The 43183-nt window shown below is 48.6% G+C and carries 39 protein-coding genes, 1 rRNA gene, 1 pseudogene and 1 other annotated feature (2 of these 42 cut by a window edge); of the genes and pseudogenes, 36 read left to right on the forward strand and 5 right to left on the reverse strand.

The window, feature by feature from the left end; all coding sequences use genetic code 11:
• Both BQ7117_RS03795 and BQ7117_RS03800 read left to right on the forward strand, forming a co-directional pair.
• Positions 1–894, forward strand: the 3' portion of a protein-coding gene (locus BQ7117_RS03795; protein ID WP_073996269.1) for an aldose 1-epimerase. 96 nt of this gene lie to the left of the window's left edge; the window shows 894 of its 990 coding nt (coding positions 97–990); its start codon lies beyond the left edge, outside the window; the stop codon is at positions 892–894.
• 178 nt (positions 895–1072) lie between these two features.
• Positions 1073–1900, forward strand: a complete 828-nt coding sequence (locus BQ7117_RS03800; RefSeq protein ID WP_073996270.1) for a helix-hairpin-helix domain-containing protein — start codon at positions 1073–1075, stop codon at positions 1898–1900.
• A gap of 169 nt (positions 1901–2069) precedes the next feature.
• Here the strand turns inward: BQ7117_RS03800 and BQ7117_RS07715 are convergent, their stop codons facing one another.
• On the reverse strand, positions 2070–2306 hold the full coding sequence (locus BQ7117_RS07715; RefSeq protein ID WP_161939417.1) for a hypothetical protein: 237 nt from the start codon (positions 2304–2306) through the stop codon (positions 2070–2072).
• 34 nt (positions 2307–2340) lie between these two features.
• Between BQ7117_RS07715 and BQ7117_RS03805 the strand changes: the two genes are divergently transcribed.
• The 3 genes from BQ7117_RS03805 (at position 2341) to galE (ending at position 5632) form a co-directional block, all read left to right on the forward strand.
• Complete coding sequence (locus BQ7117_RS03805) at positions 2341–3531, forward strand: ComEC/Rec2 family competence protein (protein WP_237563047.1); 1191 nt, start codon at positions 2341–2343, stop codon at positions 3529–3531.
• A 2-nt stretch (positions 3532–3533) separates the two neighbouring features.
• Positions 3534–4517 carry a DNA polymerase III subunit delta gene (gene holA / locus BQ7117_RS03810; RefSeq protein ID WP_073996272.1) on the forward strand — a complete coding sequence of 328 codons (984 nt, stop codon included), beginning with the start codon at positions 3534–3536 and terminating at the stop codon, positions 4515–4517.
• Positions 4518–4609: 92 nt separating this feature from the next.
• On the forward strand, positions 4610–5632 hold the full coding sequence (gene galE, locus BQ7117_RS03815) for a UDP-glucose 4-epimerase GalE (RefSeq protein ID WP_073996273.1): 1023 nt from the start codon (positions 4610–4612) through the stop codon (positions 5630–5632).
• 144 nt (positions 5633–5776) lie between these two features.
• Here galE and rpsT read toward each other — a convergent pair whose 3' ends face one another.
• Together rpsT and BQ7117_RS03825 are read right to left on the reverse strand one after the other, a co-directional pair.
• Positions 5777–6049 carry a 30S ribosomal protein S20 gene (gene rpsT, locus BQ7117_RS03820; protein WP_073996274.1) on the reverse strand — a complete coding sequence of 91 codons (273 nt, stop codon included), beginning with the start codon at positions 6047–6049 and terminating at the stop codon, positions 5777–5779.
• Positions 6050–6299: 250 nt separating this feature from the next.
• Positions 6300–7625: a UTP--glucose-1-phosphate uridylyltransferase gene (locus tag BQ7117_RS03825; protein ID WP_073996275.1), complete on the reverse strand. Its 1326-nt coding sequence runs from the start codon at positions 7623–7625 to the stop codon at positions 6300–6302.
• A 145-nt stretch (positions 7626–7770) separates the two neighbouring features.
• Here BQ7117_RS03825 and lepA point away from each other — a divergent pair, with 145 nt between their 5' ends.
• From lepA to hisD, 14 genes and pseudogenes are all read left to right on the forward strand, one after another.
• Complete coding sequence (lepA, locus tag BQ7117_RS03830; protein ID WP_073996276.1) at positions 7771–9630, forward strand: translation elongation factor 4; 1860 nt, start codon at positions 7771–7773, stop codon at positions 9628–9630.
• A gap of 1 nt (position 9631) precedes the next feature.
• On the forward strand, positions 9632–10576 hold the full coding sequence (gene trmB / locus BQ7117_RS03835) for a tRNA (guanosine(46)-N7)-methyltransferase TrmB (protein ID WP_073996277.1): 945 nt from the start codon (positions 9632–9634) through the stop codon (positions 10574–10576).
• A 5-nt stretch (positions 10577–10581) separates the two neighbouring features.
• Complete coding sequence (hemW, locus tag BQ7117_RS03840) at positions 10582–11781, forward strand: radical SAM family heme chaperone HemW (protein ID WP_084789872.1); 1200 nt, start codon at positions 10582–10584, stop codon at positions 11779–11781.
• 33 nt (positions 11782–11814) lie between these two features.
• On the forward strand, positions 11815–12477 hold the full coding sequence (locus tag BQ7117_RS03845; protein WP_073996278.1) for a hypothetical protein: 663 nt from the start codon (positions 11815–11817) through the stop codon (positions 12475–12477).
• 214 nt (positions 12478–12691) lie between these two features.
• Positions 12692–13714 carry a heat-inducible transcriptional repressor HrcA gene (gene hrcA / locus BQ7117_RS03850; protein ID WP_143273969.1) on the forward strand — a complete coding sequence of 341 codons (1023 nt, stop codon included), beginning with the start codon at positions 12692–12694 and terminating at the stop codon, positions 13712–13714.
• 98 nt (positions 13715–13812) lie between these two features.
• Positions 13813–14933 (forward strand): annotated as a pseudogene (dnaJ, locus tag BQ7117_RS07905) (molecular chaperone DnaJ).
• An 8-nt stretch (positions 14934–14941) separates the two neighbouring features.
• The gene (locus tag BQ7117_RS03860) at positions 14942–15745 is read left to right on the forward strand and encodes a 16S rRNA (uracil(1498)-N(3))-methyltransferase (protein WP_073996280.1); all 804 of its coding nucleotides are present in this window, start codon (positions 14942–14944) and stop codon (positions 15743–15745) included.
• Positions 15746–15755: 10 nt separating this feature from the next.
• Positions 15756–16727 carry a PhoH family protein gene (locus BQ7117_RS03865; RefSeq protein WP_073996281.1) on the forward strand — a complete coding sequence of 324 codons (972 nt, stop codon included), beginning with the start codon at positions 15756–15758 and terminating at the stop codon, positions 16725–16727.
• Entirely contained in the window at positions 16720–17241 is a 522-nt protein-coding gene (ybeY, locus tag BQ7117_RS03870; RefSeq protein ID WP_073996282.1) for an rRNA maturation RNase YbeY, read from the forward strand. Before BQ7117_RS03865 ends, ybeY begins: the two co-directional genes overlap by 8 nt.
• A gap of 35 nt (positions 17242–17276) precedes the next feature.
• On the forward strand, positions 17277–18542 hold the full coding sequence (locus BQ7117_RS03875; RefSeq protein ID WP_073996283.1) for a hemolysin family protein: 1266 nt from the start codon (positions 17277–17279) through the stop codon (positions 18540–18542).
• Positions 18532–19458: a GTPase Era gene (era, locus tag BQ7117_RS03880; RefSeq protein ID WP_073996284.1), complete on the forward strand. Its 927-nt coding sequence runs from the start codon at positions 18532–18534 to the stop codon at positions 19456–19458. Before BQ7117_RS03875 ends, era begins: the two co-directional genes overlap by 11 nt.
• Positions 19459–19562: 104 nt before the next feature.
• Positions 19563–20306: a DNA repair protein RecO gene (gene recO / locus BQ7117_RS03885; RefSeq protein ID WP_073996285.1), complete on the forward strand. Its 744-nt coding sequence runs from the start codon at positions 19563–19565 to the stop codon at positions 20304–20306.
• The gene (gene uppS, locus BQ7117_RS03890; protein ID WP_202613019.1) at positions 20303–21085 is read left to right on the forward strand and encodes a polyprenyl diphosphate synthase; all 783 of its coding nucleotides are present in this window, start codon (positions 20303–20305) and stop codon (positions 21083–21085) included. The genes recO and uppS overlap by 4 nt, the downstream gene beginning before the upstream one ends.
• Before the next feature lie 26 nt (positions 21086–21111).
• Entirely contained in the window at positions 21112–22440 is a 1329-nt protein-coding gene (hisD, locus tag BQ7117_RS03895) for a histidinol dehydrogenase (protein WP_073996973.1), read from the forward strand.
• 31 nt (positions 22441–22471) lie between these two features.
• On the opposite strand, the gene BQ7117_RS03900 is transcribed toward hisD, so the two are convergent.
• Complete coding sequence (locus BQ7117_RS03900) at positions 22472–23272, reverse strand: VIT1/CCC1 transporter family protein (protein WP_084789877.1); 801 nt, start codon at positions 23270–23272, stop codon at positions 22472–22474.
• 54 nt (positions 23273–23326) lie between these two features.
• On the opposite strand from BQ7117_RS03900, the gene BQ7117_RS03905 reads away from it, so the two are divergent.
• From BQ7117_RS03905 to BQ7117_RS03950, 10 genes are all read left to right on the forward strand, one after another.
• Complete coding sequence (locus BQ7117_RS03905) at positions 23327–24466, forward strand: histidinol-phosphate transaminase (RefSeq protein ID WP_073996287.1); 1140 nt, start codon at positions 23327–23329, stop codon at positions 24464–24466.
• Complete coding sequence (gene hisB, locus BQ7117_RS03910) at positions 24463–25065, forward strand: imidazoleglycerol-phosphate dehydratase HisB (protein WP_073996289.1); 603 nt, start codon at positions 24463–24465, stop codon at positions 25063–25065. The genes BQ7117_RS03905 and hisB overlap by 4 nt, the downstream gene beginning before the upstream one ends.
• On the forward strand, positions 25062–25742 hold the full coding sequence (locus tag BQ7117_RS03915) for a hypothetical protein (RefSeq protein ID WP_073996290.1): 681 nt from the start codon (positions 25062–25064) through the stop codon (positions 25740–25742). The genes hisB and BQ7117_RS03915 overlap by 4 nt, the downstream gene beginning before the upstream one ends.
• Positions 25742–26377: an imidazole glycerol phosphate synthase subunit HisH gene (gene hisH / locus BQ7117_RS03920; protein WP_073996292.1), complete on the forward strand. Its 636-nt coding sequence runs from the start codon at positions 25742–25744 to the stop codon at positions 26375–26377. The genes BQ7117_RS03915 and hisH overlap by 1 nt, the downstream gene beginning before the upstream one ends.
• Positions 26378–26416: 39 nt before the next feature.
• A complete protein-coding gene (locus tag BQ7117_RS03925; RefSeq protein ID WP_073996293.1) occupies positions 26417–27145 on the forward strand; it encodes a HisA/HisF-related TIM barrel protein in 729 nt (242 codons plus the stop codon).
• Positions 27146–27149: 4 nt separating this feature from the next.
• Entirely contained in the window at positions 27150–27881 is a 732-nt protein-coding gene (locus BQ7117_RS03930) for an SseB family protein (RefSeq protein WP_073996294.1), read from the forward strand.
• A 314-nt stretch (positions 27882–28195) separates the two neighbouring features.
• The gene (gene infC, locus BQ7117_RS03935; RefSeq protein ID WP_084789879.1) at positions 28196–28879 is read left to right on the forward strand and encodes a translation initiation factor IF-3; all 684 of its coding nucleotides are present in this window, start codon (positions 28196–28198) and stop codon (positions 28877–28879) included.
• Positions 28880–28920: 41 nt separating this feature from the next.
• Complete coding sequence (gene rpmI, locus BQ7117_RS03940; RefSeq protein WP_073996976.1) at positions 28921–29115, forward strand: 50S ribosomal protein L35; 195 nt, start codon at positions 28921–28923, stop codon at positions 29113–29115.
• Positions 29116–29158: 43 nt separating this feature from the next.
• Positions 29159–29539: a 50S ribosomal protein L20 gene (gene rplT / locus BQ7117_RS03945; RefSeq protein ID WP_073996295.1), complete on the forward strand. Its 381-nt coding sequence runs from the start codon at positions 29159–29161 to the stop codon at positions 29537–29539.
• Positions 29540–29596: 57 nt separating this feature from the next.
• A complete protein-coding gene (locus BQ7117_RS03950; protein ID WP_073996296.1) occupies positions 29597–30445 on the forward strand; it encodes a TrmH family RNA methyltransferase in 849 nt (282 codons plus the stop codon).
• Positions 30446–30506: 61 nt separating this feature from the next.
• Here BQ7117_RS03950 and BQ7117_RS03955 read toward each other — a convergent pair whose 3' ends face one another.
• The gene (locus BQ7117_RS03955) at positions 30507–31355 is read right to left on the reverse strand and encodes a PfkB family carbohydrate kinase (RefSeq protein ID WP_073996977.1); all 849 of its coding nucleotides are present in this window, start codon (positions 31353–31355) and stop codon (positions 30507–30509) included.
• Between the two features lie 158 nt (positions 31356–31513).
• On the opposite strand from BQ7117_RS03955, the gene pheS reads away from it, so the two are divergent.
• The 7 genes from pheS to BQ7117_RS03990 all read left to right on the forward strand — a co-directional run bounded on the left by pheS (position 31514) and on the right by BQ7117_RS03990 (position 42110).
• Complete coding sequence (gene pheS / locus BQ7117_RS03960; RefSeq protein ID WP_073996297.1) at positions 31514–32620, forward strand: phenylalanine--tRNA ligase subunit alpha; 1107 nt, start codon at positions 31514–31516, stop codon at positions 32618–32620.
• Positions 32620–35223: a phenylalanine--tRNA ligase subunit beta gene (gene pheT, locus BQ7117_RS03965; RefSeq protein WP_073996298.1), complete on the forward strand. Its 2604-nt coding sequence runs from the start codon at positions 32620–32622 to the stop codon at positions 35221–35223. The genes pheS and pheT overlap by 1 nt, the downstream gene beginning before the upstream one ends.
• Positions 35224–35416: 193 nt before the next feature.
• On the forward strand, positions 35417–35917 hold the full coding sequence (gene argR / locus BQ7117_RS03970; RefSeq protein ID WP_073996299.1) for an arginine repressor: 501 nt from the start codon (positions 35417–35419) through the stop codon (positions 35915–35917).
• A 42-nt stretch (positions 35918–35959) separates the two neighbouring features.
• A complete protein-coding gene (locus BQ7117_RS03975; protein WP_073996300.1) occupies positions 35960–37198 on the forward strand; it encodes an argininosuccinate synthase in 1239 nt (412 codons plus the stop codon).
• A gap of 60 nt (positions 37199–37258) precedes the next feature.
• Entirely contained in the window at positions 37259–38689 is a 1431-nt protein-coding gene (gene argH, locus BQ7117_RS03980) for an argininosuccinate lyase (protein ID WP_073996302.1), read from the forward strand.
• Positions 38690–38804: 115 nt separating this feature from the next.
• On the forward strand, positions 38805–40064 hold the full coding sequence (tyrS, locus tag BQ7117_RS03985; RefSeq protein WP_073996978.1) for a tyrosine--tRNA ligase: 1260 nt from the start codon (positions 38805–38807) through the stop codon (positions 40062–40064).
• Between the two features lie 510 nt (positions 40065–40574).
• A 16S ribosomal RNA gene (locus BQ7117_RS03990) occupies positions 40575–42110 on the forward strand.
• 189 nt (positions 42111–42299) lie between these two features.
• Positions 42300–43183 (forward strand) — a sequence feature (23S ribosomal RNA rRNA prediction is too short); it runs 641 nt beyond the window's last position.

The raw sequence follows: 43183 nt of genomic DNA on the forward strand, positions 1-43183 counted from the left end.
GCAGAACGCGGAGCTACTCTTATATCTTGGCAGCCGGAGCTCGGGCAAGAAGTGATAGACGGCTATCAAGATGCAGCTGAACTAGAAAACCATATTGCCTATCGCAGCGCTATTTTGGCGCCTTGGGCGGGAAGAATCAAAGCTGGAAAGTATGTATTCGCAGATTCTACTCAGCAACTTTCCCTCAATGAGCAGGGAGAAGCCTTACATGGATTTCTTGCCGGGCGTGATTTTCAGGTAAAGGAAAAAGGAGCTGCCCTCACTTTGGAAACTACGGTGCCGGCTCAGGAAGGGTATCCGGGAGAATTTTCTGTGCAAGTCACGTACTCGCTAGAAGAAGGCTCCGATAAAGCGCAGCATTTATCGCTAGAGATATGCGCAAAAAATACCGGGAAAGATCCGCTGCCTTTGGCTTTGGGATGGCACCCCTATGTGCGTTTTCCGGGAAGTAGCGGTATCTCGAACTACAGTTTAGAAATTCCGGCGCGTACAAAAATTTTAGCTGATTCGCAATTAATTCCTTTAGCCGGGGAAGCTGCCTATGCGGGAATTAAAGCCCCCTTACATATCGATTATTTGGGCAATCAAAAGCTGGATGTATCTTTCCGTGGTTTGATTCCAGACGAAGACGGCGTAGTAACTACGCGGGTGCGTGATTTAGCTTCCGGAGCTATGTTGGAACTCACCCAAGAACCAGCCGATGCACCAGTAATCCATATTTTTACCGCAGATAATCTAAATCGCGATAGCCGTAATTCGCTGGCTCTCGAGCCGCTCTCGCACCTTCCCGATGCTTTTAATCGAGCAGATGCTCGCGCTAGCTTGCGCCTTGAGAGTGGAGATATTCGCCGGCTATATGCGACGCTTACCTACCGGAAGAATAACAATCAGTAGCCGCCTAATTACTAATTAGTAGTTAGCTAGCAGCTGATTGGTAGTTAACTGATAGCTGGAAGGCTGGATAGGTCTAAGACAGATAGCTGATAGTTGTCCACAAAGCTAGAAATAGCTTTAATATCCTCAAGGAAAAATAGCACTCAACAGCGCGGAAAATTTTTTTGAAAATAGAGGTATGTATCAACCTCCACCGCGTTTAGAAAAACTGACTGACCGAGCTAATTTACGCCGCCGTATGCCACGGCATGCGGAAATTTCTGATTCCAAAATCTCTGATTCGGGAGGAAAGCTAGGCATCGCTAGTACCGGAGAAGAGCTACGCAATCTGGCTTTTGAAAATGCGCTGGGCAACGATATGGGAGTGCTCACGGAGCAGCTGCAGCGCCCGCGTTTTCGCCTTTCCCAGCGCGCCATGCGCAGTCTAATAATTCTTTTAGGGCTCATGATGGGCGGATTAGGAATATCAGTTTTTACCCAACTGAGTCATTCAGATTCAGCTGCCCATTCCGCTCCGCCGGCCTCGCCGCCCGCTGCAGCTGAGGAAGTGGCGAAAAACGATTCTGCCGCGGTAGGGAAAGAAGCGCTTATCTATGTAACCGGAGCAGTGAAAACTCCCGGCGTAGTGAGCCTACGGGGAGAAGTTCGAGTGCAAGATGCACTAGAAGCTGCAGGTGGATTCAGCGAAACAGCTGATAAAATAGCTGTTAATTTGGCAGCTCCCGTGCACGACGGGGAGCATTTACATTTTCCTGCGCAAGGAGAAGCACCTAGCGGAGGGGGAGCAGAGCAAAACAATGTAGATGGAGCTGCTGCTCCGATTAATCTCAATCAAGCCGATAAAGAAGCTCTGCAAAAAATACCGGGAATCGGGCCGACCACTGCGCAAAATATCGTAAATTGGCGCACAGAAAAAGGGCCATTTCGGAAAGTAGAAGATTTGCTAAATATCCCGGGAATCGGGCAGAAAAATCTCGAAAAAATGAAGCCGTACCTTACGCTCTAGGAACCGCGATGCACGATTACCGGCTCCTCCCGGCAGCCTGCACTATCTGGTTTATCACCGCCAGCAAGCCTTATTTCTCGGCCACTATATTTTTGCAAGGTACCTGCTATTTTTTCGTTATTGGAGTGTTGTTCAGCATCTTAATGAGAAAAATTTTTCCGCTCCCCAATCAGCCTTCTTCATTAGCGGCCTTACCTCCTGTTGCGTCATCTTCTTTACCTGCTGCTGCGCTATTTTCGCCAATTATTTTTACTCCGTATATTTCTGAAAAAAGCTGGGGAATAGCAAGGCAAATAGTTATTTGCCTTCTTGCTGCTAGCTGCGCTTGTGGAGCTAATAGTTTACGCAGCTGGCAAGAAGCTAATTCGCTCTTAGAAGCGAGCGCGCAAACACAATTTTCTATCACTGGAAAAGTGTTAATTACTCGGGTGGGGCGAAATATGGGGGAGAATTCAGAAGATAAAATGCCGAAAATTCCTTTCGGTACTCGCGCGCGCCTAGAAAATATTGCCGGAGGCGGCCTAAAGCAAAGATATCGCAGGGAAGTATGCCTAAAAAATATGCCGAATAGCGCAGCTACCGAATCAAAAATTTCTGCCCCGGGAGCAGAATCAGCTTTTTCGCTCCGGACTGGAGAGGAACTCCTTATCAAAGGGAAAATTCAAAAAACTGCTGATAGGTATTGCAGCTACACTCTAGAAGCAGAGCAGATGCGCCGGGCCCCGCATCCGCAATTTTTTCGAAAGATCAGCGCTACGCTGCGGAGTGATTTCCAAAAAGAATTGCAAAAAAATTCTCTTTCTTATCCGGCGCTCATATCTGGGGTAGTGCTAGGAGATGATTCGCAGCTCGAGATACAACTGCAAAGAGCTTTGAAAAAAGCCGGTTTAGCGCACCTCACCGCGGTATCGGGTGCCCACATTTCTCTGCTACTCGGAGGAGTGATTCTTTTATTAGGGAAAAGCAAACCACTTCTCACCGCCGGAGCTGGCACCTTGATACTGCTGCAGCTACTGGCACTAGTTGGTTTATCGCCTTCGGTGGTGCGCGCAGCTTTGATGGGGGTCTGGGTATTAGTTGCGCTCGCGCTAGAAAGGCGCGGAAATTCTTTACCTTTTTTAGCTCTTTCGATTATGCTCACTTCCTTATTTTTCCCAGAGATAGCGAGAGAATTGGGGTTTCAGATGTCTGTGCTAGCTACTCTGAGTATCCTCACGCTAGGAAATTATCTACAAAAAAATTTAGCTAAATTTTACCCGGCCGCCATCGCTCGGCTACTTGCTTATCCACTGGCCGCGGGAGTGGCTACTATGCCGCTAGTGGCAGAAATTCAAGATAGCCTCTCACTCTGGACAGTGGCAGCGAATCTAGCCGCTGCCCCGGTGGTAGCGCCTTTTACAATATGTGGATTAGCGGCGGTGCTAGGCAGTTCTTTGCCTGGATTCCCAGTATTGCCCCTATTAAAAATTTGTAGTTTCTGTGCTAGCTGGATTGTAAAAGTGGCAGAATTTGCTTGCCAACTACCGGCGGGGGCGTTGCCGGTGGGAAAAAATCTTTTTCTACATATACTGTTGATATTTCTCATTCTGGCTTCTACTCGGCGGAAAGCTGCTGCGCGTGGAATAATATAACTATGGCTGTTTGGGAAGATATAGAAATAGCGCCGGTCATGCTCATAAATTCCGAAGAACCCGTATATGCAGACCGAGCAATAGATACGTGGAAAGAAAAACTCCGCCAAAGTTTTCCCGAGCTAGATATTAACGTAGTAACTTCCCAGAACTATACACCGCAACTACTTGGGCAAGTTTTTAGCCCCAGTTTATTTAGTGAACCGCGGCTAGCTATAATTCCAGATCTAGAAAAAGCCAGTAAATTGGCGGGAGAAGAAATAGCTGCATATTTAGAAGCGATACCGCCGGATTGTTTCCTTATTTTGCGCCACAATTCGACGGGAAAAAAATTGAACGTCAGCGGGAAAAAGATATTCACCCAAGCCGCTGCCCAAGGTTTCCCGATCGTGGAAATAAAAAAAGTAAAATATCCGAAAGATAAAGTAAAAGCGGTCATAGCTGAAGGTACAGCTAGAAAGCGCATAATCACAAATGACGCAGCAGCAGCTCTGGTCGATGCGCTCGGTTCTGATCTGCGCGAACTTTTAGCTGCCACGGATCAACTTCTAGCCGACGTATCCGGAAAAATAACAGCGGCTAATGTTCACACCTATTTTTCGGGGCGCATCGAAGCGAGCGGTTTCAACGTAGCTGATCAAGTCGTAAATGGAAATATAGAAGAAGCAATTCGCCTTAGTCGGCACGCGCTCGCCACCGGAACTGCTCCTGGGCAAATAGTGGCCGCCCTCGCCGTAAAATTTCGGCAAATGGCGCAAGTAATTGGAATGCAAAACTCTCATATCGGAGTAAAAATCAATCTCGCTAGCTGGCAAATTCGCCAAGCGCAAAATAGTCAACGCTACTGGAAAGAAGCCGCTCTAGCTAAGGCGATTCAAGAAATAGCACAGGCAGATGCAGATGTGAAAGGTCAATCTCGAGATCCGGGCTATGCGCTGGAAAGAGCTATTTTAGCTATTGGGAGAGCTCGCGCCAGTGCGAAGTGAAATCTATATTTGGAGCTGTATAGCCAGCTTCTAATTGCTCGCCTAGGGATAGCGTAAACTAAAAATATCTACAATAACTGCAGCGGAGAAAAATGGAACAGAAAACTATTCTAGTAGCCGGCGGATCTGGATACATCGGCACCCATACGCTGATTAGCCTCTATGCGGCGGGATATTGGGCTGTATGTGCCGATAATTTCACTAATTCTCATCCGGAAGCTCTCCGGCGCACCGAAGCTATTATCGGTACTAAAATCCCGCTTTACGAAGTAGACGTCTGCGATAGGCAAGCAGTAGAGCAGATATTTGCCGAGAATTCTATAGCGGGAGTAATTAATTTTGCCGGTTTGAAAGCAGTGGGAGAATCGGTAGAAAAACCGCTGGAGTACTACGATATAAATTTGAATTCTACGCTTTCGCTTTTGCAGGCTATGCGCCGGCATAATTGCCGAGTAATGATTTTTAGCTCTTCCGCTACGGTATATGGAATGGATAATGAATCGCCGCTGCGAGAAGGAATGCCTACTTCTGCCACTAATCCCTATGGCTGGTCAAAAGTAATGAATGAGCAAATCCTCACTGATTATTGTGGTAGCGATAAGAATTTTTCGGCTGTACTACTGCGCTATTTTAACCCAATCGGTGCACATCCCAGCGGGTTAATCGGAGAAAATCCCTGCGGAATTCCCAATAATATAATGCCCTATATTACGCAAGTGGCCGTTGGGAAATTGCCAGAACTGCACATATTTGGTCAAGATTATCCCACTCCAGACGGTACCGGCGTGCGCGATTATATTCACGTCCTCGACCTGGGGGAAGGGCATGTGCAAGCGCTTGACTACGCATTCACCCACCCGGGAGCGATAGAAATCAATTTAGGCACTTCCCGCGGATACTCCGTACTAGAACTAGTGAAAGAATTTGAAAAGGCGAGCGGAGTAAAAATACCTTATGTTATAGATCCGCGCCGTCCGGGCGACGTCGCTTCAGTATTTGCCGATGCGAGCCGCGCCGAGAACTTACTAGCTTGGAGAGCGCGCCGTAACCTAGCGCAAATGTGCCGAGATTCCTGGAACTGGCAACAAAAAAATCCCGATGGCTACGCTCAGTAGTTGCGAGGCTACGCTCAGTAGTTGCGAGGCTACGCTCAGTAGTTGCGAACAGGTACATGTATAGAAATAGGCAGATATAGAAAAATGCCCGGAAATTTTATTTTCCGAGCATTTTTGAGATTAGATAACTACTTAAGCTAGGGCTTAAGCGTCTTTCGTAAGCGCATCAACCTGCTTAGCCAGTTTAGACTTCCGGTTCGCAGCCTGATTCTTATGGATTACTCCCTTGGAAACAGCCTTATCTAGTTTCCGGCCAGCAAGACGCAGAGCTGCCTCTGCCGCTTCCGGATCTTTAGCTGCAATCGCTTCCCGAGTCTTCCGCACTAAGGTTTTCAACTCAGATTTATAGCTCTTATTGCGCAGCCGGCGCTTCTCATTAGTCTTAATCCGCTTTTTTTGCGACTTAATATTTGCCACTATTTAACTCTTTCAATTCTTTCGCTATTGCGAATGGATATGGTCGGTGAGGGCTTGCTCTCTCTGGACTGCCAGGCGTGGGGACACCCGTGGTTAAAAGAAAAGAGCCGGACCTTTCACCCGACCAGGTGCCAAGTCCACTAGGTACTTTAGCAGTATTTGCCGCCAGAGCCAAAGAAAAGCTCCAAGGGTGGTAAAAATCATCGCTTTCGGGTAAAGAAATTATCGCTTTCAGTAAAGAAAGCCGTAACTATGCGTTCCCAATTTCTACCCGCCCCCGCAATTTTTCCATTCCGGTGAAGGTATAATCGCCTTTTACAGTTATTTTCTCTACCTCTCGCAGAGAAGGTAAATGGCGAGTACGCTCAGTAAAATCGTGTATAAAACGAAAATACTGGGGATCCAAATCGGCAATAGGGGCAGTTGAAACCTGTAAAAGTACCCGCCCTTCCTCCGTAAACTTATAGACATCAGAACGCAATACAAATAAATCATTCGTAGTCTTTACTGGTAAAAATCGCTCTCGTTCCACAATAAGAGCCTGCGCATCGGAAAATTTTTCGACTATAGCTCCCATCGCACATTCCAGCTGATACACCGGCACTGAATCTTTATTGCACGGATCTACCGTTTTTTGGTTACGAATTAGGGGGAGATGCAACACCCCGGCTGTTTTCTTTAATAAATCTCGTAAAGCCTCGATATTAAACCACAGATTATTCGTATGAAAATAAGGGTGGCGCTTTTCGTCCGTAAAATACTGCATATCAGCTGGAGGAGTTTGCCCGGTATCGCGCAATATAAGCTGCTTATCGCTACGCCGCACCGCTAAATGCCCGCCTTTGCGGTCAGCTGGAGTACGCCGGCAGACCTCGGCTGCATAAGAAACTCCACTTTCAGCGAACCAAGCGGCAATTTCTCCAGAGGGATAAGCCCCCAAGTTATCAGCATTAGAAGTCATAAGATAGCGGAAACCGCGGCGCAGTAAATCCTCTAATAAAGAATTATTACTAAGAGCAGTGTAGATATCGCCGTGCCCAGGCGGGCACCATTCTAGTTCTGGATTTTCCTCCCAGACCACTGGATATAGATTATCGCGCCGTAGCTTCGGCTCCCGCCCTTGCAGAAAACTTAGGGGAATTCCCGGTATTTCCATATCCTTATCTAAGGCTGCGAGCGTATCACGCTGCGTGCGGAAAGAATCCATAAAAATTATAGGAAGCAATTTTCCGCTCTGCTCGCGCGCGCTGCGTATTTGCCGGCAGATCAAACGCAAAAAACTTTCTCCCGCGCGCACTGGAATAAGAGATTTAGCTTTATCCATCCCCATAGAGGTGCCTAAACCGCCGTTTAGCTTTAAAAAGGCCGTCTTTCCCAGTGCCTCTGCTTGTGCGGCAGGGCTAAAATTCTTCTCTGCTAGCCGGGGCGCCGGAGGCATCGGGTCGATAGTAGACTCGGGAATTAACCCAGTAGCTCCGTGCTGTAAATCTGCAAAATAAGAGCTAAAGACGTTTATCCCGCATTCGCTAACTCCGGCAGTGCGCATTTTCTGCTGTGCCGCGCTCAAAGCTTCCATATAAATCCCTCCGCCCTTTTTTATAATTCTATAGAGAAAAGCTGCCCGCGCAGAATTTCACAAAGCTATTCCTCCCGAAAAATCGGCTTTAGTTTCCGGCGCTGGTAGCCTTAGAGCTATTAGTAGTGAATAAGGAGATACGTTAGTGCCCATTTCCACTCCGGCAGAGCTGAAAGAAATTCAACCGGCCTCCACGCCGGCTGCACAAATTCGCAATTTTTGCATAATTGCGCATATTGACCACGGTAAATCCACTTTAGCGGATCGTATGTTGCAATTGACGGGAGTAATAGCAGAACGTGATATGCGTGCCCAATACCTCGACAGAATGGATATTGAGCGCGAACGCGGAATCACTATTAAATCGCAAGCGGTACGGATTCCTTGGACAGTAGATGGCACGCCTTATGTGCTGAATATGATAGACACCCCCGGGCACGTCGATTTTGCTTACGAAGTATCTCGCTCTTTAGCCGCCTGCGAAGGGGCAATTCTACTGGTGGATTCGGCACAAGGCATTGAAGCGCAAACCCTGGCCAATCTCTATCAAGCTCTCGAAAATGATTTAACTATCATACCCGTCTTAAATAAAATAGATTTACCAGCTGCAGAGCCCGATAAATACGCTGAAGAATTGAGCGCTCTGATTGGCTGCGAACCAGAAGATTGTATAAAAGTATCTGGTAAGACCGGAGTGGGCGTAGAAGAACTTCTCAACCGGATAGTGAAAGAAGTACCTGCTCCGCAAGGGAAAAAAGATGCCCCCACGCGCGCACTTATTTTTGATTCGGTTTACGATACTTACCGGGGAGTAGTTACTTATGTACGTGTGGTAGACGGGCAGCTGCGCCCACGTGAACAAGTGCAGATGCTTTCCACCGGAGAAACGCATGAGCTCCAAGAAATTGGAATTATTTCTCCGGAACCGCTCAGCTCTACCGGTCTGAGTGCCGGAGAAGTAGGGTATTTGATTACGGGGGCGAAAGATGTAGCGCAGTCTCGAGTAGGCGATACGGTGACTACTTTACGCAACCCGGCGCGTACTCCGCTTTCCGGATATGCCAATCCGCAGCCAATGGTGTTTTCTGGTTTATATCCGATAGATGGCTCGGATTATCCAGCTCTACGCGATGCTCTAGATAAACTGCGGCTCAACGATGCTTCTCTCACTTACGAACCGGAAAATTCCGTAGCTTTAGGATTCGGCTACCGTTGTGGATTTTTAGGTCTACTTCACCTCGAGATCATCACGGAAAGACTCGAAAGAGAATTCAATCTCGATTTGATAGCTACGGCTCCTTCTGTCACTTACCAAGTAATTACCGAAAATAGAGAAAAAATAGCGGTATCAAACCCCTCGGAATTTCCAGAAGGGAAAGTACACGAAATAGTAGAACCGCTAGTAGAAGCTACCATTCTCACTCCGAGTGAATACGTGGGCGCAATCATGGAACTTTGCCAGCAGCGCCGGGGAGAAATGCAAAATATGAGTTACCTTTCTCCCGAACGAGTGGAACTGCATTATTCTTTACCGCTGGCGGAAATAGTCACCGATTTTTTCGATCAACTAAAATCGCGCACCAAAGGCTATGCCTCGCTGGATTACCACCAAAAAGGAGAACAAAGCGCCGATTTGGTGAAAGTAAATATCTTACTTAATCACGAAGTAGTAGATGCTTTTTCGGCAATCGTGCACCGCGATAAGGCCTATAGCTACGGGGTGGAAATGACGGAAAAATTGCGCCAATTAATTCCGCGGCAGAATTTTGAAATTCCAGTACAGGCAGCAGTAGGAGCTCGCATAATTGCGCGTTCTACCATTAAAGCTCTCCGCAAAGACGTATTGGCAAAATGCTACGGGGGCGACGTATCTCGAAAGCGTAAATTGCTCGAAAAGCAAAAAGAAGGTAAAAAACGGATGAAAGCAGTCGGCAGGGTAGAAGTGCCCCAAGAAGCATTTATCGCCGCGCTCAGTTCCGAAATGCCGACGGGTAAGAAAAAATAACATGAAACAGAATTCCCACTCGGAGCTCCCTAATCCGCAATATGGGCGAATTCGCTCCTTTTCTGCGCGGGGAAAACGCTTGGGTGAAAAATATAAAACCCTGCAAGCAGAATTTGGACCGCAATATTTCCTCGATTTTCCTCCCGGAATGGGAATCTCCACTATTAGGGAAGATGCGCGCATCGATTTAGCGGCCGCTTTTCCGCACCGGCAACCCCTCATAATCGAAATAGGGCCTGGATCTGGAGAACAACTTATTCATGCTGCACAGGCACATCCGCAAATAAATTTTCTCGCCCTAGAGGCCTGGCAGCCCGGAGCGGCGCGTTGTCTGGCTGCCACCGTCGCAGCGGGGGTAGAAAATGTGCGCATAGCGCAATTAGATGCTGCTCAAAGTCTTCCTATCCTTTTCCCTCCTGATTCAGCTTATCGCGCACGCGAAATCTGGACTTTTTTCCCCGACCCTTGGCGGAAGAAAAAACATCGGAAACGCCGCTTAGTATCACCGCAGTTTGCACACATCGTAGCTGGAGCATTAGAGCCCGGCGGGTGCTGGCGTCTTGCTACTGATTGGGATAACTACGCTTGGCAGATGCGCGATGTATTGCAAGAATCTCCTTGGTTCGACAACCCGTACTTGGCGCAAAATCCAGATGCGCAAGATGAAGGGATTTACGCAGGGGGATTTGCTCCCCGTTACAGCGGTCGGGTGCTTACGCGTTTTGAATCACGCGGGCAAGCGGCCCAGCGCCGTGTACACGATTTATATGTGATTCGCAATCAGGTGGCACTGGCGGCAGCGGTGGTGCCAGAAGATCCGTGGGTTGCCGCTGCGAAAAATGGACAGGAAGTGAAAGCCGATAGGGGTGGAGAGCGCCCGCCATCTCGTACTCCGGCTAGCACCCGCGCGGGAAAACCGGCTGCGGAAAATCAGAAACGAAAATAGCTCTTATGCAGCCACTTTCTTCTTCGCCGGTTTCAACTGCGCTAGAATTGCCCGACCCCGATGTGCAAAATGGATTTTCGGCTTATATCCATATTCCTTTCTGCGCTCGCCGCTGTGGATACTGTGATTTTAATACCTATACAAATCTGCATTTTCCGGCGGGTGCGGGAGCTGCGGAGTTTCCCGCTACTCTCTGCCGTGAAATAGAGCTCTCTGCAAAAATGCTGAATGCCGGCGCTCCCGCCGGCGAGTTACGCAGTGTATTTTTCGGGGGAGGAACTCCCACTTTGCTTCCGACAACTGCGCTAAAGAAAATTTTAGAGAAACTGCGTAGCATATACGGAATTTCGGCCACCGCGGAAATTACTACGGAAGCAAATCCGGAGACGCTCACTTATGAAAAACTTTGCCAGCTCCAAGAGAGCGGTATCAACCGCATATCTTTTGGAATGCAATCTGCGGTGGAATCTGTACTGCAGACTTTAGATAGGATGCACACTCCCGGGCAGACTGCTCGAGTCTGCCACTGGGCAGAAAAATTAGGGATGCGCTATTCCTTAGACCTCATTTATGGCACTCCGGGGGAGAGCATGGCAGATTGGGATTTTTCCCTCCGAGAAGCTATTGCGCTCCGGCCAGAGCATATTTCCGCCTATGCTCTCACCGTGGAAAAAAATACCAAAATGGGGCGCGCGCTGCAGCGCGAAGAAATCTCTGCTCCCGATCCGGATATTTTGGCTGATAAATATCAGCACGCCGAAGAGACCCTCACTTCCCACGGTTATCAATGGTATGAAATCTCTAATTGGGCGCGCCCGGGCGCAGCTTGCCAACACAATTTGCACTACTGGCAGCGCGATAACTACTGGGGATACGGCCCAGGTGCCCATTCCTGTATCAACGACACTCGCTTTTGGAATACTGCTCATCCGCTTGCCTATGCGCAGCAGCTCATTTCCTCTGATCCGCAACTACCTATAGCTGGGCAAGAGCATCTAGGCGCAGCAGAGATAAGAGAAGAGGAAATAATGCTAGGAATTCGCTGCCGAGAAGGTATACCATGTTCTTTTTCGCCTTCTCCAGCCATCACCCGTCAATTATTAGCAGATGGCTTAATAGACGCAGTAGCTTGGGCGGAGGGTCGTTTACAATTGACGCTCCGCGGGAGATTATTAGCCGATACGGTCATTCGCGCGCTATGGTAATACGGTAGTAACACCGCCAGAAAGCGAAGCGATATGGGAGATACTTACGTTAAATTAGTGCTAATCGTGCTTATCGGAGGAATTGCCCTCTGGGCTCTTTCCGGATTTTTTGCAAAAAACCCGCGCGGTGCTTGGGATGAGCGTACCAAAATAGCGGGCTTAGCTCGTTCCCGCCGCTGGAATTACCGTGAATATATTGAAAATGCGCAGAAGTTTTTACTTCCGGAAGCCACCAAACTAAGGCACTGGCCGGTGCTAGAAAATGCGGCTGGCTACGACGGAATCAAAAATTTTCGTTCTAGCTCCTGGCGGTCGATTTTTGTGCGCACTCCCGCTAATCCACATAATCTAGTTTTTTCGTATGAAATTCCCATTACTCCCGCGGGCGCGCAGTTCCAATTCCCAGAAGCGCTTTTTCATTTTCCCACTTCTGCCCCCACTTCTGCTGCTTCCTTTCCGGCTGCGCAGTGGGACATAACTGGAGATAGAGAGCTCACGGCTGCAATATGTGCCAGTGCAGCTGGAGAATTTTTTACCGAATTAGCGAAGATAGAATACGTACATATCTATCGAAACTACATCAGTTTTCTTTTACCTGAGCAAAAATTTAATCGTTCTAGCCTCGAGCTTCTGGATTGGTGTGCCCAGCGAGCCGGAAAATTAGCTCAGCTATTACCGAAGTCTTATCTCGATTAAAAATTAGCTCCTTCGAGCAGGAAATTAGTTCGGAGAAAAACTAGAGTAGAATTAGCACTCGAGAGCAAAGAGTGCGCAGATTTGTGCCTGTTTTGCAAATACGTTTTGCAAATACGTTTTGCTAATACGTTTTGCTAATAGGGTCTATGACGAAGCTTTAAGGAATAAGCTTTAGGGAATGGACTTTGGGGAGAGACGAAGGGAAGGAGTGAGAATGCGTAATTCGGATGCCCGCCGGCGTTTAGTACTTAATGCCATTATTGAAGATTACATTGCGACTCGCGAACCAGTCGGTTCGAAAGCAGTGGCGCGGCGGCACAATCTCGGCGTTTCTCCTGCTACTATTCGCAACGATATGGCGCAACTAGAAGAAGCGGGATTAATCGTCCAGCCGCATACTTCTGCTGGGCGTATACCTACCGATAGCGGTTATCGCGCTTTTGTAGATGCAATTGCTGATATTAAGCCGCTCTCAGTGCCGCAACGCAAAGCTATTGAGCAAATTCTCACCCAGTCGGTGGATTTAGATGATGTAGTGAATCGTGCTGTCCGTCTTCTAGCGCAGATAACTCAACAAGTGGCAGTGGTGCAGTATCCTTCTTTGCAACGCACCCTTTTACGGCATATAGAGCTAGTAGCTCTAAGTAAACAGCTCATCTTAATAGTGTTGATTGCCAATACGGGCCGCGTAGAACAGCGCACCGTAGAAGTAGAAGATATTCTCTCTGAAGAATCTGTAGATTTAATCAGAAAAGCAGCTAATGAGCACTTGGTAGGAATGGAAATGCGCCATTTAGGTAAAAAAATTCCGACCACTTTAGAGGCTCTGCCGCCGTTGATTCGCCCTGCTGGAAAAATAGTATTTACGGCGGTGGCAAAAATGCTGCAGAGTGAGGGAGAAGAAAAAGTAGTAGTAGCCGGTACGGGTAATCTCAGCCGTTATGATTACGATTTTGCTCATTCTATTTCTCCCGTTTTAGATCTGCTCGAAGAGCAAGTAATACTGTTACGCCTTATTACCCAGCAAGAGCAAGGAATAAACGTAAAAATCGGGAGCGAAAATACTGAAGAAGCCCTCGCGGAAACTTCTATAGTTTCTACAAATTACGGCGTAGACAACGAAGCAGATATTGCGCGGTTGGGAATAATTGGCCCGACCCGGATGGATTACCGAGGTGCAATGGCGGGAGTGTATGCCGTAGCGCAATATTTGACTTCAATTTTGAGCAGTGAGTGAAATTCGCCCGCTTCTGCGCTTAGTGGCTGTTTTCCGCAGATAGAGCGCATAGAATACAGAAAGAATATTTTAATCTAATAGGCAAGGGAAAAATATAAGTGGCTGATTACTACCAGATTCTAGGAGTATCACGGCAAGCTTCCGCAGAAGAAATAAAAAAATCTTATAGAAAATTAGCGCGGAAACTACATCCCGATGTGGCTGGGCCAGAAGGGGCCGAAAAATTTAAAGAAGTCACAGTGGCTTATGAAGTACTTTCTAATACCGAAAAGCGCCGTCTCTATGACCTCGGCGGAGAAGACGCAGTAAAAAGCGGTCAAGCCGGAGGCGGAGCGAGTGCCTTCGGCGGCTTCGAAGATATATTTTCCGCATTCTTTGGCGGTGGCAGTGCGGGGCGTGGCCCGGTATCTCGCACCCGTCCCGGGGATGATTCTTTAGTGCGTTTGCAGCTCACCCTGAAAGATGTGGTATTCGGGGTAGATAAAAAGTAAAAGTAAATATCGCCGGGCTCTGCCCAGAATGTCATGGAAATTTGACTGCTCCTGGCACTGAGTTGGTGACTTGCGCAGATTGCCAAGGAAGTGGCACTATTCAAAAACTCACTAATTCGCTCTTTGGGCAGATGATGTCGAGTAGCCCTTGCCCGGGCTGTGGCGGGTATGGCACAAAAGTGGTCACTCCTTGCCCGGAATGTGCAGGTAGTGGCCGCGTAAAGATGCAAAAAGAAGTGGTGTTTAATGTGCCGGCCGGAGTAGAAAACGCTACCCGAATTCGTTTGCGTGGTGCGGGTAATGCTGGAGTATACGGTGGTCCGGCCGGAGATCTGTATGGAGAAATAAGCGTTAAACGCGATGCAGTATTCGAGAGAAGCGGTGATGATCTACACGCCACTTTAGAGGTGCCGATGACTGCCGCTGCCTTAGGCTGCCAGTTACAAATATCCACTTTTGACGGTCTGCAAAATATAGAAGTAAAACCAGGCACGCAATCTGGAGAAATCATCACCCTTCCCGGCTTGGGAGTTGGGCATTTACGCCGGCGTGGTCGTGGAGATATACATGTGCTTATGCAGGTACGTACACCTACCGATCTGCCAGATGAGCAGCGAGAACTACTTAAAGAACTCGCAAAATTGCGCGGCGAAGAAAAAGTAGCATCCGATTTAAGTGCCGAAAAAGATTCTCTTTTTACGCGATTTAAAGATATCTTCGTTAAATAAGGGAAAAGATGTCACTACCGGTATTTTATAGTGCAGAAATATCTAATTTAGCGTGCGAAGATATTTGTACGATTCGCGGTAGTGAAGCTCACCATGCCGTCGCCGTGCGCCGTATCCGCCCCGGAGAAAAAATCGCAGTGGTAGACGGCAAAGGGAGGCGGGGAATCCTGCTGGTGCAAAGCACCGAAAAAGCTACGCTCACCGGGCAGATACAAGCAATAACTGATTATTCTCCGACTATGCCGCAGATAACCTTAGTGCAGGCACTCGCTAAAGGCGGGCGAGCAGAACAAGCGGTAGAAACCGCCACTGAATTTGGAGTAGATAGTATAATTCCGTGGGCTGCGGAACGAAGTGTGGTGCGCTGGGAGAGTGCACAAAAAAGTGCCAAAGGGCGCAGTAGATGGGAAGCTACTGCATATGAAGCAGCTAAACAAGCACGGCGCGCCTATTTCCCGCAGGTGGATGAGCTTGTAGATAGTGGAGCTCTCGCAGAGAAAATTTCAGATTTTGTTGCTACGGGGGCTTGGGTACTGGTTTGCCATGAAGAAGCGGTGCACTCTTTAGCACAAGTGCTGACTACTCTCTTTAATTCTGCGTTGGCGCAGAATTCTTCTCAACCGAATTTTCCAAGTAGATTAGTGTATATAGTAGGCCCCGAAGGAGGAATCACTTCTGCAGAATTGGTAGCTTTCCAAGCGGCCGGAGCTCAGGCAGTGCTCCTAGGAGAGCATATTCTGCGCAGTTCTTCTGCTGGGCCATGGGCGATTGCAGTGACGCGCGCCTTTCTGGATAAAAGTCGAGTGAAGTAATAGAGAAAATATGGAAGCAGAGAGCAAAGTTATTCAGAAAGTTACGGTACCGGAAAGCATAGATATGATCAGCTTTCTCGGACCGCACGATATATACCTCCGTACTCTGGAAAAAGGCTTAACGCCGGCGCAGCTGCACGTCCTCGAAAGAGAAATAACTATTTCCGGTCCGCCGCTACCGGTAGAATTGGCAAAAAATCTTCTAAATGAGTTTATTTCGGTGCTACAACGCGGCCAGTACCTCAATGTGGAAGCAGTGGAAAGTGCAATCAGATTAGCTCAACGAGGTTTAGCTAATCCAGCTGATTTGCTGCGTACCGATATAATTTCCGCGCGTGGTAAAACTATTCGCCCCAAGACTTTCGGGCAAAAAGAATATGTAGATGCTATTGATACTTCCACAATTACTTTTGGCATCGGTCCAGCTGGTACGGGAAAGACTTATCTGGCGGTGGCTAAAGCAGTGGAAGCATTACAGAGCCAGCAAGTACGCCGCATTGTGCTCAGCCGTCCCGCGGTAGAAGCGGGAGAATCGCTGGGTTTTCTTCCCGGTACGCTCAGCGATAAAATCGACCCTTATTTGCGGCCACTCTACGATGCTCTCTACGACATGGTAGAGCCAGATAGCATTCCGAAATTACTCGCTGCTGGCACTATAGAGGTTGTACCTTTAGCCTATATGCGCGGGCGCACTCTAAACGATGCTTTCGTGATTTTAGACGAAGCGCAGAATACTACCCCAGCACAGATGAAAATGTTTCTTACGCGTTTGGGGTTCCAAACCAAAATGGTGATTACAGGGGATTTAACCCAGATAGACCTACCTACTCGCACCACGTCGGGACTCCGCCTCATGCGCAGTATTCTCGCCGATATTTCCGGTATAAAATTTATAGAACTCAAATCAGAAGATGTGGTGCGCAATAGCCTAGTAGCAGATATTGTAGATGCCTATACCCGCTGGAGTGAAAACTATGATTGATGTAAATGATGAATCCGATTACGATGCAGCCATTAATTTAGCAGAAATATCTGAATTGGCGCGGTGGGTGCTAGATGAAATGCGGGTGCATCCGCAGGCAGATCTGAATTTCGTGCTACTTGGAGAAGATGCTATGGCCGATCTCCACCTAGAGTGGATGGGGTTGAGTGGCCCTACCGATGTGCTCTCTTTCCCTATGGACGAGCTACGCCCAGCTCCGGTCGGGCAAAACCCGCAAGTGGGAATTTTAGGAGATATCGCTATTTGCCCGCAGGTAGCTGCGCGGCAGGCCGCCAAATCTGGCCACGCCCTTATGGAAGAAATTCTTTTACTTGCCACGCATGGTATTTTGCATTTACTGGGATATGACCACGTAGAAGAGGAAGAAAAGAAAGAGATGTTTGCTCTGCAGCGGCGCCTCCTCCTCGAGTTCCTAGCTCGGCGCCCACAAGATCCCAATCATCCTCATTCAGATACGCGCGATATTGACGATATCGCACCTACAATAGAATAAGCATAAAAATAGCGGAAGAGAGATAACCAAAAACTATGAGCGGAACAGAGAATCTTTCTGGCCTCGTATACGGCGGAGTAGCCTTAGTAGCGCTCGGAGTAGCCGGATATTTTCGGTTAGTATTGGCCGCGTTTAATTCTCTTACGCGCGCCGAAGCTCTCGAAGCGGCAAAAAGCTCGCCTTCGCGCCGTATTTTGGTAAAACTGGTAGAAAAACGAGCAGAAGTCTATGCAGCTGCCCGTTCGCTGCGCATATTTTTCATTATCGTATTCACCTTGATGCTCACCTTGGCATTGGACACTTTTCTCCCTGAAAACGGCTATTTAGTGGTATCAGTATTACTGATTGCTATTGGGTGTTTTGCAAGCCTTTCTCTGCTTATTCCCACTCATCTCGGAATAAAAAAATCAGTGCCCATGCTCATCCCGGCTGCGCGTTTACTTTTATGGGGCGCAAAATTTACGGCGGTATTTGTGCGCCGCAGTGAGCCGAATGACGAAGAAGAAAAAGAAGATGAGGATGAAAATCGACTCGTAATGATGGTGGAGCGCGTAGCAGAATCCAATGCTTTAGATGAAGAAGAGCGCTCCCTCTTACAATCGGTATTCCAACTTTCGGAAACGCTAGTGCGCGAAGTTATGGTGCCGCGTATCGACATAATCCATATTAAAAAAGACCACTCGCTAGATAAAGCACTCTCGCTTTTTGCTCGTTCCGGATTTTCCCGAGTGCCGGTGGTGGGGGATTCCGTAGACGAACTGTGCGGCGTGCTCTATTTAAAAGATATAATCCGCCGTATTCATCACCGCAGTAATCCGCGGGATATTTCGGTAGCAGAAGTGATGCGAGAGCCCACATTTGTGCCGGAAACGATGACTGTAGATGTGTGTTTGCACAATATGCAGAAATTAGCGATACATATTGCGTTAGTCGTAGATGAATATGGGGGAATAGCGGGGTTAGTGACGATAGAAGATCTCCTCGAAGAGCTAGTTGGAGAAATGGTGGATGAGCACGATCGCGCCCTCCCGGAGATAGAACCACTTAGTGAAGATAGCTATCGAGTGCCTGCTCGGCTTCCGCTCGACGATTTAGGGGAACTCTTTAATTTAGATATTTCTGATGACGACGTGGATACCATAGGTGGTTTATTTGCAAAAGTGCTGGGGAGAGTACCTATTGCCGGCTCCGCTACTGAAACACACGGTCTACATCTGCAGGCAGATAGATTTGAGGGACGGCGAAAGAGAATCGCCAGTATTATAGTTTCCCGGGCAGAAAGTGAGAGCGATGCAGAATAGCACTACTTGGCCAGCCGATTTTCGGGCGGGATTTGTGGCGATTGTGGGAAGACCCAATGCCGGTAAATCCACTTTAACTAATGCGCTCATCGGGCAAAAAATAACGATTACCGCTAATCAACCGGAGACTACGCGCCGCGCGATTCGCGGTATTCTCAATCGTAAATCTGCCCAGCTCATACTCTTAGATACGCCCGGTTTGCACCGCCCGCGTACGCTATTAGGGAAGCGCCTGAACGAGATGGTAAGAGAATCTTTAAGTGACGCCGATGTGGCGGCATTTTGCCTGCCAGCAGACGAAAAAATAGGCCCAGGAGATAAATTTTTACTCGACCTGCTCCAGCGAGCAAAAATTCCGCTCGTTGCAGTTATTACGAAAAGTGATACTTTAGGGCGAGCGGAACTAGCGGCTAAACTTTTAGAAGTAGATAAATTTGGAGATTTTACCGAAATAGTGCCAGTAAGTGCCTTAGAAAATGAGCAGTTAGATGTAGTGGCAGAAGTTCTCCAGGGGCACTTACCACTCTCTCCACCCCTCTATCCGCGTAGCGCCGTCACCGATGAGAGCACCGAGGATCGGATAGCGGAACTCATTAGGGCAGCAGCTTTAGAAGGAGCTCGGGAAGAATTGCCACATTCCATTGCGGTGGTGATTGAAGATATGGAAGAGCGCCCCGGCACTGGCAGTGAAAAGAATCCGCCGTTGCTCGATATTCGAGCCTCTCTCTACGTGGAAAGAGATTCCCAGAAAGGCATAGTGATTGGAAGAGGAGGCGCCCGCCTAAAAGCGGTGGGGAAAAAAGCGCGGCTAGAGATTGAAGAATTACTGGGGCGGCGAATCTATCTAGATATTAGGGTGAAAGTAGCCAAAGAATGGCAGCGCGATCCGAAATTACTGCAAAGATTCGGATTTTAAGCTACTACATCGAAATTTCTTGTGCAGTTTAGGTGCGCTGCTTCAAGTGGTTTTCTTCCGCGCGCGGAGCAGTATTTCAAGAGAATATCTAATAGGCTGAAGCCATGCAAAAAACTTATCGGGATCGGGCCATAGTGCTGCGTACTGCCGATATTGGAGAAGCAGATAGAATTATTACTCTTTTCACGGAACGGCATGGAAAAATTCGCGCCGTAGCGAAAGGAGTGCGGAAGACGAAATCACGCTTTGGAGCTCGCCTAGAGCCTTTCTCCTATATCGATATCCAGCTCTACCGGGGGCGCGGTCTAGATATAGTTTCTCAAGTGGAAAGCATAAATCAATATCAGCGCCGTCTTGCTACTGATTACTCGCTATATACCGTAGCTTCCAGCATAGTAGAAACTGCTGACCACATAATGGAGCAAGAAGAAGTAGCTGATTACGGGCAGTTTTTACTGCTATATGGTGCTTTACATGCGCTAGCTAGCCGTACTTTACCGCCTCTCATAATTTTAGATTCCTATATTTTGCGCATTCTGCAGCAATCCGGCTGGGAATTAGCTATAAAAGAATGTGCACAATGCGGTGAAGTTGGAGTGCATACTGCTTTACAACTAGATTTAGGGGGCTTGCTCTGCAATAAATGCCGTACGGGAAGTTCCGGGAGCATTATGCCGGAGGCTGCTCTTTTACTTGCTGCCCTAGTAGATGGCGATTGGGAGAAAGCGGTAAGTGCCCCCGCTAATGCGAAACGTTCCGTAAACGCCCTCTTAAATGCTTATTTACAGTGGCACTTGGAGAGGCCAGTTAAGTCTTTACAGTTTGTGGATAGTAAACTTATATCATGACTATGAACTATTGCCGCCCGCCGGCGCATAAAAGTGGAGCGCTTCCGCCGGTGTTTTCGGGAAAATTACCAGAACATATAGCCATAGTTATGGACGGCAATGGCCGCTGGGCCAACGAGCGGGGATTAGCTCGTACCGAGGGGCATAGAGCCGGTGAATTAGCTTTGATGGATGTAATTGCCGGCGCAATTGAAAGCGGAATTTCGGTGCTTTCGGTATATGCTTTCTCCACGGAAAACTGGAAACGCTCGCCGCGGGAAGTTTCTTTTTTAATGAATTATTCTCGGCAAGTGATTCACCGGCGTTGTGCCGAGTTAAAATCTTGGGGAGTAAAGATTGTATGGTCCGGAAGAGAAGCGCGTCTCTGGAAATCAGTGCGGCAAGAATTAGAGAATGCGGCGCGGGAGACGGAAAACAATCAAGGCCTCATTTTGAATTTCTGTATGAACTACGGTGCCCAAGCAGAAATTGCGGATGCAATGCGCCAAATCGGGGCAGAAATTGAGCAGGGTCAGCTGCGGGCAAAAGATATAAAAGAATCTTTAATTTCGGCGCATTTGTATCAAGATCTTCCAAATGTTGATCTTTTTATTCGCTCGGGGGGAGAGCAAAGAATCTCTAATTTCTTACTTTGGCAGTCTGCTTATGCTGAGTTGATGTTTGTGCCGGAGCTTTGGCCGGAATTTGATCGCTGCACCCTTTGGAGATGCTTAGCAGAATATGGAAAACGAGAACGCCGCTTTGGCACAGCTACTGATAAAGTAGCTGATGAGAAATAGCGGGGGAGGAAAATAACATGGATATAATGCGCGTAATAGATTTTCGCACTCTTGCGGGTACAGAATTTTCTACCGTTCCTTTACCTCGCCCCCGCGTAGATATTCGGGCAGCTCTTAAACAGGTAGAGCCAATTATGCAAAGTGTGCAAGAGCGCGGAGCGGAAGCCCTCGCAGAGTTAGCGAAAAAGTTTGACGGCGTTTGCCCTCCTTATCTGCGGGTACCAGAGAGTGAACTAGTGAAAGCAGAGCGCCAGCTTTCCCCAGAATTGCGCCAGGCTTTGCAAATTTCTATTGAGCATAATCGGGCAGGGCATCGCGCGCAGTTGCCGATAGAAAAAAATACGCAAATAATTCCAGGCGGATATGTGCGCCAACGTTGGATTCCAGTGCAGCGGGTGGGGCTGTATGTGCCGGGTGGTTTAGCGGTTTATCCATCTTCTGTGATTCACAATGCGGTGGCTGCGCAAGTGGCAGGAGTAGCAGAAATAGCTTTAGCGTCTCCGCCGCAAGCTAATTACGGTGGATTGCCGCATCCAGTGATTTTAGCTGCTTGCCAACTTCTCGGAATTAAAGAAGTATATGCAGTGGGTGGAGCTCAAGCAGTAGCTATGTTTGCTTACGGAATACCGAGCGGCGAATCTGCGAGCGTTCCAATTTGTAAACCCGTAGATATGGTCACCGGACCAGGAAATATTTTTGTAGCTGCTGCTAAGCGTTATGTGAAAGGTAAAGTGGGGATAGATGCGGAAGCTGGCACCACGGAAATAGCTATATTGGCAGATGAAAATGCTAATCCGGAATATGTAGCGGCAGATCTTTTATCCCAAGCAGAGCACGATCCAGCAGCGGCTTCTTTGCTCATCACTCCGAGTGTGGAATTAGCGCAAGCAGTAAATAAAGCGGTAGCTCGGCAAGCTGAGAATACGAAACATCGGGAGCGGGTAAAGCAGGCTTTAAGCGGAGAACAATCGGCCATAGTGATTACTCGCGATTTAGATCAAGCAGCAGCGGCAGTAAATGCCTATGGGCCAGAGCATCTGGAAATACAGACACAAGATGCTGCTGCTTGGGCGACCAAAATAGTTAATGCCGGGGCTATCTTTATCGGAGATTACACCCCGGTACCACTTGGAGACTATATGGCGGGATCAAACCACGTCCTTCCCACGGGTGGAACTGCTCGCTTTAGTTCCGGATTAAATGCGCTTACTTTCCTTAAATCTGTACAGGAAATTACTTATACACACGCAGCTATGGAATCGCTCTATGCGCCGTTACATGCTCTGGCCACGGCAGAAGATTTACCAGCGCATGCTCACGCTTTAGCGGTGCGTTTAGAAGATTTAGAAAACTAGCTTATCGAGCGCTTACTAGCTTGTGTAGCGTTTAAGCGAAGTTACTTACTAGTACTCCGATAAAATAGGTCACAGCCATTGCGGCATTGCCACCAATTACGTTGCGTATGGTAGCGCGCAAAATAGGAGCATTTCCTAGTTTTGCTGATACAGAACCAGTGATAGCTAAAGCAGTAGTTACCGCTATGGCAGTCACCGGTACAGCTATTGTGTGCGGGCTTAAAAGCATAGCGAAGAGAGGAATAAGAGCTCCAATAAAGAATGCTCCCATAGAAGCCAGAGCGGCTTCCCACGGATTTACAAGTTCATCTGCCGCCAGTCCGTATTCGTACTGTGCGTGGGCATTACTGGCAGATTCGATATCTTTACTTAATTCGCGGGCAGTAGCTAAAGCTAAATTTTTCGATATCCCTTGCCCGGCAATTAAACCAGCTAAACGCAGTTCTGCTCCGCGGGGATCTTTTTCCACATAGGCGCGCTGCTCAGTCAGAGCTGCCTGTTCGGCATCCCGCTGGGAAGATACGGATACATATTCACCAGCTGCCATCGAAAGCGCTCCAGCCAACATTCCGGCAATACCGGAAGCTAAAAGCGCAAAATCAGAGAGCGCTGCTCCAGCTACTCCCACTACGATACCGGCAGTGGAAACGATACCGTCGTTCGCACCTAATACTCCAGCACGCAGCCAGTTCAATTTAGAACTAAGAGCTCCTTCATTCGGGCTCACTACTGGAAAATTGGGGCAGACATTTTCGAGATTCTCGGAATTCTCGAGATCTACTAAATCTTCGCCACCGGCTCTAGCATCAAGTTCTATAAGCGTGTTACCCATATAAGTACACTAGAATGTTAGTAGCAGTAATACTATCGAGGAAAGGCTAGCCTGATGAGCCAGTTGCGATTGCCGAAACGCCCAGATTTGCAGGGAGAATCTCCGTATGGAGCCCCACAATTGGAGGTGCCTATTCGTTTAAATGTAAACGAAAATCCCTATCCGCCTTCCCCACAGGTGCTGGAAAGTATGGAAAATTCTTTAAGGGAGGCTTTACAAAATCTAAACCGTTACCCCGATCGGGATTTTTTGCAGCTACGTCAAGCTCTATCTCGCTATTTAGCTACGGAATCTAAAGTAGAAATCGATCCGGAAAATATTTGGGCAGCTAATGGCTCCAATGAAGTAATACTGCAGATATTGCAGGCTTTCGCCGGGCCGGGGCGCGTAGTGGCATCTTTTAGTCCTACCTACTCGATGTACCCGGAATATGCGCGGGATACTTTTTCTACTTTCGTTACCGGCCAGCGGAAACCCGATTTTTCCATCGATTTGGCGGAAGTAAAACGGGTGCTAGCTACCCATCGTCCCAGCGTTATTCTCTTGGCTTCTCCCAATAATCCCACTGGTACCGCACTACAAAAAGCCGAATTAGAAGAAATTTTGCAGCTTACACGCAATACAGGGCCGCAGCAAGAAGCAGAAAACGGCGAGCTCCTTCCAACTTGTACTCTAGTAGTGGTAGACGAAGCCTACGGAGAATTTCGCCGCGAAGATACTCCCAGTGCTCTGCAGTTACTTAAAAATTATCCGCATCTAGTAGTATGCCGCACGCTTTCTAAGGCGTTCGGTGCTGCTGGCTTGCGGCTCGGATATTTAGCGGCCAGCACCGAAATAATCGAGCAAATACGCCTAATTCGCCTGCCGTACCACCTCTCGGCTCTCACCCAAGCTGCTGCTTGCGGGGCACTGGCACAAAGCGCGGAACAAATGCGGCAAGTACAGCAAATTCGTAGCGACCGCGATAAAATAGTGGCACAGCTGCAAGAGCGGGGATTCCAAAGTGTTCCTTCCGATGCCAATTTCGTATTCTTCGGAACTTTTACCGATAGACACCGCATTTGGCAAGGGCTTTTGGAGCGCGGAGTGTTAATTCGCGAAGTTGGCCCAGATGGTTGGCTGCGGGCGAGTGTGGGCACTCCTGCCGAAAATACGGCTTTTCTGCAGGCATTAAAGGAGGTTAGCGGAAAATGAATACTCGGATAGGTGAAATTTCTCGCCGCACCGGCGAATCAGAAATATCCGTGGCAATCAATCTGGACGGGCAAGGGCATACCGAAATATCTACGGGAGTGCCTTTTTACGACCATATGCTCACCGCTTTCGGAAAACATGCTTTATTAGATTTAAAAGTGCAGGCACAAGGGGATATAGAAGTCGATGCGCACCACACCGTAGAAGATACGGCAATCTGCCTAGGAATGGCTCTGCGGGAAGCTCTGGGAGATAAAAAAGGAATAGTACGCTTTGGCTATGCTTTTGCTCCTTTAGATGAAGCCTTGGCACGGGCAGTTGTCGATATTTCTGGCCGCCCTTACGTGGTGCATCACGGTGAACCAGCTGGGCAGGAATATCATCTTATCGGCGGGCATTTTACCGGATCTCTGACTCGGCATATTTGGGAATCTTTTGCTTATAATGCCGGAATTTGTTTGCATGTGGAGCTCCTCTACGGCAGAGATCCACACCATATTGTAGAAGCACAGTTTAAAGCAGTGGCCCGCGCATTAGAAATGGCCGTACGCCGCGATTCTCGCGTGAGCGGAGTACCTTCTACAAAAGGAGCTTTGTGAGTAACGACGAGATAAATAAGGAAATCGGTGCCTCGCAAAGTTGCCGGCGATACCTAATACTCACCCCTTTTGCACAAGCAGAGGTGGTGGCAGCTATTTTAAAAATTCGGAAAATATCTGCTGCCGTATTTCCCAGTGCCAGCGGTGTGCTAGTAGGTAAAGATTTACCTGCAGTGCAGTTTAAAGATTGGGATATCTCCGAATTACTTGGAGATATGCCTGCTGAGCAATCTGCTTCGGTGGTCGGGCAAGAAAATGAGAGTGCACCAGATTCAGCTGTTTCCCGGGAAGAAGATCCGGAATATATAGGAGCTCTACTTTCAAAGCTTTCTCCTTACGGAGTGATTTTACTGCGTGCTGAATTAGGTAAAGATATCGGTGGTGAAGTGGGAGTAGCTGGAGTAATTAGCGCCCAGCGAATCATAGCTGGGAAAAAAGGGGAAGAAATTGCTCCCGGGTTACTGCTCGGAGCGCTAGATCCAAAAATTGAAGATCTTTTAATTGGCACCACTCCTTTAGCGGAAAACTCAGAGCGAATCATGCCGCACGAAGCTACTAATTTGCTAGAAAATATCGCCCAGAATTTAACTGCGGATGCCGATTCCACCTCTGAAGGTAGCGCAAATTCCACCTTTGAGGATAGCGCAAAGCCAGAGCCCCCGGCGGAGGATAATTAATGCGAAAAGTAGCAGTTTTAGATGCCGGAAGTGGCAATATTCGCAGCGTAATGTATGCGTTGCAGAGAGTAGGAGCAGAGGCTTTTCTCTCTGCAGATGCGCAGGAAATCAATAAAGCAGCTGGATTAGTAGTGCCTGGAGTGGGAGCTAGCCGCAGCGTATTAGAAAAATTACAAGCTTGCGGAGCAGATAAAATTATCCGGGCGCGTATTGCTAATGAGCGCAGTGTAATCGGTATCTGCGTTGGAATGCAGTTGTTTTTTGCCGCTAGTACCGAGCATGGTGGTTGCCGCGGTTTTGGCATCTGGCCAGGGGAGGTGACGGCGCTTTCTGCCCCTATTATTCCTCATATGGGTTGGTCGCCGGTAAAAGCAGGCGCAGGTACGAAACTTTTAGCGGGTATTGAAAATGAACGTTTTTATTTCGTACATTCCTATGCTGTGCAGAGCGATTCCTTCTCTGCTTTGCGGGAGCTCTCTCCACAGCGTCGTCCCGTAATTTCTACTGCTAAGTATGGGTCAGAATTTGTGGCTGCTATCGAAGAAGGGGCACTTGCGGCGGTGCAGTTTCATCCGGAAAAATCAGCGCAGGCGGGGATGCAGCTATGGGAAAATTGGGTAAATAATTTGGCCTAGCCGGAAAGATCGGCCTAGCTGGAAAGAGAAGAGAAAAATATGCAGAAAATTCAACTTTTACCTGCAATTGATATTGTCGAAGGGAAAGCTGTCCGGCTTCGGCAAGGAGCAGCGGGCAGTGAAAAAATTTATGGAGAGCCGATCGAGATAGCTGCAGGGTTTGCTGCTGCGGGGGCGAGTTGGATACATCTAGTAGATTTAGATGCTGCTTTTGGGCGGGGTTCTAATCATCAGCTGGTAGTGGAAATAGTGAAAGAAGTGCCGGCGGTAAAAGTGGAAGTATCGGGAGGAATTCGTTCGCAAGCCGCAGTAGAAAAAATGCTTAATGCGGGAGCTGCGCGCGTTAATTTAGGTACAGCAGCTTTAGAAAATCTGGATTGGGCGGCAGAAATAATTGCCGAGTACGGAGCAAAAGTAGCGATAGGTTTAGACGTGCGGGGCGAAGAATTAGCTACGCATGGTTGGGAAAAAGCCGGCGGGAATTTATGGGAAGTCCTAGAGGTATTGGAAAAAGCAGCTTGCCCGCGCTATGTAGTCACAGATATTAAGCGTGACGGGATGCTCCAAGGAGTAAATACCGATTTACTGCGAAAAGTTTGTGCCTTTACCGAGAAACCCGTAATAGCTTCGGGAGGAGTTAGCAGCATTGCAGATATAAAAGAGCTGCGTAAATTAGCTCCACTTGGAATTGAAGGAGTAATAGTAGGAAAAGCCCTCTATGCAGGTAGTTTAGATATCGCTTCCGCTCTCAAAGCTGCGGAAGGATGAGATAGTGGCGAATATCGAAGATTTTAGCTGCCTGCATGCGGGGAATCTCTACAGTGAAGATACTGGAGAATTACCAGATCCTTTAAAAAAAGCTTTCCAGCAGAGTGAATCCCGTAGTGAAGCAATAGTTGCCGTCTTAGATAGAGTGCTACTGGCTCTCTATCCACAAGGGCCCAATAATCCAGAAATGCTTTTTTCCGCACATTTTCCCGGCGGAGAAAAAGCTATTCCCGTATTCTCCTCGTTAGCTGCTTTGCAAAAAATATATCCGCAAGCGCGCCCGTTGCCGATAAATATTCGCGAAATAGCAAAAGCGTCTTTTGTGCACGGGTCAGGATTACTGGTACTAGATTTTCAACTTCCTACGCAGCTATATATTGGGCGTAGTGCTGCGCTAGCTCTCAGTGCGGGTATTGCTTGGCAGCCAGCTTGGCGAGATACGAAATTACAGATACGCCTGCAGCAAGATATAGGGAAAGCTGCTGTAGAAATCTCCCAGCTGCCGGAGTTTTTTCACGGGGTGCAACTTCGCGAAGGCAGATTTGGAAGTTGCATACTCCAATTGAATATCGTTCCAGGCACGCCGCGCGCACAGGTAGAAGAGCTGGTAAAACAGGCAACTACCGTACTCAGCACTCCTACCTATCGCGAAGTGCTTTTAGAACCCTTAGAAATAATGCCTGTTTTCAGTAAAGATTTTTACTCTGAGCCTATTAATGCCAGAAAAGAACCCTAATCTTAGGAAAAGACTCTGCGCTAAAAAGTACTCGAAAAAATAGAGAATAAGAATAGAGAATAGAGCAAGAAATTCGGCAAAAAATTTGCTGCAAAATTACCTGCCTAGAAATTCTCCGTCGAGAATAAAAATTCCTTACCTAAGGTGGGCAAGTTCACCCTCTTTTTACGGGAAAACTAAGCGCTTTTCTTGGAGATACGGCTAGTAGCTTGCTAGAGTAGTAACACCAGTCGGCATTATGCCGGTATGCAAGTGGAGATATCCCACCCGGGTTTCGCTAAAGAGACCGGGTCTGAGGCATACAAAATTCTTGTATGCTCCTTATCTTCGCGCGCATAAAATTAAGCGAAGGCAGAGGAGCAATTATTAACGAGCCAAGAGTAAATGAGCGAATTCGCGTACCAGAAGTGCGCTTAGTAGGTCCAGGCGGTGAACAAGTAGGCGTAGTGAGCATCGAAAGTGCCCTGCGGCTAGCACAAGAAGCCAATCTGGATTTAGTTGAAGTCGCTCCGAATGCTAAACCGCCGGTAGCGAAATTGATGGATTACGGAAAATTCAAATATGAAGCTACCCAAAAAGCTCGGGAAGCCCGCCGGAACCAAGCTAATAGCCAGGTAAAAGAAATCCGGATTGGGTTAAAAATTGATCAGCACGATTACGAAACCAAGCTGCGCAATATCTCTAAGTTCCTTGATAAAGGCGATAAAGTAAAAATCCAACTCCGTTTCCGTGGGCGCGAGCAATCTCGCCCAGAAATGGGGATGCGCCTTATGCAGCGAATTGCCGAAGACGCGAGCGAAAATTGCGTAATCGAATCAGCTCCCCGGCTAGATGGAAGAGCTATGTTTATGGTTTTAGCCCCTATTCGGCGTAAATCACAAGCTAAATCTGACCAACGCCGCCGTCGGGAAGCAGAAAGAGAAGCCCGGCGCGAAAATGGGAATCGCCGCGCTGAAAAAAATCGGCAACGCTTAGCTGAAAAAGAAACTGCTGAGTAATTAAGATTTTCAGAAAACTAACTACCAAAGGGAGCATGAAAATGCCAAAAATGAAAACACATTCCGGTGCCAAGAAGCGTTTCCGGGTGACCGGTAAAGGAAAATTAATGCGGGAGCAGGCCGGAAAGCGGCATTTATTAGAGCATAAATCTTCCCGGATTACGCGCCGTCTATCTTCTGACCAGCCGGTAGCTAAATCAGACGTGAAACCAGTAAATCGTCTTTTAGGGCGCTAGAGCGCACACTAAATTGAGCTTGTACTGAATAAGGAGAAATAAAATGGCCCGTGTAAAGAACGCAATTAACGCCAAAAAGAAGCGCCGCACTACTTTAGAGCGCGCAAAAGGATATCGTGGGCAGCGCTCGCGCCTGTATCGCAAGGCCAAGGAGCAGGTGACGCACTCTTTCGTTTACAACTATCGCGATCGGAAAGTGCGCAAAAATGAATTCCGTAAGCTGTGGATTGCGCGCATTAATGCGGCAGTACGCGAAAACGGCATGACTTATAACCGCTTTATGCAGGGAATACGCTTAGCGGAAATCGATATCGATCGGCGGATGCTCGCTGAATTAGCAGTAAACGATCCAGCTACTTTTGCCAAGATCGTAGAGATGGCTAAGAAGGCGCTGCCGGAAGACGTAAACGCTCCGGCTAAGTAGTAAATACGAGTAATCGATATTTAGAGAAGCTATTGGAAGTGCGGGCGGTGCAGAAATATGCCGCGTAAATATCACCGGGAAAAGACGGGGCAACTGAAAAAAGTTTGTGGTCTATACCGGGAAGCAAACCGCCGCAAATACGGGCAATGGCTAGTAGAAGGCCCGCAGGCTGTACGGGAACTCTTAATTTGGAGTCCAGATAGCCTGCGGGATATCTACGCCAGCGATATTGGATTGCAGAAGCACCCCGATATTGCCGCATTAATCGAAAAGATTGATCCGTATTTGCACTTACTCCCGCCTGCCCTCTTCCAAGAATTATTTCCGGATGCGCAGGGGATAGCAGCAGTATGCCGGGCGCCGCAGCTAACTGAGGCGACTGAATCCGGCAACTCAGCTGTATCCTCTGCATTTTTTACGAACGCACGGCTGTTAATTTTTGCCTTGCAAGCCGATAATCCCGGAAATTTAGGCACCATAATTCGTTCCGCTGCCGCCGTCGGTGCTGATGGGGTATTGGCGGGATTAAAATCTGCTGATCTAGGAAATCCAAAACTTATCCGCGCTTCGGCTGGCTCGGTATTCCATATCCCGCTGCGGGCACAGCAAGATTTTTCGCAAGTAATTGCGGCGGCGCGCCAAGCCAATATGCAGATTTTTTTGGCTGACGGTGCTGGTGATACTTTACTTTCTGCGCTGCCTACATCGGTATTGAAAAAACCTACTCTCTGGATAGTAGGTAATGAGGCACATGGATTTACTGGTGCGCAACGGCAAGCAGCCGATCAAATAATTTCCATACCGATGTGGGGAAAGACCGAATCGCTAAACTTAGCTATCGCCGCTACGCTCTGCCTTTATGCTTCAGCTACGGCGCAGCATACGGAAAAATTCTCTGAGCAATAAATTTACGAAGCGCTAAGCTACTGAGTGATAAGCCCAGAGGTAAGTCTGTTGAGTAGTAAATTTACTGCTTAATAGATTCTAAATAGGGGAGCAGTCCCAAAAACTCAGTAGATCGGCTCGCAGCAGTGACTGCCTGCGTTAAAGCAGTTTTTGCATCGATATTTTTCGCGAGCAAAGCAGTAAAAGCCCCATGGAGCACATCTCCAGCTCCGAGGGTATCTTGTGGTGTTACCTGCGGTACTGGCACTGTGAAGTCAGCGGCCGAGCCGGCATAATTGCCCCGCACAGGTTGGTCGCCAAAAGACTGGGCCAGCAGGGGATACTGGTAGCGTTTTAGTTCCGCAAAAGTATCTGTGCAGTCTGGAACCTGAAAGTCAGCCGAAATAATTACGTGCGATAGCAAAGGTAAGAGCACGCCGCTGCCTGCTTTCCACGATCCGCCGTCAAAAACTATCGGAATATTTTTTATTTGTGCCGCCCTAGCCAGTTGTATCTGCACATCTAGTAAATGCCCATCTACCTCTAGAACTTTTATATCGCTCCCTAGATCTAGGGAAAATTTCTGATAAGCCCGCCCCGGATTATTCTGCGAAATTACGCTGCGCCCACCGGCGTTATCCACTAAAACTGTCGAAAGTGGGAAATCACTATCAGCGGCTAAATCTATTATGTCTATTCCCGAATTCTCTAAAATATTTCGCGCAATTTTTGCCAGTACAGAATTGCCTAATAACGTAATCAGCTGGCAAGAAACACCGAAAGCTGCCGCCACTCGCGCAGCATTGGCAGCCGGCCCACCTACGTCTACGGCCGTACCTAAAGAAACAATTTTTTCATTCTCGCGCGGCACTCGTTCCACCCGCTGCGTAATATCTAAAGTAGTGAGTCCACAAAATACCGCAGTAGCCATAATTCTAATTCTAATAGAAACGCCTGGATTCTCGAGAATATCCACCTAAGCTAGCAAAATATAAAAGCAATTTCCTTCCGCTTTCGGAGATGAGTAAGATAGTTAGAGGTTTGTATTTGAAAAATAACTGATGAAATTGGCCGGAGAGAAGGTAAGAGATGGATCTCAGCCCCCTAGATGCAGCGGGCATTGCCGAGGCGGTAAAAGCGGCACAGAGTGCTTTTCAAAACGCAGGTGATTTTAACGAATTAAAAGCTGCAAAATTAGCTCATAGCGGCGATAACGCCCCGATTACTAAAGCTAATATGCAAATTCGATATCTAGAAAAAGCTGAAAAACCACAAGCCGGAAAATTACTGGGGCAGGCACGCAAAGCGATACAGAGCGCGCTTAACGAAGCGACTGCTCGTCTCGAAGCAGAGCAAGAAGAGCGAATTCTCGAAGAAGAAAAAGTAGATGTCACTCTTCCTACGCGGGGGACCCCGTGCGGCGCCCGGCATCCCTTGCCGGTTCTGATGGAAGATATTTCTGATTTCTTCATCAGCTTGGGTTGGGATATTGCCGAAGGTCCAGAAGTAGAGCACGAATGGTTTAATTTCGACGCCCTCAACTTCGGTGCCGACCATCCGGCGCGGCAGATGCAAGATACTTTTTATATAGATGGAGTAGAGACACTCCCGGATAGAGGCGATTCTGCCGCTAAAGAAGAGCCTGCTAAATGCGCTCCGCAGCCGGGTTTAGTGTTGCGCACCCACACTTCACCGGTACAAGCGCATGTACTTATCGAGCGCGGAGCCCCGGTATATATCGCTTGCCCGGGAAAGGTATTCCGTACCGACGCTTTAGATTCCACTCATACTCCGGTGTTTCACCAAGTAGAAGGGTTAGCGGTAGATAAGGGGCTGACTATGGCCCATCTAAAAGGCACGCTCGATCACTTCGCCCGCGCTATGTTCGGCCCAGAAGCAAAGACACGGCTTCGGCCATCTTTCTTCCCCTTTACCGAGCCTTCTGCGGAAATGGATTTATGGTTCCCGCAGAAAAAAGGTGGTGCCGGCTGGATTGAATGGGGCGGCTGTGGAATGGTGAATCCGGAAGTTTTGCGCAATGCAGGTATTGATCCGGAAGAATACACCGGTTTTGCCTTTGGTATGGGTATTGAACGTACTTTGATGTTGCGCCACGGTATCGCCGATATGCGCGATATGGTGGAGGGCGATATTCGTTTTTCAACTCAATTCGGAACTACGGGGAGGGGTAACTAATGCCTTTAGTACCCACAGATTGGCTGGCAGAATATGTAGATTTGCCGGAAAACATTACGGCTGCCCAGCTTGCAGAAGCTTTAGTAAAAGTGGGCCTGGAAGAAGAAGAGATACATCCACCGCAGGTGCGCGGGCCACTGGTAGTAGGAAAAGTACTCACCCGCACGGCGAAAGAGCAAAAAAACGGCAAAATCATAAATTATTGCCGAGTAGATGTGGGAGAGCATAATGACGCTCCCGGCACCGGCAAAGAGCCCTCAGAACTCGCTTCGCGCGGAATTATTTGCGGAGCACATAACTTTGAAGCGGGAGATTATGTAGTGGTCTGCCTACCCGGCGCAGTCTTGCCGGGAAATTTTGAAATTTCGGCACGAAAGACTTACGGGCATCTATCCGACGGTATGATTTGCTCGGTACGTGAGCTTGGAATCGGCGAAGATCACGACGGTATCTTAGTATTGGCGCACTCAGATGCAGAGGCGGCCGCAGCTGGACTACCGGCAATTGGAAGCGACGTGCGCGATTTCCTCGGTATAGCAGGAGAAGTACTTGAAATAAACGTCACCCCAGATCGTGGCTATTGTTTTGCCATGCGCGGAGTAGCTCGCGAATACAGCCATTCGACGGGAGCGCAATTTGTGGACTATGGGAAAGCAGAAAATCTCCCGCAGCCCCTACCCGAAATAAATAATGCCGGCTTTGCCGTGGAAGTAATTGATGAAAATCCAATTCACGGAAAAATTGGCTGCGATAGATTTGTGACCCGGATAGTGCGCGGTATAAATCCAGCGGCCGAATCACCAGAATGGTTAAAGAAACGTTTACGTGCGGCCGGTATGCGCCCGATTTCTTTAGCAGTAGACGCTACCAACTATGTGATGTTGGATTTAGGCCAACCCTTACATGCTTATGATCTAGATAAGTTACAAGCTCCTTTAGTAGTGCGCCGAGCGCGCGCGGGAGAGATGCTCACTACTCTCGATGGAGTGGAGCGTCAGCTAGATGTAGAGGATTTATTAATTACTGATTCCACTGGTGGAAAAGGGCAAAGAGTAGTCGGTCTTGCTGGCACAATGGGTGGATACGATACTGAGATTACGGAATCTACACGTAATGTGCTTATAGAGGCTGCTCATTTCGAAGCAATATCGATAGCGCGTACGGCGCGGCGGCATAAGCTACCTTCGGAGGCTTCTAAACGATATGAGCGGGGAGTCGATCCGCAGATTGCACCGATAGCTGCCCAAAAAGTAGCTGATTTATTAGTGGAGTACGGCGGAGGAGAAATAGCTGCAGAAAACTTTGAATTTAACGAAGTAGAACTGCCGCAGCCCCTAGTTTTCCCCACTCAAGAAACGGGACGCTTGACTGGATTAGAGCTCTCTGCAGCTCAACAGATAGAGTTGTTGGAAAAAATCGGCTGTCAGGTAGAGAAAGTAGATGAAACAGCGGATTCAGGTGTGACTTTGCAGGTTACTCCACCTTCTTGGCGCCCGGATTTAGTCGGGAGCGCCCATCTAGTAGAAGAAATTGTGCGTCTTTATGGTTACGAACGTATACCAGTAGTAGAGCCAGCTGCTGCCGCTGGGAATGGGTTGCAACCTTTCCAGCGAGCTCAGCGCGATATTGCCCGCAGCTTAGCTGAGCAAGGATGGGTGCAGGTACTTTCATATCCTTTCGTCTCTGCTGCAAACATCGATAGGCAAGAAATTCCGGCAACGGATTGCCGCCGGCAATTAGTGCGCTTGCGCAATCCGCTGCAAGAAGAAGCTCCTTATATGCGTTCTACAATTTTGGATTCGCTTTTAGATTCGGCACACCTCAATGTGGCTCGAGGTAACCCCCAAGTAGCTATTTTTGAAATGGGGGTAGTCACCCGTCCGGGTGATCTCCATCCAGCTGCGAATCCGGGTGCCGGAGCTAAGCCAGCAGCCACAGCTTTGGCAGAGCTACAGCAGGCTATTCCGCAGCAACCCTTACATGTAGCTGGTATTGCTTGTGGGGAAGTGGCAAACGGAGGAGCTGGATTTACTCCCGTCTGTTGGGATTGGCGTGCAGCAGTGGAAACCGGCAAAGAAATTGGCCGGTTACTCGGTTTAGAAATTACCGTAGCCAATGCTACTTATGCCCCTTATCATCCAGGGCGTTGTGCTCAGTTGCGAGCGGAGGGAGAAGTAATCGGTTATGCCGGAGAATTAGCTCCCCGTATTTGCAAAGCTTGCGAGATTCCTGTGCGCTCAATCGCTTTTGAGATTGATTTAGACGCCGCTTTCCGCTTGCGGAGTCCAGAACCCTTGCAGGTAGCGCCGGTTGCTACTTTCCCGCCGGTAAAAGAAGATATCGCAGTGGTAGTAGATAAAGCAGTGCCGGCGGCCGATTTAGAGCAGATAATTCGGGAAGCAGCCGGAGAACTGCTGGAAGAAGTCAAGGTTTTTGATCTCTATACGGGAGATCAGATTCCAGCTGCGAAGAAATCTCTTGCCTTTGCTCTGCGTTTCCGCTCTTCGGAGCGCACTCTCGAAGCTGCTGATATAGCGGGGCTGCGGAAGCGAATCTTGAAGCAGCTCGCTCAAAAAGCGGGTGCGGAGTTGCGCGGCAAATAATTTCTGCAATTGTTGCCGGTGGAATATTGATGCCAGTGGAGTAGTAGTGCCAGTGCGTAAAGTAGTGGCGGAGATTACCTATCCTAGCTATGTATTATAATAATCTTGGCTGTATAGTTATACATAGTTAAAGGGGAAGTTTTTCAGCAGATAATTTCCCAGTGCCGGATATTCTACGACCGGAGGCTCAGAGATGGATAAAATCAGTATTCCCGCCACCCGCACTGCTCGGCAGGCGAAAATTATCGATATAGTGGCTGAGAATCGCGTATCTTCCCAAATAGAATTGCGTACCCAGCTCCAGCAAGCCGGTATAGACGTCACCCAAGCTACGCTTTCGCGCGACTTGGAGGAGCTGCATGCTTTTAAAGAATACGGCGCCGATGGGAAAAAAGTTTATCGTATCCCCAATATCGTAGAGATCTCCGATTCTGAATCAGGCGCGCGTGGGCAGTTGGAGCGCTGGGCGCGCGAAATAATTACGAGTGCGCGCCAAGCTATGAATCAAATAATTTTACGCACTCCACCCGGGGCTGCACAGCTACTTGCTTCCGCAATAGATCACGCGCTTTTCCCAGAAGTATTGGGATGCATAGCAGGGGATGACACCGTCTTGGTGATAACCACTTCTACTTCTAGTGCAGCGGAGTTGAAAGAAGAATTATTGCTGCTAGCCCAAGGGCAGAAAAAATAAAACTTATAACGTATTTATAAAAAATCAAAGAAATGAGGAAAAATGGCTGCGAAAGATAGAGTAGTGCTGGCCTATTCAGGCGGTTTAGATACTTCAGTTGCTATTGGGTGGATTGCTGAGCGTACTGGCGCAGAAGTAGTTACGGTATCGGTAGATTGCGGGCAAGGAGGAGAAGACCTCGAAGTAATCAAGCAACGCGCCTTGGATTGTGGCGCAGTTGAAGCCTATATAGCTGATGCAAAAGAAGAATTTGCCAGCGAATACTGCATGCTCGATTTGCAGGCCAATGCCTTATATATGGATGCCTATCCGCTAGTATCGGCGCTTTCCCGTCCGCTAATCGTGAAGCATTTAGTGACTGCCGCGCGGCAATTCGATGCGGGAATCGTAGCCCATGGTTGTACTGGTAAAGGCAATGATCAGGTGCGTTTTGAAAATGGCATCACTTCTTTAGCTCCAGATATGAAGTGCCTTTCGCCCGTACGCGATTTAGCACTCACACGGGAATTTGCTATTGATTACGCGGCTAAGCACAATCTACCTATTGAGGCTACGCACAATAATCCTTTTTCTATCGACCAAAATCTCTGGGGAAGAGCAGTGGAAACCGGATTCTTAGAGGATTTGTGGAATGCTCCTACTAAGGATGTCTACAACTATACGGATGACCCCACCTACCCACCGCTTCCAGATGAAGTAATAATTACTTTCGAAAAAGGTATTCCAGTTGCGATAGATGGCAGTGCCATGACCCCTTTACAGGTAGTGCAAGAGATGAATCGGCGAGCAGGAGCGCAGGGTATCGGCCGCATAGATATTGTGGAAGATAGAATGGTGGGAATTAAATCGCGCGAAATCTATGAAGCGCCCGGAGCCATGGCTTTACTCACCGCCCATAAAGAATTAGAACGAGTCACCATCGATCGGGAGCAGGCGCGCTTCAAAGAAAGAGTAGCCTTGCGGTGGGCAGAATTAGTGTACGAAGGCCAGTGGTTCTCCCCGTTAAAGCGCTCCTTAGATGCATTTATTCTGGATACCCAAGAATACGTAAGTGGAGATATTCGGATGATTATGCACGGTGGGCGAGCAGTGGTGACCGGCCGGCGTTCCGAAACCTCACTGTACGATTTTAATTTAGCCACCTATGACGAAGGCGATTCTTTTGATCAAAGCTACGCCAAAGGCTTTATTGAAATATCAGGTTTGACCTCTAAGCTAGCTGCGGCGCGCGACGTCAAATTCGGTAAAGGAGAAGCCATGCCGAAATTAAATCTTTCTTAAACAGGCTTTTTACAAAAAACGTATCCATTTAGCTCTACTCCCTCGGGAAGGAAAATTGATATGGCGGAGCATATTGCCCTCTGGGGTGGGCGTTTTAGCGGCGCACCGGCCGAAGCCCTAACCGAACTTTCACGTTCTACACATTTTGATTGGCGCCTGGCTCCCTATGATTTGGCGGGCTCGTGCGCACATGCGCGGGCGCTGCATCGGGCTGGCTTGCTCAGCGCAGATGAATTAACTGCTATGCTCACCGCGCTTCAGCAATTAAAAGCAGATGTAGCATCGGGAGAGTTTTGCCCGCAGCCGGACGACGAAGATGTACATACTGCTCTAGAGCGAGGTCTACTCGAGAGAGCTGGTAAAAAATTAGGTGGAAAACTCCGGGCAGGGCGCTCGCGTAACGATCAGATTGCCACTCTTATTCGGATGTATCTGCGGGACGAAAGCAGAGTAATAGGAGGAAAGGTACTAGATTTAGCTTCCGCCTTAATAAAGCAAGCTGTGAAAGCGGGAGATACCGTAATGCCGGGGCGCACGCATATGCAGCACGCCCAACCCATATTGCTTGCGCATCAGCTTTTAGCGCATGTCTGGCCGCTCCTCCGCGATGTAGAGCGTTTGCGTGATTTAGATAAACGGCTAGCTGTCAGTCCGTATGGTTCGGGCGCTTTAGCAGGGAATACGCTCGGCTTGGATCCGGAACAAGTGGCAAAAGAACTAGGTTTTACCACTGCCGTCTGGAATTCTTTAGATGGCACTGCTGCTCGCGATACGGTGGCGGAGTTTTCGTATATTATGGCGCAGATAGGTATAGATATATCGCGGCTGAGCGAAGAAATAGTCATCTGGAATACGAAAGAATTTTCCTACATTACTCTGGACGATGCTTTTTCTACTGGATCGTCCATTATGCCGCAAAAAAAGAATCCCGATATTGCCGAACTTGCCCGCGGAAAATCGGGAAGATTAATCGGCGATTTGGCCGGATTATTAGCGGTATTAAAAGCGATGCCTCTCGCCTATAACCGCGATTTACAGGAAGATAAAGAGCCAGTATTCGATCAGATAGATACTTTGGATGTCCTTTTACCGGCGGTGAGCGGTATGGTTTCCACTTTGGTATTTGATTATAAGCGTTTAACTGATTTGGCTCCGCAAGGATTTGCTTTAGCCACTGATATAGCAGAATGGCTGGTAAAACAGGGAGTACCTTTCCGGGAAGCACACGAAATTTCCGGAGCTTGTGTGGCGTACTGCGAGCAGCGCGGGCTGGAGCTCTCGGATCTACAGGCGGAAGATTTTATGGCAATTGATAATCGACTCCAAGCGGGCGTAGAGAAAGTGCTCAGTGTGGCTGGTTCCGTGCGAGCGCGCGCTGGAAAAGGTGGCACTGCTCCCCAGCGGGTAGCGGAACAGCAAGCAGCAGCTTCCCATTCCTTGCAGGAACTAGAGAAATTCACTGCGGAGCGTATTCTGGAGATGGCTATTTAAGAGTTTGCGCTTGAGAGGTAGTTATTGTAATTTTTTCTGCTTCTCCGGTAGGCTAAGAAATTGCCTTTGATACGGAAGAAAGCTACTTCGAAACGGAATAAGAAAGGTGAAGCAAGTGGCAGATATTCTAGATGAATTGCAATGGCGCGGGCTAGTCGCGCAGCATACCGATTTGGAAGAGCTACGGAAGGCTCTTAATTCGGGGCCACTCACTTTCTATTGCGGATTTGATCCCACTGCTCCGTCTTTACATCATGGGCATTTAGTGGCGGTAAAGTTAATGCGTCATTTACAAATGGCAGGGCATCATCCCTTGGTGCTGGTGGGCGGAGCTACCGGCTTAGTAGGTGATCCGCGCGCGAAAGGGGAGCGGATACTAAATGAGCGAGAAACGGTGGCGCAGTGGACGGAGTGTTTGCGGGAGCAGCTTACTTCGCTTTTAGATTTCTCCGGCGATAATCCGGCGCGCACGGTAAATAACTACGATTGGACGGAAAAACTTTCGGCAATTGATTTGCTGCGCGATTTAGGAAAGTATTTCCGTTTAGGCACGATGCTTTCTAAAGATATTGTGGCACGGCGGCTGCAATCAGAAGAAGGAATTTCGTACACCGAGTTTTCGTACCAAATTTTGCAGGCTAATGATTACTTGGAGCTTTTCCGGCGTTATGGCTGCACCCTCGAAGTGGGCGGTAATGATCAGTGGGGAAATCTCGTAGGCGGCATGGATTTGATTCGTAAAGTTACCGGCGAATCAGTGCACGTATTGACGAATCCGTTGATTATGAAGAGTGACGGCACTAAATTTGGCAAGAGTGAAGGAGGAGCTATCTGGCTCAATCCCGAGATGCTCAGCCCCTATAAGTTCTACCAGTTCTGGCTGAATACCGCTGATGAAGATGTAGTTCATATGTTGAAAGTATTTACTTTCCGTACGCGGGAGGAGATTGAAGAACTAGAAAAGGCGGTGGCAGAGCGTGCTTATGCGCGGGAAGCGCAGCGCGTATTGGCATCAGATGTGACTTCCTGGGTACACGGCAGTGAGGTATGCGAGCGGGTAGAAAAAGCTTCGCAGGTGCTATTTGGAAAAGCTGATCCGCATGAAGTAGATGAAAAGACACTATGTGATGCAGTGGCAGAATTGCCTGCCGCTAGCGTAAAAGCGGGTGATTCTTTAGCAGATGCTTTAGTAAGTTTAGGCTTTGAACAGGGGCGCAATGCGGCTCGTCGTACGATTTCTGGAGGTGGCGTAAGTATAAATAACGAGAAGTGCACCGATCCGGAGCGAATCATTGACGCTGCAGATTTCTTAGCGGGCGGTTTGATAATTGTGCGAAAAGGAAAGAAGAATCTAGCCGTTTTACACAAAATGTAGACTGCGGATTGCTTTAGAATCGCAAATTGTGAAAGTGTGATTTGCAAAAATTGCGGTATTTTGCTGCAGAAATAGCGGAAAAGTCCGCCTGTGAGGATAGCCACCGCGTTAGAGTTTGACGCTCTCGCTAATACCTCGTAAAGTAATTAATCGTTGCGCAGGGCGGTGCAGAAGAAAAAGCATTCGCTTTTACTTTTGTTTTTGCTTTGCCAGAGTCGAAAAGATATTCATCTTGACGATTCCCATTTAAGTGACTATAATTTATAGTCCGACCTCCTTGGATGGTTAGCTTCTATAGCTAGTTATTCGGGTGTGGGTGTGTTGTTTGGGATCTCAATAGTGTGTCAGCTTTTTTGTTGTATTTTTTTGGTTGGCTTCTGGATTCTGGTTTTGCTGGTTTTTGGGGGTTGGCTTTTTTTGACTGGTGGTGCTGCTTTTTTTTTGGTGGTGTTGCTGGTTTTTTGTTTTTTGTTTGAGTCGTTTTGGGCTTTTTGCAAAATTTTTTGGTTTTTTGTGGAGAGTTTGATCCTGGCTCAGGACGAACGCTGGCGGCGTGCTTAACACATGCAAGTCGAACGGAAAGGCCTCAAGCTTGCTTGGGGTACTCGAGTGGCGAACGGGTGAGTAATACGTGAGTAACCTGCCTTCTTCTTTGGGATAAGCCTGGGAAACTGGGTCTAATACTGGATATTCTGCTTCTGCCGCATGGTGGGGGTTGGAAAGGTTTTTCTGGTGGGGGATGGGCTCACGGCCTATCAGCTTGTTGGTGGGGTGATGGCCTACCAAGGCGGTGACGGGTAGCCGGCCTGAGAGGGTGACCGGCCACATTGGGACTGAGATACGGCCCAGACTCCTACGGGAGGCAGCAGTGGGGAATATTGCACAATGGACGGAAGTCTGATGCAGCGACGCCGCGTGGGGGATGAAGGCTTTCGGGTTGTAAACTCCTTTTGATGCTGAACAAGGCTCTTTTTAGGGTTGAGGGTAGGTGTTGAATAAGCGCCGGCTAACTACGTGCCAGCAGCCGCGGTAATACGTAGGGCGCGAGCGTTGTCCGGAATTATTGGGCGTAAAGGGCTCGTAGGCGGTTTGTCGCGTCTGCTGTGAAAGACCGGGGCTTAACTCCGGGGTTGCAGTGGGTACGGGCAGACTAGAGTGCGGTAGGGGTAGCTGGAATTCCTGGTGTAGCGGTGGAATGCGCAGATATCAGGAGGAACACCGATGGCGAAGGCAGGTTACTGGGCCGTTACTGACGCTGAGGAGCGAAAGCATGGGGAGCGAACAGGATTAGATACCCTGGTAGTCCATGCTGTAAACGTTGGACACTAGGTGTGGGGCCTTTTCCATGGGTTCTGCGCCGTAGCTAACGCATTAAGTGTCCCGCCTGGGGAGTACGGTCGCAAGGCTAAAACTCAAAGGAATTGACGGGGACCCGCACAAGCGGCGGAGCATGCGGATTAATTCGACGCAACGCGAAGAACCTTACCAAGGCTTGACATACACTGGAAGACTGCAGAGATGTGGTTGCCTTCGGGCTGGTGTACAGGTGGTGCATGGTTGTCGTCAGCTCGTGTCGTGAGATGTTGGGTTAAGTCCCGCAACGAGCGCAACCCTTGTCTTGTGTTGCCATCACTTCGGGTGGGGACTCACGAGAGACTGCCGGGGTTAACTCGGAGGAAGGTGGGGATGACGTCAAATCATCATGCCCCTTATGTCTTGGGCTTCACGCATGCTACATTGGCTGGTACAGAGGGTTGCGATATCGTGAGGTGGAGCGAATCCCTTAAAGCTAGTCTTGGTTCGGATTGGGGTCTGCAACTCGACCCCATGAAGTCGGAGTCGCTAGTAATCGCAGATCAGCAACGCTGCGGTGAATACGTTCTCGGGTCTTGTACACACCGCCCGTCACGTCACGAAAGTTGGTAACACCCGAAGCTCATGGCTTAACCACGTATGTGGGTGGAGTGGTCGAAGGTGGGACTGGCGATTGGGACGAAGTCGTAACAAGGTAGCCGTACCGGAAGGTGCGGCTGGATCACCTCCTTTCTAGGGATTTTTGATGGCCCTGTTTGTTTTGGGGTTGTTTTTAGTGGGACTGCGAATTAGCTGGCATGCTGTTGGGGTTTTGGGTAACACCTTTCTGCCTGCGTGGGTTTTGACTGTTTTGGTTGGGGCTTGTGTGGTGTTGGTGTGGTGGTTGAGAATTGTATAGTGGATGCGAGCATCTTTGGTTTTTTGTAAGTGTTTTAGGGCGTTCGGTGGATGCCTTGGCACATGGAGCCGATGAAGGACGTGGTGGTCTGCGATAAGCCTCGGGGAGTTGGCGTGCGAGCTGTGATCCGAGGGTGTCCGAATGGGGGAACCTGGCCAGAGTTATGTTTGGTTACCTGCATCTGAATGTATAGGGTGTAGGGGGTGACGTAGGGAAGTGAAACATCTTAGTACCTACAGGAAAAGATATTCTGTGAGTAGTGGCGAGCGAAAGCGGATTAGGTTAAACCGGGTGTGTGTGATAGCTGTCGGGCGTTGCATATCCGGGGTTGTGGGAGCTGCTGAGGCCTGCCGATGGGGGTCTGAAAAGTTATAAAATGATGGCGTAGCTGAATAGGTTGGGAAGCCTGACCGGAGTGGGTGATAGTCCCGTAAGTGAAACGTTGTTGTCTTTTAGTGGTTTTTCCCGAGTAGCATGGGACTCGTGTAATCTTGTGTGAATTTGCACCGGCCGTGGTGTAAACCTAAATACTCTGTGTGACCGATAGTGGAATAGTACCGTGAGGGAATGGTGAAAAGTACCCCGGGAGGGGAGTGAAATAGTACCTGAAACCGGACGCTTACAATCCGTCAGAGCCTCCCTGGTGGGGGTGATGGCGTGCCTTTTGAAGAATGAGCCTGAGAGTTAGGATGTGTGGCGAGGTTAACCTGTGTGGGGGAGCCGTAGCGAAAGCGAGTTTTAAATGGCGTTTTAGTTGCATGTTCTAGACCCGAAGCGGGGTGATCTACCCATGGCCAGTGTGAAGCACGTGTAAGAGCGTGTGGAGGCGCGAACCCACTTCAGTTGAAAATGGAGGGGATGAGCTGTGGGTAGGGGTGAAAGGCTAATCAAACTCCGTGATAGCTGG

The organism is Arcanobacterium urinimassiliense, assembly GCF_900119495.1.
In the GTDB taxonomy this organism is placed as follows: domain Bacteria; phylum Actinomycetota; class Actinomycetes; order Actinomycetales; family Actinomycetaceae; genus Arcanobacterium_A; species Arcanobacterium_A urinimassiliense.

Excerpts from the sequence above, each read along its gene's own strand:
- BQ7117_RS03800 (WP_073996270.1), top strand. The coding sequence starts at position 1,073 with ATGTATCAACCTCCACCGCGTTTAGAAAAACTGACTGACCGAGCTAAT.
- BQ7117_RS03805 (WP_237563047.1), top strand. The coding sequence starts at position 2,341 with ATGGGGGAGAATTCAGAAGATAAAATGCCGAAAATTCCTTTCGGTACT.
- holA (WP_073996272.1), top strand. The coding sequence starts at position 3,534 with ATGGCTGTTTGGGAAGATATAGAAATAGCGCCGGTCATGCTCATAAAT.
- galE (WP_073996273.1), top strand. The coding sequence starts at position 4,610 with ATGGAACAGAAAACTATTCTAGTAGCCGGCGGATCTGGATACATCGGC.
- BQ7117_RS03825 (WP_073996275.1), bottom strand. The coding sequence starts at position 7,625 with ATGGAAGCTTTGAGCGCGGCACAGCAGAAAATGCGCACTGCCGGAGTT.
- trmB (WP_073996277.1), top strand. The coding sequence starts at position 9,632 with ATGAAACAGAATTCCCACTCGGAGCTCCCTAATCCGCAATATGGGCGA.
- hemW (WP_084789872.1), top strand. The coding sequence starts at position 10,582 with ATGCAGCCACTTTCTTCTTCGCCGGTTTCAACTGCGCTAGAATTGCCC.
- BQ7117_RS03845 (WP_073996278.1), top strand. The coding sequence starts at position 11,815 with ATGGGAGATACTTACGTTAAATTAGTGCTAATCGTGCTTATCGGAGGA.
- hrcA (WP_143273969.1), top strand. The coding sequence starts at position 12,692 with ATGCGTAATTCGGATGCCCGCCGGCGTTTAGTACTTAATGCCATTATT.
- BQ7117_RS03860 (WP_073996280.1), top strand. The coding sequence starts at position 14,942 with ATGTCACTACCGGTATTTTATAGTGCAGAAATATCTAATTTAGCGTGC.
- BQ7117_RS03865 (WP_073996281.1), top strand. The coding sequence starts at position 15,756 with ATGGAAGCAGAGAGCAAAGTTATTCAGAAAGTTACGGTACCGGAAAGC.
- ybeY (WP_073996282.1), top strand. The coding sequence starts at position 16,720 with ATGATTGATGTAAATGATGAATCCGATTACGATGCAGCCATTAATTTA.
- BQ7117_RS03875 (WP_073996283.1), top strand. The coding sequence starts at position 17,277 with ATGAGCGGAACAGAGAATCTTTCTGGCCTCGTATACGGCGGAGTAGCC.
- era (WP_073996284.1), top strand. The coding sequence starts at position 18,532 with ATGCAGAATAGCACTACTTGGCCAGCCGATTTTCGGGCGGGATTTGTG.
- recO (WP_073996285.1), top strand. The coding sequence starts at position 19,563 with ATGCAAAAAACTTATCGGGATCGGGCCATAGTGCTGCGTACTGCCGAT.
- uppS (WP_202613019.1), top strand. The coding sequence starts at position 20,303 with ATGACTATGAACTATTGCCGCCCGCCGGCGCATAAAAGTGGAGCGCTT.
- hisD (WP_073996973.1), top strand. The coding sequence starts at position 21,112 with ATGCGCGTAATAGATTTTCGCACTCTTGCGGGTACAGAATTTTCTACC.
- BQ7117_RS03900 (WP_084789877.1), bottom strand. The coding sequence starts at position 23,272 with ATGGGTAACACGCTTATAGAACTTGATGCTAGAGCCGGTGGCGAAGAT.
- BQ7117_RS03905 (WP_073996287.1), top strand. The coding sequence starts at position 23,327 with ATGAGCCAGTTGCGATTGCCGAAACGCCCAGATTTGCAGGGAGAATCT.
- hisB (WP_073996289.1), top strand. The coding sequence starts at position 24,463 with ATGAATACTCGGATAGGTGAAATTTCTCGCCGCACCGGCGAATCAGAA.
- hisH (WP_073996292.1), top strand. The coding sequence starts at position 25,742 with ATGCGAAAAGTAGCAGTTTTAGATGCCGGAAGTGGCAATATTCGCAGC.
- BQ7117_RS03925 (WP_073996293.1), top strand. The coding sequence starts at position 26,417 with ATGCAGAAAATTCAACTTTTACCTGCAATTGATATTGTCGAAGGGAAA.
- infC (WP_084789879.1), top strand. The coding sequence starts at position 28,196 with ATGCTCCTTATCTTCGCGCGCATAAAATTAAGCGAAGGCAGAGGAGCA.
- rpmI (WP_073996976.1), top strand. The coding sequence starts at position 28,921 with ATGCCAAAAATGAAAACACATTCCGGTGCCAAGAAGCGTTTCCGGGTG.
- rplT (WP_073996295.1), top strand. The coding sequence starts at position 29,159 with ATGGCCCGTGTAAAGAACGCAATTAACGCCAAAAAGAAGCGCCGCACT.
- BQ7117_RS03950 (WP_073996296.1), top strand. The coding sequence starts at position 29,597 with ATGCCGCGTAAATATCACCGGGAAAAGACGGGGCAACTGAAAAAAGTT.
- BQ7117_RS03955 (WP_073996977.1), bottom strand. The coding sequence starts at position 31,355 with ATGGCTACTGCGGTATTTTGTGGACTCACTACTTTAGATATTACGCAG.
- pheS (WP_073996297.1), top strand. The coding sequence starts at position 31,514 with ATGGATCTCAGCCCCCTAGATGCAGCGGGCATTGCCGAGGCGGTAAAA.
- pheT (WP_073996298.1), top strand. The coding sequence starts at position 32,620 with ATGCCTTTAGTACCCACAGATTGGCTGGCAGAATATGTAGATTTGCCG.
- argR (WP_073996299.1), top strand. The coding sequence starts at position 35,417 with ATGGATAAAATCAGTATTCCCGCCACCCGCACTGCTCGGCAGGCGAAA.
- BQ7117_RS03975 (WP_073996300.1), top strand. The coding sequence starts at position 35,960 with ATGGCTGCGAAAGATAGAGTAGTGCTGGCCTATTCAGGCGGTTTAGAT.
- argH (WP_073996302.1), top strand. The coding sequence starts at position 37,259 with ATGGCGGAGCATATTGCCCTCTGGGGTGGGCGTTTTAGCGGCGCACCG.